The sequence below is a fragment of the Marinobacter sediminicola genome (assembly GCF_031157525.1).
GTDB classification, from domain to species: domain Bacteria; phylum Pseudomonadota; class Gammaproteobacteria; order Pseudomonadales; family Oleiphilaceae; genus Marinobacter; species Marinobacter sediminicola.
The window spans coordinates 113,113-170,300 of the sequence record NZ_JAVIXR010000002.1 but is presented as its reverse complement, the minus strand read 5'-3'; the positions used below and the strand labels follow the sequence as shown (position 1 = coordinate 170,300).

General features: G+C 53.9%; 55 protein-coding genes and 1 pseudogene (2 of these 56 only partly in view). 33 read left to right on the top strand and 23 right to left on the bottom strand.

The genetic code is table 11. The features are described 5' to 3' along the window. On the bottom strand, positions 1-568 hold the 5' portion of the coding sequence (locus tag RG807_RS03500; protein ID WP_309043644.1) for an adenosylmethionine--8-amino-7-oxononanoate transaminase. The gene continues 782 nt to the left of window position 1, outside the view; the window shows 568 of its 1,350 coding nt (coding positions 1-568); the start codon lies at positions 566-568; the stop codon falls past the left edge of the window. 181 nt (positions 569-749) lie between these two features. Between RG807_RS03500 and RG807_RS03495 the strand changes: the two genes are divergently transcribed. Next, the gene (locus RG807_RS03495; RefSeq protein ID WP_309043643.1) at positions 750-1,238 is read left to right on the top strand and encodes a DUF2505 domain-containing protein; all 489 of its coding nucleotides are present in this window, start codon (positions 750-752) and stop codon (positions 1,236-1,238) included. A gap of 38 nt (positions 1,239-1,276) precedes the next feature. After that, the gene (locus RG807_RS03490) at positions 1,277-1,567 is read left to right on the top strand and encodes a type VI secretion system PAAR protein (RefSeq protein WP_309043642.1); all 291 of its coding nucleotides are present in this window, start codon (positions 1,277-1,279) and stop codon (positions 1,565-1,567) included. Here RG807_RS03490 and RG807_RS03485 read toward each other — a convergent pair. Next, positions 1,547-1,738, bottom strand: a pseudogene (locus tag RG807_RS03485) (hypothetical protein); the annotation flags it as partial. The gene RG807_RS03490 and the pseudogene RG807_RS03485 sit on opposite strands and share 21 nt — an antisense overlap. A 332-nt stretch (positions 1,739-2,070) precedes the next feature. Between RG807_RS03485 and RG807_RS03480 the strand changes: the two are divergent. From RG807_RS03480 to RG807_RS03455, 6 genes are all read left to right on the top strand, one after another. Then, the gene (locus RG807_RS03480; RefSeq protein WP_309043641.1) at positions 2,071-4,173 is read left to right on the top strand and encodes an acetate--CoA ligase family protein; all 2,103 of its coding nucleotides are present in this window, start codon (positions 2,071-2,073) and stop codon (positions 4,171-4,173) included. After that, complete coding sequence (locus RG807_RS03475) at positions 4,170-4,952, top strand: enoyl-CoA hydratase-related protein (protein WP_309043640.1); 783 nt, start codon at positions 4,170-4,172, stop codon at positions 4,950-4,952. The genes RG807_RS03480 and RG807_RS03475 overlap by 4 nt, the downstream gene beginning before the upstream one ends. Positions 4,953-4,992: 40 nt before the next feature. After that, positions 4,993-5,775, top strand: coding sequence for an enoyl-CoA hydratase-related protein (locus tag RG807_RS03470; protein ID WP_309043639.1), 783 nt, complete (start codon positions 4,993-4,995; stop codon positions 5,773-5,775). A 23-nt stretch (positions 5,776-5,798) separates the two neighbouring features. Then, positions 5,799-6,956 carry an acyl-CoA dehydrogenase family protein gene (locus RG807_RS03465; RefSeq protein ID WP_309043638.1) on the top strand — a complete coding sequence of 386 codons (1,158 nt, stop codon included), beginning with the start codon at positions 5,799-5,801 and terminating at the stop codon, positions 6,954-6,956. 69 nt (positions 6,957-7,025) lie between these two features. Then, positions 7,026-8,648 carry a BCCT family transporter gene (locus RG807_RS03460; protein WP_309043637.1) on the top strand — a complete coding sequence of 541 codons (1,623 nt, stop codon included), beginning with the start codon at positions 7,026-7,028 and terminating at the stop codon, positions 8,646-8,648. 1 nt (position 8,649) lies between these two features. Further along, the gene (locus RG807_RS03455; protein WP_309043636.1) at positions 8,650-9,627 is read left to right on the top strand and encodes an NAD(P)H-dependent flavin oxidoreductase; all 978 of its coding nucleotides are present in this window, start codon (positions 8,650-8,652) and stop codon (positions 9,625-9,627) included. Between the two features lie 56 nt (positions 9,628-9,683). On the opposite strand, the gene RG807_RS03450 is transcribed toward RG807_RS03455, so the two are convergent. The 8 genes from RG807_RS03450 to RG807_RS03415 all read right to left on the bottom strand — a co-directional run bounded on the left by RG807_RS03450 (position 9,684) and on the right by RG807_RS03415 (position 17,960). Beyond that, positions 9,684-10,664, bottom strand: coding sequence for a GlxA family transcriptional regulator (locus RG807_RS03450; RefSeq protein WP_309043635.1), 981 nt, complete (start codon positions 10,662-10,664; stop codon positions 9,684-9,686). Between the two features lie 106 nt (positions 10,665-10,770). Further along, positions 10,771-11,517: an amino acid ABC transporter ATP-binding protein gene (locus RG807_RS03445; RefSeq protein WP_309043634.1), complete on the bottom strand. Its 747-nt coding sequence runs from the start codon at positions 11,515-11,517 to the stop codon at positions 10,771-10,773. Positions 11,518-11,530: 13 nt separating this feature from the next. Next, a complete protein-coding gene (locus RG807_RS03440) occupies positions 11,531-12,202 on the bottom strand; it encodes an amino acid ABC transporter permease (protein ID WP_309043633.1) in 672 nt (223 codons plus the stop codon). A 91-nt stretch (positions 12,203-12,293) separates the two neighbouring features. Then, entirely contained in the window at positions 12,294-13,052 is a 759-nt protein-coding gene (locus RG807_RS03435; RefSeq protein WP_309043632.1) for a transporter substrate-binding domain-containing protein, read from the bottom strand. Between the two features lie 217 nt (positions 13,053-13,269). Beyond that, entirely contained in the window at positions 13,270-14,139 is an 870-nt protein-coding gene (metF, locus tag RG807_RS03430; RefSeq protein ID WP_298448915.1) for a methylenetetrahydrofolate reductase [NAD(P)H], read from the bottom strand. A gap of 14 nt (positions 14,140-14,153) precedes the next feature. Beyond that, positions 14,154-15,527 (bottom strand): adenosylhomocysteinase, encoded by a 1,374-nt coding sequence (gene ahcY / locus RG807_RS03425; RefSeq protein WP_435404651.1) that lies wholly within the window; start codon positions 15,525-15,527, stop codon positions 14,154-14,156. 60 nt (positions 15,528-15,587) lie between these two features. Next, entirely contained in the window at positions 15,588-16,778 is a 1,191-nt protein-coding gene (gene metK, locus RG807_RS03420) for a methionine adenosyltransferase (protein ID WP_309043630.1), read from the bottom strand. A 177-nt stretch (positions 16,779-16,955) separates the two neighbouring features. Then, the gene (locus tag RG807_RS03415; protein WP_309043629.1) at positions 16,956-17,960 is read right to left on the bottom strand and encodes an ArsR/SmtB family transcription factor; all 1,005 of its coding nucleotides are present in this window, start codon (positions 17,958-17,960) and stop codon (positions 16,956-16,958) included. 256 nt (positions 17,961-18,216) lie between these two features. Here RG807_RS03415 and tkt point away from each other — a divergent pair, with 256 nt between their 5' ends. The 15 genes from tkt to RG807_RS03340 all read left to right on the top strand — a co-directional run bounded on the left by tkt (position 18,217) and on the right by RG807_RS03340 (position 32,868). Next, on the top strand, positions 18,217-20,217 hold the full coding sequence (tkt, locus tag RG807_RS03410) for a transketolase (protein WP_309043628.1): 2,001 nt from the start codon (positions 18,217-18,219) through the stop codon (positions 20,215-20,217). Continuing rightward, positions 20,217-21,245: a type I glyceraldehyde-3-phosphate dehydrogenase gene (locus RG807_RS03405; RefSeq protein WP_309043627.1), complete on the top strand. Its 1,029-nt coding sequence runs from the start codon at positions 20,217-20,219 to the stop codon at positions 21,243-21,245. Before tkt ends, RG807_RS03405 begins: the two co-directional genes overlap by 1 nt. A 38-nt stretch (positions 21,246-21,283) precedes the next feature. After that, a complete protein-coding gene (locus RG807_RS03400) occupies positions 21,284-22,444 on the top strand; it encodes a phosphoglycerate kinase (RefSeq protein ID WP_309043625.1) in 1,161 nt (386 codons plus the stop codon). A gap of 62 nt (positions 22,445-22,506) precedes the next feature. Beyond that, a complete protein-coding gene (gene fba, locus RG807_RS03395) occupies positions 22,507-23,571 on the top strand; it encodes a class II fructose-bisphosphate aldolase (protein ID WP_298448901.1) in 1,065 nt (354 codons plus the stop codon). Positions 23,572-23,944: 373 nt separating this feature from the next. After that, positions 23,945-24,103 (top strand): DUF3465 domain-containing protein, encoded by a 159-nt coding sequence (locus RG807_RS03390; RefSeq protein ID WP_353962118.1) that lies wholly within the window; start codon positions 23,945-23,947, stop codon positions 24,101-24,103. A gap of 113 nt (positions 24,104-24,216) precedes the next feature. Further along, positions 24,217-24,585, top strand: coding sequence for a hypothetical protein (locus tag RG807_RS03385; protein ID WP_309043624.1), 369 nt, complete (start codon positions 24,217-24,219; stop codon positions 24,583-24,585). A 159-nt stretch (positions 24,586-24,744) separates the two neighbouring features. Next, positions 24,745-25,230 (top strand): RDD family protein, encoded by a 486-nt coding sequence (locus RG807_RS03380; RefSeq protein WP_309043623.1) that lies wholly within the window; start codon positions 24,745-24,747, stop codon positions 25,228-25,230. A gap of 306 nt (positions 25,231-25,536) precedes the next feature. After that, a complete protein-coding gene (locus tag RG807_RS03375) occupies positions 25,537-25,908 on the top strand; it encodes a DUF805 domain-containing protein (RefSeq protein ID WP_309043622.1) in 372 nt (123 codons plus the stop codon). A gap of 151 nt (positions 25,909-26,059) precedes the next feature. Next, complete coding sequence (locus RG807_RS03370; protein WP_309043621.1) at positions 26,060-27,100, top strand: diguanylate cyclase domain-containing protein; 1,041 nt, start codon at positions 26,060-26,062, stop codon at positions 27,098-27,100. Positions 27,101-27,109: 9 nt separating this feature from the next. Then, positions 27,110-27,769: a 2'-5' RNA ligase family protein gene (locus RG807_RS03365; RefSeq protein WP_309043620.1), complete on the top strand. Its 660-nt coding sequence runs from the start codon at positions 27,110-27,112 to the stop codon at positions 27,767-27,769. After that, complete coding sequence (locus RG807_RS03360) at positions 27,760-28,842, top strand: endonuclease/exonuclease/phosphatase family protein (RefSeq protein WP_309043619.1); 1,083 nt, start codon at positions 27,760-27,762, stop codon at positions 28,840-28,842. Before RG807_RS03365 ends, RG807_RS03360 begins: the two co-directional genes overlap by 10 nt. A gap of 70 nt (positions 28,843-28,912) precedes the next feature. Beyond that, entirely contained in the window at positions 28,913-29,776 is an 864-nt protein-coding gene (locus RG807_RS03355) for a phytanoyl-CoA dioxygenase family protein (protein WP_309043618.1), read from the top strand. 89 nt (positions 29,777-29,865) lie between these two features. Continuing rightward, positions 29,866-32,247 carry a glycerophosphodiester phosphodiesterase family protein gene (locus RG807_RS03350; RefSeq protein ID WP_309043617.1) on the top strand — a complete coding sequence of 794 codons (2,382 nt, stop codon included), beginning with the start codon at positions 29,866-29,868 and terminating at the stop codon, positions 32,245-32,247. Positions 32,248-32,441: 194 nt separating this feature from the next. Then, a complete protein-coding gene (locus tag RG807_RS03345; RefSeq protein ID WP_309043616.1) occupies positions 32,442-32,660 on the top strand; it encodes a VF530 family protein in 219 nt (72 codons plus the stop codon). Between the two features lie 37 nt (positions 32,661-32,697). Next, complete coding sequence (locus RG807_RS03340; protein WP_309043615.1) at positions 32,698-32,868, top strand: hypothetical protein; 171 nt, start codon at positions 32,698-32,700, stop codon at positions 32,866-32,868. Here RG807_RS03340 and RG807_RS03335 read toward each other — a convergent pair whose 3' ends face one another. Continuing rightward, positions 32,869-34,395, bottom strand: coding sequence for a helicase HerA-like domain-containing protein (locus RG807_RS03335; protein ID WP_309043614.1), 1,527 nt, complete (start codon positions 34,393-34,395; stop codon positions 32,869-32,871). A 213-nt stretch (positions 34,396-34,608) separates the two neighbouring features. On the opposite strand from RG807_RS03335, the gene RG807_RS03330 reads away from it, so the two are divergent. The 3 genes from RG807_RS03330 to RG807_RS03320 all read left to right on the top strand — a co-directional run bounded on the left by RG807_RS03330 (position 34,609) and on the right by RG807_RS03320 (position 36,781). Beyond that, complete coding sequence (locus tag RG807_RS03330) at positions 34,609-35,076, top strand: DUF1643 domain-containing protein (RefSeq protein WP_309043613.1); 468 nt, start codon at positions 34,609-34,611, stop codon at positions 35,074-35,076. 33 nt (positions 35,077-35,109) lie between these two features. Continuing rightward, positions 35,110-35,877: a metallophosphoesterase gene (locus tag RG807_RS03325; RefSeq protein WP_309043612.1), complete on the top strand. Its 768-nt coding sequence runs from the start codon at positions 35,110-35,112 to the stop codon at positions 35,875-35,877. A 76-nt stretch (positions 35,878-35,953) separates the two neighbouring features. Continuing rightward, complete coding sequence (locus tag RG807_RS03320) at positions 35,954-36,781, top strand: hypothetical protein (RefSeq protein ID WP_309043611.1); 828 nt, start codon at positions 35,954-35,956, stop codon at positions 36,779-36,781. Positions 36,782-36,789: 8 nt separating this feature from the next. Here RG807_RS03320 and RG807_RS03315 read toward each other — a convergent pair whose 3' ends face one another. Then, complete coding sequence (locus tag RG807_RS03315; protein ID WP_309043609.1) at positions 36,790-37,473, bottom strand: response regulator; 684 nt, start codon at positions 37,471-37,473, stop codon at positions 36,790-36,792. Beyond that, positions 37,452-39,098 carry an ATP-binding protein gene (locus tag RG807_RS03310; protein WP_309043608.1) on the bottom strand — a complete coding sequence of 549 codons (1,647 nt, stop codon included), beginning with the start codon at positions 39,096-39,098 and terminating at the stop codon, positions 37,452-37,454. The genes RG807_RS03315 and RG807_RS03310 overlap by 22 nt, the downstream gene beginning before the upstream one ends. Positions 39,099-39,280: 182 nt before the next feature. On the opposite strand from RG807_RS03310, the gene RG807_RS03305 reads away from it, so the two are divergent. The 4 genes from RG807_RS03305 to RG807_RS03290 all read left to right on the top strand — a co-directional run bounded on the left by RG807_RS03305 (position 39,281) and on the right by RG807_RS03290 (position 43,145). After that, the gene (locus RG807_RS03305) at positions 39,281-40,258 is read left to right on the top strand and encodes a Bug family tripartite tricarboxylate transporter substrate binding protein (RefSeq protein ID WP_309043607.1); all 978 of its coding nucleotides are present in this window, start codon (positions 39,281-39,283) and stop codon (positions 40,256-40,258) included. Then, a complete protein-coding gene (locus RG807_RS03300) occupies positions 40,255-40,701 on the top strand; it encodes a tripartite tricarboxylate transporter TctB family protein (RefSeq protein WP_309043606.1) in 447 nt (148 codons plus the stop codon). The genes RG807_RS03305 and RG807_RS03300 overlap by 4 nt, the downstream gene beginning before the upstream one ends. Positions 40,702-40,703: 2 nt before the next feature. Continuing rightward, positions 40,704-42,230, top strand: coding sequence for a tripartite tricarboxylate transporter permease (locus tag RG807_RS03295; RefSeq protein ID WP_309043605.1), 1,527 nt, complete (start codon positions 40,704-40,706; stop codon positions 42,228-42,230). A 90-nt stretch (positions 42,231-42,320) separates the two neighbouring features. After that, entirely contained in the window at positions 42,321-43,145 is an 825-nt protein-coding gene (locus RG807_RS03290) for a sulfite exporter TauE/SafE family protein (protein WP_309043604.1), read from the top strand. Positions 43,146-43,162: 17 nt separating this feature from the next. Here RG807_RS03290 and RG807_RS03285 read toward each other — a convergent pair whose 3' ends face one another. From RG807_RS03285 to RG807_RS03240, 10 genes are all read right to left on the bottom strand, one after another. Next, on the bottom strand, positions 43,163-44,344 hold the full coding sequence (locus RG807_RS03285) for an AAA family ATPase (protein WP_309043603.1): 1,182 nt from the start codon (positions 44,342-44,344) through the stop codon (positions 43,163-43,165). Between the two features lie 2 nt (positions 44,345-44,346). Further along, positions 44,347-44,970 carry a DUF2894 domain-containing protein gene (locus tag RG807_RS03280; RefSeq protein WP_309043602.1) on the bottom strand — a complete coding sequence of 208 codons (624 nt, stop codon included), beginning with the start codon at positions 44,968-44,970 and terminating at the stop codon, positions 44,347-44,349. Then, on the bottom strand, positions 44,967-45,623 hold the full coding sequence (locus RG807_RS03275) for an OmpA family protein (RefSeq protein ID WP_309043601.1): 657 nt from the start codon (positions 45,621-45,623) through the stop codon (positions 44,967-44,969). Before RG807_RS03275 ends, RG807_RS03280 begins: the two co-directional genes overlap by 4 nt. Then, a complete protein-coding gene (locus RG807_RS03270) occupies positions 45,623-47,329 on the bottom strand; it encodes a DUF802 domain-containing protein (RefSeq protein WP_309043600.1) in 1,707 nt (568 codons plus the stop codon). The genes RG807_RS03275 and RG807_RS03270 overlap by 1 nt, the downstream gene beginning before the upstream one ends. Next, a complete protein-coding gene (locus RG807_RS03265; RefSeq protein ID WP_309043599.1) occupies positions 47,326-48,030 on the bottom strand; it encodes a DUF3348 family protein in 705 nt (234 codons plus the stop codon). The genes RG807_RS03270 and RG807_RS03265 overlap by 4 nt, the downstream gene beginning before the upstream one ends. 153 nt (positions 48,031-48,183) lie before the next feature. Beyond that, the gene (locus RG807_RS03260) at positions 48,184-48,921 is read right to left on the bottom strand and encodes a glutathione peroxidase (RefSeq protein WP_309043598.1); all 738 of its coding nucleotides are present in this window, start codon (positions 48,919-48,921) and stop codon (positions 48,184-48,186) included. 137 nt (positions 48,922-49,058) lie between these two features. Continuing rightward, entirely contained in the window at positions 49,059-49,304 is a 246-nt protein-coding gene (locus tag RG807_RS03255) for a hypothetical protein (protein ID WP_309043597.1), read from the bottom strand. 170 nt (positions 49,305-49,474) lie between these two features. Beyond that, a complete protein-coding gene (locus tag RG807_RS03250) occupies positions 49,475-50,092 on the bottom strand; it encodes a TPM domain-containing protein (RefSeq protein WP_309043596.1) in 618 nt (205 codons plus the stop codon). Between the two features lie 54 nt (positions 50,093-50,146). Further along, the gene (locus RG807_RS03245; RefSeq protein ID WP_309043595.1) at positions 50,147-50,932 is read right to left on the bottom strand and encodes a TPM domain-containing protein; all 786 of its coding nucleotides are present in this window, start codon (positions 50,930-50,932) and stop codon (positions 50,147-50,149) included. Further along, the gene (locus RG807_RS03240) at positions 50,933-51,490 is read right to left on the bottom strand and encodes a LemA family protein (RefSeq protein ID WP_410803601.1); all 558 of its coding nucleotides are present in this window, start codon (positions 51,488-51,490) and stop codon (positions 50,933-50,935) included. A gap of 251 nt (positions 51,491-51,741) precedes the next feature. On the opposite strand from RG807_RS03240, the gene RG807_RS03235 reads away from it, so the two are divergent. The 3 genes from RG807_RS03235 to urtB form a co-directional block, all read left to right on the top strand. Then, positions 51,742-54,771, top strand: a complete 3,030-nt coding sequence (locus tag RG807_RS03235) for an EAL domain-containing protein (RefSeq protein ID WP_309043593.1) — start codon at positions 51,742-51,744, stop codon at positions 54,769-54,771. Positions 54,772-54,997: 226 nt separating this feature from the next. Beyond that, positions 54,998-56,296, top strand: a complete 1,299-nt coding sequence (gene urtA / locus RG807_RS03230; RefSeq protein WP_309043592.1) for an urea ABC transporter substrate-binding protein — start codon at positions 54,998-55,000, stop codon at positions 56,294-56,296. 98 nt (positions 56,297-56,394) lie between these two features. After that, positions 56,395-57,188: the beginning of an urea ABC transporter permease subunit UrtB gene (gene urtB / locus RG807_RS03225; RefSeq protein WP_309043591.1), read on the top strand. 811 nt of this gene lie beyond the right edge of the window; 794 of the gene's 1,605 nt are visible here — the first part of the coding sequence; its start codon is at positions 56,395-56,397; its stop codon lies beyond the right edge, outside the window.

The window sequence follows — 57,188 nt, the reverse complement described above, 5'->3', positions numbered from 1 at the left end:
CGCCTTCTTCCTTGTTGTAGGCATCGGGCGATGGCGCTGTCAGCACTTCCATCAGTAGTGGCTGGTAGGTGTCCTTGTACAAAGCTACATCCCCCAGCGCCAAAGCACCCAGGGTTTCACCGTGATAACTGTTGCTCAGGTTAACGAAGTTCTTTTTGCTGGGTTTGCCCTGGTTCTTCCAGTAGTGGAAGCTCATCTTGAGCGCGGCTTCGATGGCCGATGACCCGTTGTCAGCGTAGAAGCATTTGTTAAGGCCTTCAGGGGTCACCTCAATCAGCCGTTCGGAAAGGTTAACTACGGGTTCGTGGGTGAATCCGGCAAGAATAACGTGCTCCAATTCGCCAATCTGCTTCTGGATGGCTGCGTTAATTCTGGGGTTGGAGTGTCCGAACAGGTTAACCCACCAAGAGCTGACTGCATCGATAAACCGATTGTTTTCAAAGTCCTCCAGCCAAACACCTTCGCCCCGTTTGATAGGCACCAGCGGGATGGTTTCGTGATCTTTCATCTGGGTGCAGGGGTGCCATACAGATTTGAGGCCGCGGGCGATGAGATCGGCATTGCGCATAGAGAGTCTCCGGTAAGGCGATGGTTCTGAACAAGTAATGTGTTGGCTGTTAACCAGTGTGGATAATACAGTTAACGGCGACTACTGACTACCGTGCCAAAGGGTATCGATCGGTAGGCCAATGCGCGCATCAGGCTCTGGGAAGACAATTCCTGAAAAATAAAACAGAGGCGAGTTCAATATGGAAGTTCAACTGACCCATCCTTATCAGGCAGGCATTAAACAAGTGCTTGGGGCATTCTTCAGCGAGGATCATATCCTTGAACGAAATGCCTTGTTGGGCTCCCGTAACGTGCGTGTTGCAGAGCTGGAAAAGGGCGATTCTACGGCGAAGTTGGTGATTGAGCGGGAAGTGACAACCTCTCAGGCAGTGCCGGGTTTTCTGTCGCACTTTCATCGTGAGTGGAATCAGGTGAGGCAAGAAGAGCACTGGTTTCGCAAAAGCGACAGCGAATGGCATTGCGAATTCCGTGTTCACGTTGAAGGTGTGCCGGCGAAAATCAAAGGCATGATGAGGCTGGAAGGCTCAGATGAAGCCTGCACCAATCACGTTACCCTGAGCGTGCGCTGTGATGTGCCGCTGGTGGGCAAAAAGATTGCAGCATTTCTGAGAGACGACTCACACGCCAAAATAGAGCGTGAGTACGAAACCATACAACAATTGCTATAATGCGCGATCACGGATGAAAACAACGCAAAGGATGCGGTATGAGCAAACCAGTAGTGCTTCTCGGAGACTTGGGCTCTGACCACCAGGGCTTCCCTCCCACACCGGTACTCGCCGGCTCCCCCGATGTATTGATAGATGGCAAGCCAGTAGCCCGTGTGGGCGATCCACTGGCACCACACTCCAAACCGAAACATCCTCCACATCCTCGCGCCATTGCTGCCGGTTCGGGCACTGTGCTGATTAATGGAATGCCTGCCGCTGTAACCGGCGGGGCTATTACGTGTGGTGGTGTGACGATTGGTACTGGGTCAGTAGTTGTTGGCAGCTAATACAGATTCGGGGTGTTTGTTGATTTTTCGGTAACGTACACAATAAAGCCCTCGTTTCTGGGGGTTATCAAACACGTCGTCTGGCTTTCCTTCCTCCACAATCTGGCCTTGGTGAATGTAGATCACACGGTCGGCCACTTCCCGAACGAAGCCCATTTCGTGGGTGACTATCACCCTCATTTTCTTTTCCCTCCTGATGAACGATTAGAAAATCGTCGGTAGCGGGTGCTCCTTCAGGCTCGCCGTCTTTATAAATAGTCTTCAGTCGCAGACGGATATTGTCGGAGGTGATCGCGCATAACACAGAGATCTGGTTCAGGAGCTGGAAAAATGTCGCATTATCGCCCTTATCCGTCGATTTTTGATAATTAGCCATGTCGGTTTGTGAGTGACACTGATGCACATGCCGATAACAGCTCGTATGGAACTTTATTCACATCGACTTTTCGGCAAAAGGCGAATTAAAGCAAAAACAATAGTCGAAAGCCGGAGTGATTCTATCCATGTTATCTACACGTTTCCTGCACCCTAAATCCATTGCTGTTTTTGGCGGTCGTGAAGCAAAAAAAGTGATTGAACAATGCGGAGCGGTTGGCTTCACCGGAGAGATTTGGCCGGTTCACCCTAAGCATGATGAAATTTCCGGCCGTAAAGTTTATCGATCAGTAGCCGAGTTACCCGGTAGCCCTGATGCGGCCTATATTGCGGTTAACCGCGATTTGAGTATCCAAATTGTAGCTGAACTGGCGGCTCGGGACGCAGGTGGAGCAGTGTGTTATGCCACGGGGTTCTCTGAAGCCGGTGAGGCTGGAAAAGCCCTTGAGCAGAGCCTGTTGCGAGCCGCCGGCAGCATGTCGTTGTTGGGCCCGAATTGCTACGGCTTTCTGAACTACATTCAGGGCGCCATGATGTGGCCGGACCAGCAGGGTGGCCGTCGGGTAGACCGCGGCGTTGCCTTTATCACCATGTCCAGCAATATCGCTTTTAACCTCACGATGCAGCGCCGCGGCTTGCCAGTGTCTTACTTGGTGTCACTGGGCAACCGGCTCAAGTTTGATCTTCACGATGCAATTACCACCTTTGCCCAGCAGGATGAAGTGTCGGCGATTGGATTATATGTCGAGGGAATATCCGACCCACGGGCCTTTCAGCAGGCCGCCGAGATTGCTCGCCAGTTTGGCAAGCCTATTGTTGCCCTGAAATCCGGCCATTCAGAAATTGCCAGTCAGGTGGTGATGTCTCATACCGCAGCCTTGAGTGGTTCCGATTCCTTAATCGATGTGTTGTTTGAACGCTCCGGGGTCGCTCGGGTGAGCTCGCTGGAAACTCTGGTTGAAACCTTGAAGTTGTTGCATGTGCACGGCCCCCTCAGCGGTGTTCGAGTCGGCGCGATGAGCACGTCTGGAGGCGATATGTCTATTTTGGCTGATGCCATAAGCAAGACATCGCTGACGCTACCGCCACTGTCAGACAGCGGAGCTATGGCTTTAAAGCGGGTTGTGCACGAGCGAATGGTGGTAGCTAACCCGTTGGATTACCAACTGTTTGATTGGGGTGATCGGGAAGGCTTGCGACGCACCTACGAGGCGTTTATGAACGAAGGCTTCGATCTGGCGATCAGCATGCTGGATCTGCCTCGAGAAGATCGCTGTGACGCTTCTGATTGGGAAAGTGCGGAGGCGGCCATCATCGAGGCAGCCAAAAGCCTGCGATATCCGGCCGCCGTAATGTCAACGCTTTCTGACAACCTGCCAGAAACGCTGTCGTTGCGGTTGCTTGATCACGGCATTGCGCCACTGAATGGCATTCAGGCGGCAATCCCCGCCGTTGAGGCGGCTGCCAGGATAGGCCAGCTCTGGGCCTGCAAGGAGCCCTCGCAGTTAATTCTGCCAGGCGCCTCCATTGAAATGGCGGGTGAGCATGTTATTGACGAAGCACGTGCCAAAGAAGCGTTATCGACGTATGGCTTGAGCGTGCCGAGGTTCCGAGTGGTGGCGTCGGCGACCGAGGGTGTCGTTGCGGCCGAAGAACTGGGTTATCCGGTGGCTGTCAAAGCTTTAGGTATCGCCCACAAAACTGATGTTGGTGGTGTCCGGTTAAACCTGGCTTGCCCTGTCGAAGTTACAGCAGCAGTGACACATATGTTGGCGATGGGTCGCAATGTTTTGATAGAGAGCATGGTTTCCGGCAGCGTCGCCGAACTGATTGTAGGGGTCAGTCGCGATGAACAGTTCGGCCTGCATCTGGTGGTGGGTGCTGGTGGCATTCTGGTGGAATTGCTCAAGGACAGTCAGCCCTTGCTGTTGCCAACCAACCGCACCGAGGTGGAGAAGGCGTTGCGCTCACTGCAGACCTCTAGCCTGCTGTTCGGTTTTCGCGGGCGGCCGGAGGCAGATCTGGAGGCTGTGATCGATGCGGTCATGGCGATTGCGGCCTACGCCGAACGCCACGCGGACTCACTGATTGAACTCGACGTTAACCCACTGATGGTGTTGCCGGAAGGGCAGGGAGTGGTCGCTGCGGACGCCCTGATCCGGTGTGTTCCCGGCCATCATCAAACCACTCAACCCGTGAATTTTTCTGACACTCAGGAGACTGTCCAATGAGTGAATTTCTGGAGCTGGAACGTCGTGGGGCTGTGCTTGAGATTACCCTTAGCCGCCCTAAAGCCAACACCATTGATATCCCCCTTAGCCTTGAGCTGGGACGCGTCTTTGCAGAATTTCGCGATGATCCGGAATTGCGGGTTGCCATCATGACCGGTGCGGGTGATCGCTTTTATTCTGCGGGCTGGGATCTGAATGCGGTCGCCGAGGGCGAGGAGTACATAGGCGATTTTGGTGAAGGTGGCTTTGCCGGTTTCCCCGAAATGAAAGACCTCAACAAGCCGGTGATTTGTGCGGTGAATGGTATGGCGGTCGGCGCCGGATTTGAAATGCTGATGCGGGCTGATTTTGTGGTGGCGGCTGAGCACGCCGAGTTTTTGCTGCCGGAAGTGCATATCGGCATTGCACCGGATATTGGCACCTTTATGTTGCCCAAACTACTGACCCGACAACGGGCGATGGAAGTGCTGATGACCGGGCGCCGGTTTTCGGCCCAGCGAATGGCGGCCTGGGGTTTGGTGAATCAGGTTGTGCCGGGATCGGAGTTGATGAGCGCAGCGCGGGCGCTGGCTGAGAGCTTGTTGAAAGCTGCCCCCTTGTCACTGGCAGCGATCAAAGAGGTGGTCAACAGTACCGAAACCAGCACTTTTGCGGAATGTTATGAGCGCTTGCGCACAGACACCTGGCCGGCGTTCAAAACCATGCTGGAAAGCGATGACTCGATGGAAGGAGCCAAAGCATTTGGCGAGGGCCGTGAGCCCCGCTGGGTTGGCGAATAAATATCGATTTCAAAATTCAGAACAAGAAAGGAATATACCGATGTCCGAATATCTGCACGCTGTGCGTAATGGCGAAATTTTCGAAATCACTCTGGATAAACCCAAAGGCAATGCTGTCAGCGCGGAGCTGAGTAGTGATATGGGCAAGTTATTCGCGGAGTTCCGTGATGACCCTTCGCTGCGGGTGGCCATTCTTACTGGTGCCGGGGAGAAGTTTTTCTGTGGTGGTTGGGACTTGAGTTCGGTCGCCGAAGGGGAAGAGTTCATCGGCGATTTTGGTGAAGGTGGTTTCGGCGGCTTTATTGAACTGCCGAACCTGAACAAGCCGGTTATTTGTGCGGTTAATGGTTACGCCATCGGTGCCGGCTTCGAAATGCTGCTGCGTTCAGACTTTGTTGTGGCCGACGAATCCGCGCAGTTCTGGTTGCCGGAGGCGCAACTGGGGGTTGCTCCAGATGTGGCTACCTTCTTGCTGCCAAAATTGCTGCCGCGACAAAAGGCCTTTTCCATTCTGATGACTGCACAGCGTCTATCCGCGCAAGAGCTTATGGACCTTGGCTTGGTTAACACCGTTGTGCCCAAGGGCGAGGCCATGTCCGCCGCCCGTGAGTTGGCACATGAGCTGATCAAGGCTGCACCACTTTCTTTGGCGGCCATCAAGGAAGCGATCGAACTGACAGAAGGTCTGACCTTCGCTGAGAGTTATGCGGCCCTGCGGGCAAAAGAGTGGCCGGCATTTATGGCTATGCTCGACAGCAAAGATGCTCAAGAGGGCGCCAAAGCGTTTCTTGAAGGGCGAGCCCCTAAGTGGACTGGACAATAACAATATCTGATTGGGAGAAAACTATGGATTTCCAGTTGACCGAAGAGCAAAACATGCTGGTAAGCACAACAGCAGCTTTTGTCGAAAAAGAACTGTTGCCACATGAAGATGCCGTTGAAGCCAGCGGCGAGGTAAGCCCGGAGCTCGCTGCGACCATCACGCAGAAGGCACTGGAGGCCGGCCTGTATGCGTTTAATATGCCCGAATCAGTGGGAGGACTGGGTATTGATCACGTTTCCCAGGCTCTGATTGAGCGGGAGTTGGCAAAAGTCTCGTGGGCGCTGCAGGTGTTTGTCGCGCGCCCAAGCAATATCCTGATGGCATGCAGAGGGGAGCAGATAAACGATTATCTGATGCCGTGCGTTCGCGGCGAGAAAGCGGACTGTTTTGCTCTGACTGAGCCAGGTGCGGGTTCTGATGCATCGGGTATCACCACCCGTGCGCGCAAAGACGGCGACAGCTTCGTGATTAATGGCGGCAAACATTTTATAAGCCATGCGGGCGAAGCCGACTTTGCTATTGTGTTTGCGGTTACCGGTACTGATAACTCGTCGGGACGTCCCCGTAATCAGGTTACCTCGTTTCTGGTGGATAAGGGCACCCCGGGTTTCACCGTCCGCCGTGGCCCCATCTGCGTCAGTAACCGTGGTTACCACCAGTATGAATTGTTTTTTGATGATTGCCGGGTACATGAGTCCAAAGTTCTGGGTGACGTGGGTAAAGGCTGGGATGTGGCGAATGCCTGGCTGACCGCGGGACGGGTCATGGTGGCTGCTCACTGCGTTGGCCAAGCTCAGCGTGCGCAGGCGCTTGCAACGCAATGGGCCGCCGACAGAAAACAATTTGGCAAAGCGATCGGTGCCAATCAGGGTATTTCGTTCAAGCTGGCAGACATGGTCACTGAGATTCGGGCGGCCGAGTTGATGACGTTGCATGCTGCCTGGAAGATGGATCAGGGCACGATGACCGATGGCGACGCCGGCATGGCAAAGCTCTATGCCAGTGAAATGCTGGGGCGTGTGACCGATGAGGCGGTACAAATCTACGGTGGTATGGGGCTAATGAATGAAACGACCGTAGAGCGGTTGTGGCGAAATGCCCGAATCGAGCGAATCTGGGAAGGTACGTCGGAAATACAGCGTCACATCATTTCCAAGGAACTGTTGAGAGCTCAAACGTAAAAACGATTATTGCCCAAAGAAAGCTTTAGATCTTCTAATAATAAATAGGTCGCATAGAGGCATTTAGTAATGAAATCAACAACAAACGTGGTTAAAAAACAGGAGGCCCAGATAGATCGACATATCTTCTGGCCTGCGTGCATCATTGTTACCGCCGTTATCATCGTGATGATCGTGTTCGAAAGTCAGACGCAAGCAGCGATCAAGGTTGCGTTTGAGTTTGTCACCAATCAACTGGGGTTCGCCTATATCTGGGCCGGAGCGTTTTTCTTTGGTGCGGTGTTATGGCTCTCACTGGGGCGCTACAACCAGGTTCGGCTCGGTGGACCGGATGCCAAGCCGGAATTCTCGAGGCTTAGCTGGATCGTGATGTTCTTTTGCTCCGGTATAGGCACGTCGCTGATTTTCTGGTCGTCCATTGAGTGGACCTACTACTTTACTGCGCCACCGTTTGGTCTGGAGCCAAAAAGTGATACGGCGGCTGACTACGCTGCGATGTACGGCATGTTTCACTGGGGGCCGTTAGCTTGGGCGTTTTATTGTCTGACGGCTTTCCCTATAGGCTATGCGTTCTATAACCGTAAACAATCGCAGTTGCGCTTGAGTGCGGGTTGCGCGGGCCTCATTGGTGATAAAAATGCCAACGGTCTTGCGGGCAAGGTAATTGATATTGTGATGGTGTTTGGCTTGGTCGGAGGCATTGGTACCGTGTTGGCTTCAGGCACGCCAATGTTGGCTGAAGCCGTTAGTCGTTTGTTTGGTATCGAACACACCTTCAATGTTGACATTGGAGTTGTACTGATTTGGGTTGTCATTTTTGTCACCTCAGTTGTGCTGGGATTAAAGCGCGGTATTCAGCGCCTAAGCCAGATCAATCTGTATGCTCTGAGTATCCTCTGCGTCATGATTTTCATTGGTGGTCCGACTTTCTTCATGCTGAACAGCTTTACCAACAGCGTGGGTTTGCTGGTCACTGAGTTCGCTCATATGGCGTTCTACACCGATCCCGTGGCCGAAAGCATGTTCCCGCAATGGTGGACCATTTTTTACTGGGCCTGGTGGGTCGCAATGGGGCCTTATATGGGCATTTTTATCGCTCGGATATCCCGTGGCCGTACCTTCCGTGATATCGGGCTGACGGTGCTGGGAGCCGGCAGTGCTGGGTGCATTTTATTCTTTGTCCTGTTTGGCAGCGTTTCCATGCATGCCGAACTGAGCGGTACCTTTCCGGTGATCGAGACCATCGCCAGCGACGGTCCTTCGGCTGCCATTTTAGGCACGTTGGAGCAGTTGCCATTCTACGACATTATTTTGGTGCTATTTATCATGGTGGGCTTTGTGTACTCCGGTACAACGGTTGATTCGTCCGCGTATGTATTGGCTTCGGTAACCTCGCGCAACCTTGGTGAGGGTATTGAGCCAAATGTTGCTAACCGGTTTTTCTGGGCAGTAGCGCTGGGGGCCGCAGGACTGGTGTTGATGAATGCTGGTGGACTGGAGCCGCTAAAAACCGCAAGCCTCGTTGTTGGCGTGCCCTTAATGGTGGTGATGTTTATGTCCTTCGTCTCGCTGTTGCGCTGGTTGCGCGTGGATTACCCGGAGTTGCAGTCATCACTGACTCAGGTGAGCAGGGGCGTAGTGGTTAAAGCATCACCAATCAGGGTCAGAGAACCTTTAGCAGGAGCGAAATAGCATGTTTAAAACGCGGATTACGGAACTGTTTGGAGTTGAGCATCCCGTCCTTCAGGGCGGGATGCAGCGAGTGTCAACGGCAGAGCTGGTTTCAGCAGTTGCCAATGCGGGCGCAATGGGGTTTCTTACCGCACTGACACAACCAACGCCCGAGGCCTTGGCGCAAGAGATTGTTCGTACAAAGGCAATGACCAACAAGCCGTTTGGCGTAAATCTCACAATTTTGCCCACGCTTACACCACCCCCCTATGCGGAGTACGCACAGGTCATCATTGATTCTGGCGTCAAATTTGTCGAAACCGCGGGGCGCAGCCCTGAGCCTTTCATGGCGGCGTTCAAGGCTGCCGGCATCAAAGTGGTCCACAAATGCACCTCGGTACGCCATGCACTGAAGGCGCAAGAGGTTGGTTGCGATGCGGTGATCATTGACGGTTTTGAGGCCGCTGGGCATCCGGGCGAAGATGATATTCCATCACTGGTGTTAGTGCCGAGCACGGTGGATGCGCTGAGCATTCCTGTCGTTGCCTGCGGGGGCTTTAGTGATGCCCGTGGCTTGGTCGCAGCCCTGGCCATGGGTGCCGAGGGCATGAGCATGGGCACCCGCTTCTTATGCACGGTGGAGGCTCCGGTGCATCAGAACTTGAAAGACAAACTAGTGGCGAGTAGCGAGCGGGATACGCAGCTTATTTTCCGTAAATTCCGCAACACCGCGCGGGTGCATCGTAATGCTGTTGCAGAAGAAGTGGCACGCATTGAACAGCGGGAAGGCAGCGAGTTTTCGGATGTGGCTGAACTGGTGGCAGGCAAGCGCGGTGCGATAGTGCTGGAAACAGGCGATATGGAGCAGGGGATTTGGTGGGCAGGAATGTCTCAGGGCTTGGTCCATGATATTCCAACAGTCGACGAATTGGTCAAGCGTATTGTGTCGGAAGCGACCGAGATTGTTCGCGGACGCCTAGCCGGGCTAACAATTGCCTGATACGAAATGAGTTGAGTTGAGATGTTTTATGACTTTGGCCCCCTCGGGGGCTTTTTTTATGATTCGTCTGGGGACGTTGTACGTAGTTTATGCAGCTTACGATCGGCTGACGGTGTGCAGTTATAGGTGGAGCGGTAATTTCGTATGAGTGCAGCAGACGAGTTAAAGCCAGTGCGCACAGCAATTTGAGTAATGCTGAAATTCGTTTCCCGCAATAATCGCCGGGCTGCAGCCGCGCGCAGAAAAATATAGTAGCGGGCTGGTGTCGTTTCTAAAATGTTGCGGAATTCCCGTTCCAGTTGTCGCTGTGACGTACCCACATGCAGTGCTAGGTCCGAGATGGCCAGCGGCGTTTCAATATTGGCCTCCATAACTTTAACCGCTTTGGCCAGGCGTGGTGCTCGCATACTGAGCCGTGCGGAAGTAAATTCCCGTTGCTGGCTGCTTCCAGGGCGCTCGATATCAAAAATCAGGAACTCAGCAACCTCGATCGCCAGTTGCTCGCCGTGGTGCCGGCGAATCACTTCCAGTATCAGATCCATCGACGTGCTGGCGCCCCCGGTAGTGATTCTGTCTCGGTCAATAACGTAACGGTCGGCACACACTTTGATCTCAGGGAATGCTTCCTGGAACACTTCAAGCTCTGCCCAGTGAATGGTCGCCCGGTAGCCGCTTAACAGGCCTGCTCTGGCGAGCGCAAACGCCCCCGCATCCAAACCGGCGATTTGTTTGGCATAGGGCTTCAGTTTCTTGAGTTGGTGAACCAGCTCAGGCGTGATGTAAGATTTGTAGTTGTAGCTGGCGAGAACAAACAGAATGTCCAGCGGAGCCGTGTCCGGAATGTCGGAGATGCTTTTGTTAACTGGAAATGTCAGGCCGCTGGTGCTTGAAACACTGTGACCATTAAGAGAAAACAAGTGCCACTTGGCGACCGGTTGGTCAGATAAGTCATTGGCGGCCCGGAGCGGCTCTATGAGGTTAGAAAAGCATAGATTGCTGAATTCTGGTAATAAAAGGATGCCGTAGTTTTTGATCACGACGCTGTTATCCTGAGTTATGCTCTTGGTTTTAATATTAAATTAAGAAATAAAGCCCCTGTGAAGGGGCGATATCAAAACCTGACAGTGGTAACCCAGCAGTCTATCAGCGCACCAGAACCCGCGATAAAAACGCCTGAGTCCGCTCGTTCTGAGGGTTATCAAACACGTCGTCTGGCTTACCTTCCTCTACAATCTGGCCTTCGTGAATGTAGATCACGCGGTCGGCCACTTCCCGGGCGAAGCCCATTTCGTGGGTGACCACCATCATGGTCATGCCTTCTTTTGCCAGTTCCCGCATTACGTCGAGCACTTCACCGATCATTTCCGGGTCCAGCGCGGAAGTAGGCTCGTCGAACAGCATCAACCGCGGTTCCATGGCCAGGGCGCGAGCGATAGCAACTCGCTGCTGCTGGCCACCAGAGAGGTGGCTGGGGAATTTATCTGCCTGGCTGCCAATGCCCACCCGTTCCAGTAAACGCTCGGCTGTTGCGTTGGCAACCACCTGCGGTGTGTCTTTCACTTTCTGGGGTGCCAGCATGATGTTCTTCTTCACCGTTAGGTGAGGAAACAGGTTGAACTGCTGGAATACCATGCCCACTTCTTTACGGATTTCTGCAAGAACCTGCTGATTGCCGCCTTTCGGGGCCAGGGCCTGGCCATCTACTTCCAGATGGCCGGATTCAAACTCTTCCAGACCATTAACACAGCGGATCAATGTGGATTTACCAGAGCCACTGGCGCCTATGATTACCACCACTTCGCCCTGTTCTACGGTTAAATCGATTTCTTTAAGGACATGCAGTTTGCCGAAGTACTTGTTCATGCCCTTCATTTGTACAATGTGATTCATGGGTCAAGTTCCTTCAGACAGAGGCCAGTCCGCGCCGTTCAACCAGGCGGAGAATCAGGGACAGCGAGAGGGTGATGGCCAGATACATAATCGCGACCACGAAATACACCTCAAAGGCGGTGAAGGTACTGGCAATGTAAACCTGGCCCTGACGAACGAGTTCGCCCACGCCAATAACCGAGAACAAAGAGGTGTCCTTGATGCTTACAATGGCCTGATTACCAAGCGGCGGAATCATGCGCCGGAAGGCTTGTGGCCAGATGATCGACCAGAATGTCTGAGTGCGGGACAAGCCCAGAGAGAGCCCGGCTTCTGCCTGGCCTTTATCGATGGACTGAACGCCACCGCGTACCACTTCAGAAATGTAAGCGCCCGAGTTCAGCGCAATCGCGGCGATACCCGCGGTAAGAGGGTCGATAGGGCCTCCGATCAGATCTGGCAGGCCGTAAAAAATAAACAGAACCTGAACAAGAATCGGGGTGCCTCGGAAGATTTCGATATAGGCCGTTGCAGGCCATTTCAGAAACCATTTTTTATTGATGCTCAGCAAGCCAAAAAGAATACCCAGGGCAAAGCCGATCATCAGGCCGCCAAAGGAAATCATCAGGGTGTAGGGAATCCCCTTGATAAGGAAGGGAATCGAGTTGATGGCTGCTTGCCAGTCGAATTGGAACTGGGAATCCACAGTGTGCGTCTCCGCAGGGGTTGGGGGCAGAAGTCGCCGGAGCAATTAGCCCCGGCGCTACAAATCAAAGGGCCTGGCGGCCCTTTAGCCTTTACTTGCCTTCCGGCATGGGGCCAAACCACTTTTCGTAAATGGTTTTGTAGGTTCCATCTTCTTTCATTGAAGCGAGGGCCTCGTTGACCTCGTCAACCCACTCACTGCCGTCTTTCAGCGCGATGCCATACTGCTGGCCTTCGTAAAGCTCGCCGACGGTTTTCACCTTGCCTTTGCCCTTGGTGCTGGCGAAGTAGCCAACGTTCGGGGCGTCGTAGAATACAGCGTCTACCGCACCAGACATCAATGCCATGTACATGTCTGAGCTACCTGGATAGGGCGTAACACCGCTGTTTTTATCCAGGTTCTTTTTCAGGAAATCGTAACTGGTGCTGCCAATTTTGGAGCCGATTTTCAGGCCTTCAAGATCGGAGATCTCTGTGACTTTATCGTTGTTCTGACGAACCAGAATTCTCAGGCCGGAGTCGTAGTACGGGTCGGAGAAATCAACAATTTTTTCACGCTCGTCGGTGATGGTAATGCCGGCAATGGCGATATCCACGTTGCCTGTTTGCAGGGCCGGAATAATGCCGTTGAAGTCCATGGTGTTGAGCTTGTAGTCAAAGCCGGCACGCTTGGATACCTCGGCGATGATTTCCATGTCGAAGCCGATCATTTCACCGGTTTCTTGATCCAGCATCTCAAACGGAACAAAACTGGGGTCGGTAGCCACTCGCAGGGTTTCAGCGCTTACGGTGCTAGCTGCGATGGTAAGGGCCAGACCTGTACCCAGAGTTTTCAGCCATTTCGTGCTCATGCTTTCTCCTTTCGTTCTTATTGAGGCTCCATTTGCCCGATAAGGCAGGCCGGGTGGTTCACTGTTGATGACCGTGACCCCAGGGGAGCATTAGTGGAACTGCATCACGTACACTTTAGACTATGACTCAGGTGAGCGCCGGAAATCAAATGCTTGGAGGGGGAAATCCCTCTCCGCTTGCGGGAGAGGGATGGGGGGAGGAGCAGAGGAGAAAGCCTCAGAAAGAGATTCTTTCCCGCTCACTGATACCCAGGTTTTTCCAGATGCTGATGCTCGGCTCAGCCTGGTTCAGGGTATAAAAGTGCAACCCCGGAGCGCCGGCTTTCAACAGCTTCTCGCACATATCTGTGATCACTTCCTCACCGAACTTGCGGATGCTGGCAGTGTCGTCGCCGTAGGCTTCAAGCTGCTTGCGAATCCAGCGCGGTATCTCTGCTCCGCACATGTCAGAGAAGCGCACCAGGCTTGAGAAGTTCACGATGGGCATAATGCCGGGTACCACTGGAATGGTAACCCCGAGCTTTTCCAGCCGATCAATGAAATAGAAGTAGCTCTCCGGATTGAAGAAGTACTGAGTAATGGCGCTGTTGGCACCAGCCTCCACCTTGCGGGCGAAGTTTTTCAGATCCTCTTCAGCGTTCCGTGCCTGCGGATGAAACTCCGGGTAGGCCGCTACTTCCAGGTTGAAGTGATCGCCGCTGTGCTCGCGGATAAACTCAACCAGTTCGTTGGCATAGCGCATCTCGCCGGATGCACCCATACCGGAAGGCATGTCACCGCGAAGGGCAACAATCCGGTTGATACCGTTTTCTTTATACACATCCAGCAGTTCCGCGATCTCTGCCCGCGTACCACCGACGCAAGAGAGATGTGGCGCTGTGGAAATGCCCTGCTTGTGCAGGTCAACCACGGTTTCAATAGTGCGGTCCCGAGTGGAACCGCCCGCACCGAAGGTAACCGAGAAAAAATCCGGATTCACCTCGGCCAACTGATCGCGAACAACCTGAAGCTTTTCCTTGCCCAAGTCGGTCTTGGGTGGGAAGAACTCAAAGCTGAAGCGGCGTTTAAATTGCTTCTGGGATTGCATCTTGTTACCCGATATTAGTACTTGTAGCTTTCTGGCTTGTACGGGCCTTCGACCGGTACACCAATGTATTGCGCCTGTTCCGGGGTCATCTTGGTGATTACGCCACCAAAACCTTCAACCATGGCGAGGGCCACTTCTTCGTCGAGCTTCTTCGGCAGAACCTGAACATAGATGCCTTTCTCGCGGGCTTCTTCCGGCAGATCTGCGAACTTACGCTCGAACAGGTACATCTGCGCCAGAACCTGGTTGGCAAAAGAGCCATCCATGATGCGTGAAGGGTGACCCGTCGCGTTGCCCAGGTTTACCAGGCGGCCTTCGGAAAGCAGGATCAGGTGGTCGTTAACAGCTTTGTCACGGTAGATCACGTGAACCTGAGGCTTAACTTCGTCCCATTCCCAGTTCTTACGCATGAATGCAGTATCGATTTCGTTATCGAAGTGACCGATGTTGCACACAACCGCACCGGATTTAAGGGCCTTGAGCATGTGCGCGTCGCACACGTTCATGTTGCCGGTGGTGGTGACCAGAATGTCGGTGTTTTGCAGCAGGGCTCTGTCGATGCCTGCTTCGGTACCGGTGTTCACGCCATTGATGTACGGGGAAACAACCTCGTAGCCGTCCATACAGGCCTGCATGGCACAGATGGGATCAGCTTCGGTTACCTTCACAATCATGCCTTCCTGGCGCAGTGAAGCGGCGGAGCCTTTGCCCACGTCGCCGTAACCGATTACCAGGGCTTTTTTGCCGGCCATCAAGTGGTCAGTGCCGCGCTTGATGGCGTCGTTAAGGCTGTGACGGCAACCGTACTTGTTGTCGTTCTTGGATTTGGTAACGGCATCGTTCACGTTGATAGCCGGAACTTTCAAAGTGCCGTCGCGCAGCATTTCCTGCAGGCGGTGTACACCAGTGGTGGTCTCTTCGGTCACACCGTGGCAGTTGGCCAGGATTTCCGGGTACTTGTCATGGAGCAGGGCAGTCAGGTCGCCGCCATCGTCCAGGATCATGTTGGGTTCCCAGCCTTCTACGTCTGCACCGATAGTGCGCTCAAGGCACCATTCGTATTCTTCGTCGGTTTCGCCTTTCCAGGCAAAAACAGGGATGTTCTGGGCAGCAATGGCAGCAGCCGCCTGATCCTGGGTGGAGAAGATGTTGCACGATGACCAGCGAACGTCTGCGCCCAGCTCGATCAGGGTTTCGATCAGTACGGCTGTCTGAATGGTCATGTGAATGCAGCCCATGATGTTGGCGCCTTTCAGCGGCTGCTCGGCTTTGTACTTCTCGCGCAGAGCCATCAGGGCGGGCATTTCGCCTTCTGCGATTTTGATTTCTTTACGGCCCCAATCGGCCAGATTGATATCGCGGACTTTGTAGTCTTCGAAGTTACTCATGGGTGTGCTCCAGTCAGTTCGGTTTAGGCGTATGAGGTCTTTCATACGCCTGAAATTTGTTTAGATGCCAGCAGCGTCTTTAAGCGCGGCTGCACGGTCAGTCTTTTCCCAAGGGAAGGTGGTGAAGGTCTTGCCGGCAACGGTTACTTCTTCTGGCTCGCGACCGAAGTGGCCGTAGGCTGCGGTGGCCCGGTACATGGGGTGCAGCAGGTCGAGCATGTTGGTGATGGCATAAGGACGCAGATCGAAGTGCTGGCGTACCAGTTCGATGATCTTGTCGTCGCCAATAGTGCCGGTGCCGAAGGTGTTCACAGAGATTGACGTTGGCTGTGCCACGCCGATGGCGTAGGACACCTGAATCTCACACTTGTCGGCAAGGCCAGCAGCCACGATGTTTTTGGCAACATAACGGCCGGCGTAAGCGGCAGAGCGGTCAACCTTCGAGGGGTCTTTGCCGGAGAAAGCGCCGCCACCGTGGCGAGCCATGCCGCCGTAGGTATCTACGATGATCTTACGGCCGGTCAGGCCGCAGTCGCCAACGGGGCCACCGATAACGAACTTGCCAGTCGGGTTGATGTGGAACTGGGTGCCTTTGTGCAGCAATTCTGCAGGCAGAACGTTCTTCACAATCAGCTCCATTACGGCTTCTTTCAGATCCGCCTGGCTAACGTCCGGATCGTGCTGGGTTGAGAGAACAACCGCATCAATACCCACAACTTTGCCGTTTTCGTAGCGGCAGGTTACCTGGCTCTTTGCATCCGGGCGCAGCCAGGGCAGCACGCCGTTTTTGCGAGCTTCGGCCTGGCGTTCTACCAAACGGTGGGCAAAGGTGATCGGTGCAGGCATCAGCACTTCGGTTTCATTGCTGGCGTAGCCAAACATCAGGCCCTGGTCGCCCGCGCCCTGATCTTCAGGCTTCTGGCGGTCAACGCCTTGGGCGATATCAACAGACTGTTTGCCGATGATATTGATAATGCCGCAGGTGTCGGCGTCGAAGCCTACATCTGAGGAGGTGTAGCCGATGTCTTTGATTACGCCACGAACCAGGTCTTCCAGATCAACCCAGGCGCTGGTGGTGATTTCACCGCCTACGATAGCAACACCGGTTTTTACCATCGTCTCGCAAGCAACGCGGGCGTGAGGGTCTTCTATGAGAATAGAATCCAGAACCGCATCGGAGATTTGGTCGGCCAGTTTGTCCGGGTGGCCTTCGGAGACCGATTCGGAGGTGAAGATGTTGTAATCAGACATAGCGTTGCTCCTTTGTGAGCGTTTCGAAATCTTGCCGGAGGCTGGGTGCTGCTGCAGGCGCCGGCTGAGTTATTTGTTTTGGTTCGAGGCGTGTAAGTACTACTACGTACGCCAATATCAAAGTTTTTTGATATTCCACGCCAGAGGGCGGAATGTCAGGGTTTGATGCGTATTCGGTTATCGCAGCGGTAACTGGGTTTTCCAGAACTCCCTTACCTGAATCTGGAAGCCGTTTCGCAAGCCGATAAACAGCTGCTCGCCGGCCTTCAAGCCCGCCGCAGTTGCCCATGCGGTAAGCTCTTCCGGTTCGAATCCAAGCCACAGATCACCGCAGTTTTCTTTCGCCCAAATCTGGTCGTGCCGGCACAGATCGCTGATCATCAGGCAGCCGCCGTTATTCATCAGGGCTGCCGCATCCAGAAAAATGTCTGCCGGGCTGGGCACGTGGTGCAGCACCATATTGGCCACTACAAGATCAAACGCATCCCCTCGGGCTAACAATGTGTCGGTAACACCCTCAATCAAATCAACATTATTCAAATGCTCGTCAATGCAGGTGCGCGTTGCCTTCGCGAGCATATCCCGGCTGTTATCCAGGCCCACAACGTGGTCGCACAGCTCCGATAGCACCGGCAGAAAACCACCTTCGCCGGGGCCGATTTCCAACGCTGTTTGCCAGTGCTTCTTCTTCGTTCGTTTGCGGATCATATCCGCGACAGGCCCGGCGTACAGGTCGAATGCGGCAATCAGCTCCTGCTGCTCCCGGAACTGCTCCGAATGCCGCGAAAAGAACGCCTGGGACTGGTCCGCACGCTGATCACGAATGGATTCAATCTTCTCCTGCAGGTGCGCGGGTAAAGGCGCGCGGTCCACTGCTTCAAAAATCTGACGAATGGTCAGGTCTGTTGGCTTGTCGTTGTCCAGGTGCAGCGGGCGACGGTAAAAAATCGCGTTGCCTTCACGCTGAGGCTCAACCAGGCCGGCCTTATGCATCACTTTCAGGTGATGGCTCATGCCGGATTGGCGCATATCGAACAACTGGCTCAACTCCAACACACCAAACGTATCCCGGCGCAGCACTCGCAGTACCTCTAAGCGCAACGGGTCGCCGCTTGCCTTGAAGATCGGGGCAAGGACGTCCACGGAGGATATTTGGTGAGAGTGCGTGCTTAAGCTTGTCATGGTTGCGGAGTGTAAGGGGGTTGGGGCGCTCAATCAATAGGCATATCAAAGTTTTTTGATATAGATTTATCATTCTTTGAAATCAGTCTCTTTCGGTAATTCCCAACAGAATAACCCGAGATAAGAGGTACACCGATTTGCCCCGGCACACCCTAATCGGCGAAAATACGCGCCTTATTTTTAAGCAGCTTTTTATTGCCCTTTGAAAAGCACTGGTTTGTTACTTACTTCCTTGAAAAACATTGGAGAAACGTAAATGCCCTCTCGTAAAGATCTCGCCAACGCCGTTCGCGCGCTGAGCATGGATGCGGTTCAGAAAGCTAAATCTGGCCATCCGGGTGCGCCCATGGGTATGGCGGATATCGCCGAGGTGCTGTGGAACGATTATCTGAGCCACAACCCGGCCAATCCTGAGTGGGCCAACCGCGACCGCTTCGTACTCTCCAATGGTCACGGCTCCATGCTGCAGTATTCACTCCTGCACCTGAGTGGTTACGACGTTTCCATTGAAGACATCAAAAACTTCCGGCAGCTGCACTCCAAAACGCCGGGCCACCCGGAATACGGTTACACCCCGGGCGTAGAAACCACCACTGGCCCGCTGGGGCAGGGCATTGCCAATGCCGTAGGTTTTGCACTGGCAGAAAAAGCGCTGGCGGCGCAGTTCAACCGCCCTGGCCATAACGTAGTAGATCACTACACCTACGCTTTCCTGGGCGACGGTTGCCTCATGGAAGGCATCTCCCACGAGGTGTCCTCACTGGCCGGCACTTTGGGCCTTGGCAAACTGATCATGTTCTACGACGACAACGGCATCTCCATCGATGGCAAGATCGAAGGCTGGTTTACCGATAATACGCCGCAGCGTTTTGAGTCCTACGGCTGGCAGGTTATCCCGAATGTCGATGGCCACGATGGTGAAGCAGTGCGTGCTGCGGTTGAAAAGGCGCGTGCGAATACCGATCAGCCAACATTGATCTGCTGCAAAACCGTGATCGGTTTTGGCTCCCCCAACAAGCAGGGCAGCGAATCCTCCCACGGCGCGCCTCTGGGCGACGATGAAATCGCACTGACCCGCGAAGCGCTGGGCTGGGCCCACGGCCCGTTTGAAGTGCCCGCCGACATCTACGCAGCATGGAACGCCAAAGAGAAAGGCGCCAAAGCTGAAAGCGACTGGAACGAAACCTTCGCAGCTTATGAAAAAGCTGAGCCAGAACTGGCGGCCGAGCTGAAGCGCCGCATGGCGGGTGACCTGCCTGCCGACTTCTCTGAAAAAGCCCAGGCGTACATTCAGGAATGTCAGGACAAGAGCGAAACCATCGCCAGCCGTAAGGCTTCCCTGAACACCCTGAACGCCTATGGCCCAATGCTGCCGGAACTGCTGGGTGGCTCTGCAGACCTGGCCGGTTCCAACCTCACTATCTGGGGTGGCACCAAAGGACTCACGAAAGAAGACGCCAGCGGCAACTACGTTTATTACGGCGTTCGTGAATTCGGCATGGCAGCCATCATGAACGGTGTTGCCCTGCACGGCGGCTTTGTGCCCTACGGCGCAACTTTCCTGATCTTCATGGAATACTGCCGCAACGCCGTGCGCATGGCGGCACTGATGAAGCAGCGCTCCATCTATGTGTTCACCCACGACTCCATTGGTCTTGGCGAAGATGGCCCCACACACCAGCCGATCGAACAGCTGGCCAGCCTGCGTACCACGCCGAACATGAGCACCTGGCGCCCGGCCGACGCAGTAGAATCTGCCGTCGCCTGGAAAGCCGCTCTTGAGCGTAACGACGGCCCGAGCGCTTTGATCTTCTCTCGCCAGAACCTGCCAGCCCAAACCCGTGATGCACAGCAGTTGGCAGACGTAGCCAAGGGCGCTTATGTGCTGTCTGACAGCGAAGGCACTCCGGATCTCATCTTCATCGCTACTGGCTCTGAAGTGAGCCTGGCACAGGATGCCGCCGCCAAACTGCGCGAGCAGGGCAAAAAGGTGCGCGTTGTTTCCATGCCCTCTACCGATGTGTTCGACGCCCAGAGCGCCGAGTACAAGCAGCAGGTACTGCCACTGGAAGTCACCAACCGCATTGCTATCGAAGCGGCGATTGCGGATTACTGGTACAAGTACGTTGGCCTGGACGGCCGCATTGTGGGCATGACCACCTTCGGTGAATCCGCACCTGCCGGCGAACTGTTCAAGGAGTTCGGCTTTACCGTAGAGAACATTCTGGAAGTGTCTGCAGAGCTGCTGGACGCCTGATGACAGACTCCGTGCCCTTTCGTATTGCCATCAACGGGTATGGCCGTATTGGCCAGTGCGTGTTGCGTGCTCTGTACGAAAACGGTTTTCGCGATCACCTTCAGGTGGTCGCGATTAACGAGCTTTCTGATATCGACACCATTGCACACCTGACCCGCTACGATTCCACCCATGGCCGGTTCACCGGAAGCATTGCCGTGCAGGGGCAGGATTTGATCATCAACGGTGATCCTATCCGCATACTGCGCCATGCAGATCCGGCGGAACTGCCGTGGAAAGAACTGGATATCGATCTGGTACTGGAGTGCTCTGGTTCATACACCGACCGGGCCACGGCTGAATTACACCTTCAGGCGGGTGCGAAGCGACTGCTGTTCTCCCAACCGGCAGAATCAGACGTCGATCGCACCGTGGTGTTTGGCATTAACGAAACGGAAATCACCGCAGACGATCGCATAGTGGCAGCAGGCTCCTGCACCACCAACTGCCTTGTTCCGGTGATAACCGTATTGGATAAAGCCTTTGGCGTGGAGCAGGGCAGTACCACCACCATTCACGCTGCCATGAACGACCAGCCGGTGATTGATGCCTATCACCAGCAGGATTTGCGGCTTACCCGTAGCGCACTGCACAACATAGTGCCGGTAGATACCGGGCTGGCGCGGGGCGTAGAACGCTTGCTTCCGCAAATGGAAGGCCGCTTCAGCTCAGTGGCCTTGCGCGTGCCCACCATGAACGTGTCTGCCATCGACATGGTGTTCAACGTGCGAGAAGCCACCGACGTACCCTCGGTAAACCGTGTATTGAAGGATGCCGCCGATGGCCCGCTAAAAGGCATACTCGGATACACCGACGAACTGCTGGCCAGCTCCGACTTCAACCATGATTCCCACTCCGGCGTAGTAGATGGCGGCCAAACCCGCGTAACCCGGGGCACCATGGTGAAAGTGTTATGCTGGTTTGATAACGAATGGGGATTTGCCAGCCGCATGCTGGATGTAAGCCAAAGCTGGCTATCCCGGCTTTAAACTCTTTGCCAATTAATTGAACTAACGGAACCCAGATCATGGCCATTAAAAAAATGACCGACCTGAACCTCGCTGGCAAGCGGGTTCTGATCCGCGAAGACCTCAACGTGCCGGTAAAGAACGGCGTGATATCCAGCGATGCCCGCATCCGCGCCTCCCTGCCAACCATCAAGGCCGCCAGAGACGCTGGCGCCAAAGTGATGTTGATGTCTCACCTGGGCCGCCCGGAAGAAGGCGTGTACGACGAAGCCTCCTCCCTCAAGCCCGTTGCAGAAAACCTCACCAACGCTCTGGGCCAGGAAGTGCGCCTGATTAAAGATTACCTCGGCGGTGTTGAAGTGGCCGACGGTGAAGTGGTTCTGTTTGAAAACGTTCGCTTCAACAAAGGCGAGAAGAAAGACGACGAAACCCTGGCCAAGCAATACGCAGCCCTGTGCGACATCTACGTGATGGACGCCTTCGGCACAGCCCACCGCGCCCAGGCTTCCACCCACGGCGTTGCAAAGTTTGCACCAGAAGCTTGCGCTGGACCATTGCTGGCGGCAGAGCTGGAAGCCCTGGGCAAAGCCCTGGATAACCCGGCCAAACCTGTCGTCGCCATTGTTGGTGGCGCGAAAGTATCCACCAAGCTCGACGTACTCAACGCGCTGGAAAACGTGTGTGACCAGATTATTGTCGGTGGCGGCATCGCCAACACCTTCCTGGCCGCAGCCGGCCACCCAGTTGGCAAGTCCCTGTGCGAACATGAACTCTTGGACACTGCCAAAGACATCGCTTCCCGCGTTAACATCCCCCTGCCGGTCGACGTAGTGGTGGCCAGTGAGTTTTCAGAAAACGCCACCGCCACTGTTCGGAACATTGAAGACGTTACTGAAGACGACATGATTCTCGACGCAGGCCCTCAAACCGCCGGCCAATTCGCCGAATTGCTCAAGAGCGCCAAAACCATTCTGTGGAATGGCCCGGTAGGCGTGTTCGAGTTTGAGCAGTTTGGCAACGGCACCAAAACCCTGGCCGAAGCCATCGCCGAAAGCGACGCCTTCTCACTGGCCGGTGGTGGAGACACAGTGGCGGCCGTTGACAAATACGGCATAGCTGACAAGATCTCATACATTTCCACCGGCGGTGGCGCCTTCCTGGAGTTTGTGGAAGGCAAAGTGCTGCCAGCCGTAGCCGTACTGGAAGAGCGCGGCGCGTAAGCATTCGTTCCAAACAATTTTGAAACTGAAACTTTAAAAGCTAAAACCAAGGAGACAACCAAATGGCCCTGATTTCGCTGCGGCAAATGCTGGATCACGCCGCCGAGCACGGTTACGGTGTGCCAGCCTTTAACGTAAACAACCTGGAACAGATGCGCGCCATCATGGAAGCTGCCGACAAAACCGATTCCCCGGTTATTGTTCAGGCCTCTGCAGGCGCCCGCAAATACGCCGGAGCCCCCTTTCTGCGCCACCTGATTCTTGCGGCCATTGAAGAATGGCCACACATCCCGGTGGTAATGCACCAGGATCACGGCACCAGCCCGGCCATTTGCCAGCGCTCCATCCAATTGGGCTTCAGCTCCGTAATGATGGACGGCTCCCTGGGCGAAGACGGCAAAACGCCTATGGACTACGACTACAACGTAGACGTAACCCGCCGCACCGTTGAAATGGCCCACGCCTGTGGCGTATCTGTAGAAGGCGAGCTGGGTTGCCTGGGCTCTCTGGAAACCGGCCAGGCCGGTGAAGAAGACGGCATTGGCGCGGAAGGCACTCTGGATATGAGCCAGATGCTGACCGATCCGGAAGAAGCCGCGGACTTCGTGAAGAAAACCCACGTAGACGCACTGGCCATCGCCATCGGCACCAGCCACGGCGCTTACAAGTTCACCCGCCCACCCACGGGCGACATTCTGGCCATCAACCAGATCAAAGCCATCCACGCCCGCATTCCAGACACTCACCTGGTAATGCACGGCTCCAGCTCCGTACCTCAGGAGTGGCTGAAAGTAATCAACGAATTCGGTGGCGAGATTCCCGAAACCTACGGTGTACCGGTTGAGGAAATTGTAGAAGGCATCAAGCACGGTGTGCGTAAAGTAAACATCGACACCGACCTGCGCCTTGCAAGCACCGGCGCAGTACGCCGCTTCATGGCCCAGAACCCGGCCGAATTCGACCCACGCAAATTCCTGCAGGCCACCATGGTAGCCATGACAGACATCTGCGTAGCTCGTTACGAAGCTTTCGGCTGTGCTGGCCAGGCCAGCAAGATCAAGCCCATCAACCTGGAGCTGATGTATCAGCGCTATGAGTCTGGTGAGCTGGACCCGAAAGTTAAGTAAGTTGCTTTGAAACAGCCCTGGACGTCTTGCCTGGGGCTGTGTTTTACCTTCCTGATTTCCTTCTCGTTAACTCCCCCATCATAGAATTAACTAAATTTTGCAAAAGCCGAAGGTAAATTGTCGCGATATAGTCTAATGTAGCTAGCTATTCGCAATGGACGCGCTTGCTAGTTAAGGATAACGGCCGATGACCTCTTCAGTACGACTCCAGATTCTCGATTTCAATTCCGGGTACTTCGCCTCATTTATGCCTATTGGGCACAGCTATGCCTGTGGCTGGTTTACGGCTGTTTGAAAGAAAACTTAGACCGGCTATGCGAAATGGTAAGGCGGCCAACGAACATCGGTATTGCAATAATGGCGAGGTCACGCGATGACAGAGTGTAAAAAGCTTTGGTTATCTATATCTATCGAGTTTTATGGAGAGCATGAGTGGAACTCTAAAGGTGGTGTGGTTCATTGGACGCATCATGACCCTGCAGGTCGGCACGAAGCTGGTTGGCTTAAGCATAATGGGGTTGTATACAAATAGACCTATAGTAAATAGCTGCTTAGGATCGCCAGTTAATTCGGAAAAGGACTGGCCGTATTTATTAAATGGCCAAGAGTAAATAATTATAACCCTGGCAATTTAGGATGTTGATTTTGAAAAAAATAGTAACAGTATTAATTGCTGTCTTTATCTCTGGCTTGGTTCAGGCTCAGGAGGTAACGAAAGAGCAGTGGGTTTCAGCTATGAAAGTAGTGTTGCCAGCGGCAATGTGTCAGTCGGCCGAGTTTTTCAGGCAGTGTTATAAAATTTCAGCAGTCGAGTGTGAAGAGGTGGCTTCATCTACAACACGCGCTTGTCTTAATAATCTTGATGCTAAAATGCCTTCTAAACTTGTCCTGCCTGAAGATGGAGCGTTTTGGGGTGATAAGGTCGGCCAGTGTGCCGGTGTTGCATATAGCACTGTGATTCAAGAAAAATTCACAAATAATGAAAACTGCCTAAATCCCGGAAACTGGCAATAGATTAGGTGTGTGGCAGCGAAGTTACGTGAAATATGAGATTGTGTTTTATGAGATTGTCTGCTGTTTATCGAACATGAAATGTAATTGCTTTGTTTCATATTTTCTACACGTCATGTACAACGAAAAAATCATCAACCATAAACTCGTAAAGGAGTTGAAATGAGCAGTAAAGCAATAGAGAAGTTTGGAGCGGCATACGAATATGCGGGCTTTTGGATCAGGGCTGGAGCATCGTTGATTGACGGGATTATTATTTTATGTATTACAGTTCCCATTTTGTACATGATTTACGGGGACTCATATTTCTATTCTGATGATTTTATATTGGGTGGCGCTGATTTTCTGATTTCCTATGTGCTGCCCTTTATCGCGACAGTGTTGTTTTGGATGCATAAGTCAGCCACGCCAGGAAAAATGGCGGTAAAAGCTATTGTTGTTGACGCACGTACTGGAAATAGGCCTACGGTTCAACAGTCGGTTATTCGCTATATTGGATATTTTGTTTCTACCATTCCTTTATTTTTGGGTTTGTTCTGGGTGGCGTGGGATAGCAAGAAGCAGGGTTGGCACGACAAAATGGCAGGTACCGTCGTGATCCGCCCAAAGAATAGAGGCGTTCAAAGTGTTGAGTTTACAGAAAGCTAAGAGCTAGCTCATAACAATCAGGCGCTGTATTGCGCATGCGACACCTCTGTTTTGTGCGCTATCTTTAGGAAGTTAATGGAATATAGCTCGCTTCATGTATCAAGGTATGCCTTAGCTCTAAATGTGCTTTTCCGGTGCTTTCCAAAATTATTAGCTGCGATTCCTTTTGGTAGAAAGCATACGGCAACGATCAGGACTTTGCCCTGATATTGAGAACGTAATATCAAATGTGCACCTACCACCAGCCGACAGCACGCCCCACTGTCGCCTGGCCAATGAAAACTGGGGCAAGAAAAGGGAATTTGAATGAACTGGTATCTACAAGTCTTGAAAAAATACGCCATATTCAACGGCAGAGCGAGAAGAGCGGAATATTGGTGGTTCGTCTTGTTCAATATCATCATCAGTCTTGCTCTTGGAGCAATTGATGGTGTTACTGGGACGTTTAGCCCAGAAGCCGGGTTGGGCTTGCTTGGCGGGCTATACACACTGGCTGTTTTGCTCCCCAGCCTAGCGGTAACCGTGCGCCGGCTTCATGACACTGGCCGGAGTGGCTGGTGGTTTCTGATGGTGTTTGTTCCGCTTATCGGTGCAATCGTGCTGCTGGTGTTTATGGTTCTGGATAGCAAGCCTGGGCAAAACCAGTACGGTCCGAATCCTAAGGAAGCGGCTGCCTAACTGGATCACTCAGCGGGTGGGCTTGGCCCCCCCCGCTGAGCCCCGTCTTTCAGACTAAAGTGCTTCATTTTACTTTCGTCACTTGTGATAAGCGCGAAGAGCAGTATTCTAGTTAGAAACCACTGAATTTCGGCCATGACAGAGCTTGCGTATGGAAGTTAGCGCCAAAGCGCCAACCGCTTTAATCGAAGCAGGGTACTCGGTTAGCCCCATTTTTTGCTGGAGTGTATCCCTGCTTCTGTTGATATTGCTGTTGGCTGGCGCTTGGTGCCTTCTGCGTTTCCGCCGTGCTATGGCTGCTCAAAGTTTGTTAGTGCAGGAGCTGCGCGAGGGCGCGGATTCGTTTCGCTATCTTGTTGAAAATGCGCACGAAGGGATTGCCGTGGTGCAAAACACACGGTTGGTCTACCTGAACCCGCGCATGTGTGAAATGAGCGGGTATGGTGAAGCTGAGCTCAAGGCGTTGCCGTCCTTCATGCCCCTCATTCATCCCTCAGCACGGGATGAAATGATGGCTAATTATCAGCGCCGTATTGCAGGGGAGGGGGCACCGCATCGTTACGAAAGCCTCTTTCTACGCAAGGATGGCACCAGCTACCCTATTGAAATAAGTGGCGCAGCGATTGTTTGGGGTGGGCAGCCAGCAACGCTGAATATGCTCTCTGATATTTCCGACCGTAAGGCGGCTGAAGAAAAGATTCTGTACCTGGCTCACCACGACAGTCTCACTGGCCTTGTTAATCGCTCAGTGTTAAATGAGCGAATCAAGCAAACCATTGGTTTGGCGCAGCGCAGTAAAGACCCGTTTGCCGTGTTATTCATCGACCTTAATGCTTTCAAGCAAGTAAATGATACCTACGGGCACGAGGCGGGAGACGCTTTGCTGCAGCAGGTGGCTCAACGCATCAAACAGCAACTGAGAGATACGGACACTTTTGCCCGTATTGGCGGCGATGAATTTGTAGTTTTGCTGCCTCAAATAAAGGATAACCAAGGGGTGAATCAAATCATGGCCCGCATTGAAGAGGCTATGGCTGAGCTCTTTCAGATTCAGCACCATACGCTGCAATGCCATGTGAGCCAGGGTGCGGCGCTATACCCTGAAGACGGAACATCGGTACAAGCGTTGTTGAGCCAGGCTGATAAAAATATGTATGCGGATAAATGTAATTACTACGTAAGCAATAACTAGCGCTCCGGCATGGTGTTGTTCCTGCGCATTGGTGGTGTTTTGTTTATGTTTTCCGATTTCCTAAACCATAAAACGACCCACGAAACCGAGCTGCGAGACTTTCCCGAGTGGCATGGGGGCATTGAACATTTTGGTTTCTGGGCGATTGAGGTATCAGACGTCGATTGCCTGAAGAAAATAAGCGCTCACCAAGAATATCTTTCCGATAAATTGCATTCTGGCTACTTACGACAGCCTCATATAACTCTGGCTCTGGAGGGGTTGCTGGAGGATGGCGATCGCCTTGGGCCCTCGATAATGCAAAATGTTAAGCGGTTGGAGGCGTGCAATCTGCAGGCTTTCCCCTTGTGGTTAGCCCGCTGCAACAGCTTTTCCACCTGTCCTTATCTGCAGGTTATTGATCCAGATGATAATTTAAACGATATACGTAGATGCTTGAGCAGTGTTCAGCATGCCGGTGACCCAAAAATCTACACGCCACATGTCACCCTTGGCTTTTATAACAAAGCCTACGATACCTTTCGTATCTCAAAGGACTTATCAGAAATACAATCTCCAGATATAGAGTTCATGGTTAATGAGATCGTATTCGCTCAATATAGAACGAATGAAGTGCAAGGGCCTTATCGGGTTGTGCATCGCATAAAATTGGGGGGGTTATGGATTTAGTCATTTTAATCGCTACCGGCTTGCTGGCAGTGGCTACGCTTTTGCCAATATGGCGTCATCCCCATTGGCTCGTAAGGGGAATGGATTTTCCCCGCCTGCAACTGGCGGCCGTTGCCGCACTACTAATCCTGATGCAAGTCTTGCTCCTTGATCATGCCAAGGCTCAGACGTGGCTTCTTGTTAGTGTCACACTGGCTTGTTTTGCTTGGCAGCTGTGGTGGATTCTGCCCTATACGGTTTTCTGGCGAGCAGAAGTTAAAAGAGCAAAGTCCCCCAGCCCCGACCGCAAACTAAGCATCCTTACGGCCAATGTGCTGACCCCAAACAAGCAGGCTGATGCCTTGTTGCGGCTGGTGAATCAACACCAACCGGATGTACTGGTAACGCTGGAGTCTGATGCCTGGTGGCAGGGTCACCTCGATACGCTGCAACAGGACATGCCCTACAGCATAAAATGTCCTCTGGATAACCTTTACGGCATGCATGTGTATTCCCGCTTGCCGCTTGATGAAACTGAAATATCCTACCTCGTGGAAGAGGGTGTCCCGTCAATGCACGCCTTGCTCAAGCTGCGAACGGGAGACCAGGTACGCGTGCATTTTCTTCATCCTACGCCACCAAGCCCCACAGAGAATCCTGAGTCCGCCGAACGGGATGCTGAACTAGTGATTGTTGCCCGAAAAATCGTAGGCAGCGACCAGCCTTTGTTAGTGACCGGGGATCTGAATGATGTGGCCTGGTCAGAAACGACGCGGTTGTTCCGTAAGCTCAGTGGGTTGCTGGACCCGCGGGTGGGGCGAGGCATGTTTAACACGTTCCACGCTAAATACCCTTTCCTGCGCTGGCCATTGGATCACCTGTTCCACAGCCACCACTTCACCCTGATTTCGATTAAACGCTTGCCGTATTTTGGCTCAGATCATTTTGCGCTGTTCACGGAGTTGTCGTTCAGTCCTGTGCGGGGTGAGGATCAAGAGGGGGTGAAGGCCGACGCCGATGACAAGTCCTGGGCTAACTCTATTGCTGACGAACAGGATGTGGATTCGAAGGATGTACCCGCGCCGGGTGAATAGACAATAATACGATCTCTGTTGTTGGTGTGCCCTGAAGGCTTCCGACGCTCGTCATCAGGAGCATTCGAAAGTGGATAAAACCCGAAACATTGATTCCGTTGCTGAGCTGCAAGGCGACCTTGCTCGGAAACACAAGGCCTATGTGCCCACTGAGGCGGAAGCAACCAAAGCGTTGGTTGCTCAGGATTTCGAAACCCTGCATAAAAACGGTTATGTGATTATCGAAGGGTTGCTCAGCGATTCAGAGCTGGAATCAATCCGTGCAGAAGCCTCGCCACTGCTGAATAAACCCGGCCGCAATAATTTTGAGGGCGTGAAAACGCAGCGGGTTTACAATGTTCTGGAACAAACCCGGGTTATTGACTCCCTTGCCGTTCACCCGAGAATTACGGGCCTTCTGAACCGGCTGTTTCAGCCAAATTACCTGCTTAGCCAAGCTCAAATAATCAACATCTTGCCGGGAGAAGCCGCCCAGCCGCTGCATTATGATGATGGCTTCTATCCCATACCCCGCCCACGCAAGCCCCTTGGCGCCGCTACGGTATGGGCGATTGATGAGTTCACAGAAGATAATGGTGCAACGGTACTCATCCCGGAAAGCCATCTGCTTGGACAGGAAGTAGTCACCGATCGCAGTAAGGTGATCCCAGCCGTTATGCCTGCGGGATCGGTTGTGTTCTTTCTGGGTACAACCTGGCACGGCGGCGGCAGCAACCAGTCGGCATCATCCCGCCTTGCGGTTACCTGCCAGTATTGTGAGCCTTGGCTTCGCCCACAGGAAAATTTCTTTCTGGAGTTAAGCCAGGAAACCTTGGCCGCCATTCCCGAACAATTGCTGAGCATGGTTGGTTATTCAATTCATCCGCCTTTTATGGGCATGGTGAATGGTATGCATCCCAAGCGCACATTGAGTGGTAAGGCAAAAGGCAGCTAACGCTGCGCTTTGTCTTATTCCTGCAACAGCCCCGTCATTTTCCTTCCGTATGCTGCCCTCTCGATTTGAGCAGCAACGGAGAGTGAAGCATGAGCAAACAGTTCCTTTACGTGATGATGCTGGCGGCCATCGCCGGCCTCGCCGGGTGTAACAGCGATTCAAACAGCGGCGGTGTTGATTCACCAATAATCAAACCAGACCCGACGCCTGATCCGGAACCAGATCCAGAGCCGGAGCCGGAGCCCAATCCTAAAGTGTTGTTGGAGGAAAACTTTGAAGCCGTGGCCGACGGCAAGCTGCCCGAAGGTTGGGTAGCCATGAGCGGCACGGAGGATATGTTTTACACCAACAATGGCAGCCTGTTTGTAGACGGCCGGGGAAATAACTACACCCCCGTCAGCCTGAAATTGCCCGAGTCGCTTCAGGATAAAAGCAACTACCGCATTGACGTTGTGTTTACGATTCAGGAAGCAAACACCGACACTCGCTGGGTTGGTTTTCAGTATCGCGTAGGCATGGGTGTCGAGCCCTACTATCAAATGGCGATTCGCCAGAAAGCCACTGCTGAAAACGGTACAGAGCATGCGCTACGCAACCAGGGCGAGTGGGCGATTGTAGACAAACAACGGTATTCAGAAAACATTGCATCGGATCAGCTATACACCGCCACAATCGTGGCCCATGGCGATCGGGTTCAGCACTTCCTGAATGGGCAGTTGATGCAGGATTCTGAATTGGACAGCCAGTTTGCCCAAGGGGGCGTGGCTTTCCAGGCGGCCGGTAGTCTTCTTCGGGTTGATGAAGTGACCGTGACCGAGCAATTAACAGCACTGCCGCCATTGTCGCCGATGGCTGAAGTAGCAGAGCTGGATACTGGCGCTTCCATGGCTCCGAGCATTGCTACCGCAGTGCCGACCCTGGCTGAACTGGCGCTAGAGCCGTCCCTCCCGATTTTCTTGAAGCTCGACGACCAGTTGATGCTGACGACCGAAGACGGCGGCAGTTTGGGATATTTGGACAACCTTCTTGAAGGTGAGCAGTTCAACGCGCTGCCGATGTTTTATGTGACCTCTCAGACCGCCGTGGATGCGCTGGTTCCCGTGGTTGAGAAGCATCAGCTGTTCGACATCACCTTGGTATCAAACAGTGCAGAGCTTTTGCGGGATGCACGGGTAAAAATGCCGATGATTCGCGCGGCGATGGATTTCACGGGTGCGGGCCTGACAACGGCTCCGGCAGATCTTTTGCGCATCACGCAGGAAACCAATCGGGCTAAAGCCAAGATTGCGATACTGCCGGCGCCTCTGCTGGATAAAGCCTCTGTGATATACCTTCAGAACCGTCTGGTATCTGTTTGGGGCAGTCTGGTAGCGCCAACCAACGAGCAAACCACTGACGTGCTATTGGCCGGTGTGAATGGCTTGGTGACGGATACACCCGAGCAGGCCCAAGAGTTCCTGGCCAAACTGCCGGAAAACACCCTGTTGAGAAAGCCGCTGATAGTGGGTCACCGAGGTGTGCCATCACTGGTGGCAGAAAACACCGTGGCTGGCGCTGTGAAAGCCGCCGAGTTGGGAGCGGATGCGGTTGAATCCGATATCTACCTTACCAAGGACAACCACATTGTGGTGATACACGACGGCACCGTGGATCGGACCACTGACGGCACAGGGCCAGTTGAGGAAAAAACGCTGGACGAACTGAAAGCACTGACGGTTGAAGGTGCGCACACTATACCGACAATGGATGAATTCTTTGCCGCCTTGAAGCATAAAGAGGTGGTTCACTTCATCGAGATAAAGAGCGGCAAGCTTGAGATAGTGGAGCACTTGAAGCAGGCGATCGATCGCAACGACGTTTGGGACCAGGTTATCGTAATCTCATTCAACTCTGATCAGTTGCTGAAGTTACAAGAAGTAATGCCCGGCATTTCCGGTGGTTTCCTGACGGGCTTTGCGACCGACAGCAATATGACAAAAAACCTACGTCAAATCCTGAAGGCGACGCAGCTGTATTCGTCTACGTTCAACCCTTCCTACAAAAACCTGTCGCCGTCGGTTATGGAGGCGTCCAAGCACCGTGGCACAACCTTCTGGCCCTGGACGTTCCGGGATCAAACCGAAGCAGAAAGCTACTACCTTGCAGGCACCCATGGCATGACGACGGATTACGCCCAGTGGTTTAGCGATTACCCCGTAAGCGTTGAGCCGGTGGTGGGTAACATTAATGTAGCAGCCAATGTTGGCGTGACAGTGGATGTGACCCTGACCACGCAGCTGGGTGAAACTCAGGTGGCTGAAGCAAATCGCTTCATTGTGCTGGCCAGCACAGCGGACTACACCAACGATGGTGCTTCGCTTATGTTTACTGCCCCTGGCACGGCGACCGTTCTTCCCGTGTATGAGTACACGCTGGGCAGCGGAGCGGCTTATCGCGTGATTGGCGCACGGTTGGCAGTAACTATTAACTAAAATGAGTCTTGGGTAGCACCAAGCGTTTTTACTATCTTTAAGGCATGGGGCTTGCGCCCCGTGCCTTTTTTGTTTGGTTTATGGAAGGATTACCAGGCAACCGGCCGCTTTTCCTTTAGTTCTGTGGTCAATTGGCGTTACGCTATTCCTGTGAGGCAAGAGAAAGGGCAGCTAACCAATGGTGAAATTACAGTATGAGCAATGAACAACCGAATAACCCTTTGCATGGCATTACGCTGGAGCAAGTCGTAACACGGCTACAGGAACATTATGGCTGGAATGGGCTGGCCCAACAGGTCAATATCAATTGCTTCAAAAGCGATCCGTCGATCAAGTCATCACTGAAGTTTTTGCGCAAAACCCAGTGGGCCAGAGATAAGGTTGAAGGCCTTTATATATCGACGTTTGTTTGAGTTAGCTGCCCATGCCATTCGCTATCAGGAATATTTCATGTCGAAAAAATTAGTCACGTTTGAGTACGAGAAAGAAACAAAAAACAGTGTGCGCTTCAAGGAAGTACCTGAAGAGGGTACCGCTCCTGTTGTGGGTACTTTGTATGTTCAGAAGTGGTTTGCGGGAAGCAGTAAATCGATTGAGATAACGATCGATAAAAAAGACTAGCTAACGCCCTTTAAACAGCGAACCTAGCAGGCCCCGCAGAAGTCCCCGCGACATCTCCCGCCCCATCGTACGCGCTATGCTTTTCATCAGGGTTTCAAATACGCCCTGGCGATTGGATCGTCGTGGTTGAGCGGGTTTTTTGCCTTTATTGCCAGGTGCCTCGTAAACCCGGTTATTATCAAGGTCAGCCTGCTCCGCTTCTTTCGCGGCCTTGTTCGCACGCTTTTGCAGTATTTCGTGGGCAGACTCCCGGTCTATTACCTCGTCGTAGCGAGGGCCAAACTCACTGGCGCTGAGAATGAGTTTACGTTCTGCAGCCGTTGCTGGCCCCAGACGTGAAGAGGGAGGGCGGATAAGCGTTTGGTCCACGATGGAGGGCGACCCTTTGGCATCGAGGGTGGAGACCAGGGCTTCGCCGACACCGAGTTCTGTTATGACTTTTTCCGTGTCCAGGGCAGGGTTTTGCCTGAACGTTGAGGCGGCAGCGCGAACCGCCTTTTGATCGCGAGTAGTGAAGGCTCTTAGTGCGTGCTGCACCCGGTTCCCGAGCTGCCCAAGTATTTTGTCGGGGATATCGGTAGGGTTTTGTGATACAAAATAGACGCCCACGCCTTTGGAGCGAATTAAACGCACCACCTGTTCGACTTTTTGCAGCAATGCTTTTGGAGCATCCTCAAACAGCAGGTGAGCTTCATCAAAAAAGAATACGAGCTTGGGTTTTTCAGGGTCGCCAACTTCGGGCAACTCTTCAAACAACTCGGCCAATAGCCAGAGCAGAATGGTGGCGTATAGCTGAGGTCTTTCGATCAATTGATCAGCGGCCAGCAAGTTAATGTGCCCGCGCCCTTTCGAATCGCAGCGCATCAAATCGGCCAGCTCCAGTGCCGGCTCGCCAAAGAATTGATCTCCGCCTTGCTGCTCCAGTTGTAACAAGCGGCGTTGTATCGCGCCTACCGACGCTTTGCTGACGTTGCCGTATAACGCCGTGAGCTCCTTCGATTGCTCCGCCACAAAGGTCATCAAAGCGCGCAGATCTTTAAGATCCAGCAAGGCCATGCCGTGGTCATCTGCAAGTTTGAAGGCTATGTTGATCACGCCTTCCTGGGTGTCGTTCAGTTCCAGAAGGCGGGAGAGCAACAGCGGGCCCATATCGGAAATGGTGGCGCGCATGGGGTGCCCTTGTTTGCCAAATACGTCCCAGAATACGGTGGGGAAGCCTTCGAAGTTGTAGGGTTCAAGGCCAATCTGCGCCGCGCGCTTGGAGAGAAATGGCTTGGTAGTGCCGGGTTGTGAAATGCCAGATAAATCGCCTTTCACATCAGCCATAAACACTGGCACACCCTGGGCAGAAAAGCCTTCCGCCAGTATTTGCAGGGTAACCGTTTTGCCAGTGCCCGTTGCCCCGGCAATCAAGCCGTGGCGGTTTGCGCGACGCAACAACAAACTTTGAACATTAGTGCCTTTGCCAATGAATACTGAATCTTCCTGCACCGGTTTTGCCTCTTTTTTGTTATTAGTTGAATTCATCGCCGGCCATGGACAAGGGCAGCCCATAATCTGTTTGCCCGGGAGTGTGCGAGATTTATCAGTATGGTTGAAAAACTGATCAATGGTTAATATGGGTTTGATGAGTCTATCCTCAACTCTAGGTATCAAGCCCATCTAACGTTCTTTACTTGATATCACCGGGTGGTGCGAAGTGAATAGGCCGTATAGCCAGAAGGGAGCGAAGAGTAAGCATTGAAAAACACAGCTAAGTTATCCGATTGCAGGAAATACCGTTTCGCCCTTTGGCGCACCTGGGATGCGTCAAAACCCTATGTAATGTTTGTTGGGCTAAACCCATCCACTGCGGATGAGACAACCGACGATCCAACGCTAACCCGCTGTATGAACTATGCGAAAGCATGGGGGTTTGGTGGTGTGTGCATGGCCAATATTTTTGCGTTTCGTGCCACTGCGCCAAATGATATGAAGGCAGCAGCAGATCCGATAGGCTCTGAGAACAACGAGTGGCTATTAAGGCTGTCTGGCGATGCGGGTTTGGTTGTGGCTGCATGGGGAAATGATGGTTCATTTCTGGGTCGTTCTGAGCAGGTAAAAGAGCTGCTACCGAACCTGCACTGTTTGAAGCTGAACAAGTCAGGTGAGCCGGCGCACCCGCTGTATCAAAAAGCGGATAGAAAACCTGTGCCGATGAGTGTTTAAAAACCGTGATTTCGAGCGGTTCGTCGAGGAGATGTGACTTTGCGCTTGCGAATACTGTCGGATTTGCACGTTGAGTGTTTTCAGGAAGGCCGTGAACTGCCTGAGGTAGCTGCTGATGTGGTTATCCTCGCCGGTGATATTCACCGCACAACGAAAGGCCTTGCTTGGGCGGCAGAGCGGTTTACCGGGCAGGAGATTATCTACGTTGCGGGTAATCACGAGTTCTACGGAACCAGTATGCCAGAGGCCCGTGAAGCATTGCGTGCCGAAGCCCAGCGGCTGGGGATTCACCTGCTTGATAACGATACGGTAGATATTGACGGTGTGCGGTTTCACGGCACCACGCTATGGACAGATTTTGGGCTGTACCAAGGCCAGCCGAACGATGACCCTGTGGGAACCCGGCAGCGCGCACTGGCGTTCATGCCGGATTTTCGAATTATCCAGCAGCCAGCAGGTGAGGTGTTCACGGTTGATGAGAGCCAGAGGTTGCATGCCGAAGCCATCGCCTGGCTTGAGGCAGAATTAAGCCAGCCTGCGCCCGGGCCGCGAGTGGTCGTTAGCCACCATGCACCCTTGCCAGAGTGTATTCCGCCCAAGTACCAGGGCGACTCCTTGTCGCCAGCCTTTGCTTCGAACTTGCGGGCGCTGATGGGGAGGATGGATCTGTGGGTTCACGGCCACGTTCATGAGCCCGTTGATTTGCAGGTAGAAGGTACTCGCGTATTCGCCAATCCGGGCGCTTATCCCAGAGAATACGACCCACCGCTCTTTGCTGCAGATAGAGTTGTTGAGATCTAAGCCGTTTCTCTTGCAGTTCTGTTCCCAATGGTCGCGTTGTATGGTGAGCAGTAAAAGTGCACCCAATGGAGTTGCAGTGATCGCGTTTCGCAAACAATTGCTCATACTATTTGCCGCTGGCTGGGTTTCGACTGCCGGCGCGAATGAAACTTGTCTGGTGTCTGCTCAGTCGGACCTCGAACGCATGTACTGCGAAATTGTCGAGCGCGGTGGCGGTGCAGGGCTGCCTTCAATGGTGGATTTCAAACGCAATGATCCAAAGGTGCAGGCGCTGTTGTTACGGCAACCTGCCAAGCGTTTGAGTCTTACATTGCCCGAGGTTGCGGCCAGGCCTGAGCCTAAACCCAAGCCCGAGCGCAAACCAGAGGCGCCCACACCGCAGCGGGAATTCGCGAAGGAGTCCGTCTCTGAACCGCCGATTGCCCAAGGCTTGGCGGATTGCCGATTGAGCGGTGAGCTGATTCAGTGCCCGAATGCGGCCTATAAGCTGGCGGGCAATCGCTCTCTGGCATCACTGGAAAATGGTGTTCTGGAGCCGGGTAACCGCCTCGGAATCGAGCCGTTCGATGGTGTGCGTAACGATGATGAAGCCGTGCGAGGCTATCTTTCGGCCGCTTATGATCGTTACATCCCCAAAATGCTGGCCATTGGTCTTGGCGCAAACACCATGAGTTTCACGGCATTTCATAACGCCTTTCACACCCTTGAAAGCGGTGGCGTGGATTTCTCCGAGCGTATGGACCAAACCTACGAGTTGCTCAAGCAGGATCGAAAAACTCTGGGCGTGAAAGCCCGTTACCACGATGAACTGCCAGAAAACCTGGCTCAGTGTGTGACCATCGATCGCAGTATCATTGTGTGCGACAACGTCGGGACCAACTGGGTGTTTGTTGGCACAAAGTAGAGGTTGGTTTACAGCTTTTTGTAGCGCCGTTCTGGCCGGCCGATGCTGCCATAGCTGACTTCGGCCACAACGGTGCCTGTGCCGGTCATGTATTCCAGATAGCGCCTGGCAGTTGTGCGGGATGCGCCCATGGCGCTGCCGACTTCTTCCGCGCTCCAGGGCTTGCCGCCTGCAATCAGTTCACGAATCTTATCGAGGGTAATAACATCAATGCCTTTTGGCAGGCGGTGATGGTGATCCTGGTTTGTGTCGCCGGTGTTGCGTGGGAGTAGGGCGTCTACTTCATCCTGCCCCAGGTGTTTTAGTGCCGACAGGCGCGCAAGGTGGTCGCGAAACCGGTTGATGGCTTCTTCCAGCCGTTCAAATACCAGTGGTTTCAGAATGTAATCAAACACGCCGCCGCGCAGGGCTGTGCGTAGTGTTTCCACTTCTTTAGCAGCGGTGATCAGAATGATATCGGTGCTGTTGTCACTGGCGCGAAGCTCCCGCAATAAATCCAATCCGCTGCCGTCGGGAAAATACACGTCCAGCAATATCAGGTCGGGCTGCAGTACCTCAGCCTGTTCCCGGGCATCGGCCAGGGTATGGGCTATGCCGCACAGCTCCACCTGGTCCAGGCGCTGAACAAAGCGGCGTTGGATTTCCGCAATCTGGCGGTCGTCTTCGGCGATCAGCAGTCGGATGGGGGGCACGATGGGCTCCTGCCTGTTGGTTTTTTGGGTAAGTATAGAGTGAAGCGGCTGCCACCAGCCACGCTCAGGTTTTCCACCGTAATCGAGCCGCCCCAGCTATCCAGAAACTTGCGTACCAAATGTAGCCCATATCCGTGTTCATGGCCGGCTTTGCTGGTTACGCCCTTCTCAAAAATCTGGTTTTGCAGTTCGGGCGCCACACCCGGGCCCTGATCTTCCACTTCAAAAATCAGTTCCTGGCCAAGATCTGTCATAGATAACTGCACCCGACCGTTTGCGCCTGTGTGGCGGCGGGTGGCTTCCAGAGCGTTGTCAATCAGGTTGCCCAGCACGCTCACTAACTGATCTCGTGGCAGGTTGTCTGGCAGGTCCGTCATCTGGCTGCCAGGGTCTATGTCCAGGTGCAGGCCCATTTCCCGCGCGCGGTTGTGTTTGCCCAGCAAGCAGCCGGCAATGATCGGGTCTGGCACGGCTTCCAGTAGCAGGTGAATCAGAGCCTGGTGGCTGCTCACTTCGCTGCCGATAAGCCCCAGTGCATCGTCGTAGGCGCCCAATTGGATCAACCCGGCAATGGTGTGCAGTTTGTTGGAGTATTCGTGTGTCTGGCTGCGCAGCGTATCGGCGTACTGTTGAATGTGGGTGAGTTGCTGGCTAACGTGATCCAGCTCGTTGCGCAGGCGGAAGCTGGCCACTACTCCGATAATGTCGTCGCCTTGGCGCATGGGCAGTCTGTTGACCACCATCTGCTTGTTGCGAAGCCATATCTCACGATCGAAATCCGGTATGCCACTGGTTAAAACCGACATCAGGTCGCTTTCCGGGATTATGTCGAGAATGGGCCGGCCGGCTATGGGCGTGTTTTCATCCAGGCCCAGGGTGGTCAAAGCCGCGAGATTGACAGTGGTTATAACGCCATCGCGATTGATGGCGATGATGCCTTCACGCACGGATTGCAGAGTGGCGTCCCGCTCCTGGAACAGGCCGGCAATTTCTTCCGGCTCCAAACCAAAAATTGCACTTTTGAAACGGCTGGCAATCACCACAGCGGCCAGAATACTCACCAACAACACGACGCCCAGAACGCCGTAAAGTATGAAGTTGTAGTGCTGCACAGTGGCCTCAACCTGGGCCACGCTGTACCCCACCGACACTATCCCGATGATGGCGCCGCTGGCGGGGTCAAATACCGGTGCTTTGCCGCGCATGGACTCGCCCAGATTACCCAAGGCCCGGGCGATATAACCCTCACCCTCTACCAGTGCTTGATAGCCGTGATCGCCATCGTCGTCGGCCATTGAGTGACCAATGCGGCTTGGCGAGGGATGAGCCAGGCGGATGGCATCGTGATCGCCAATTACAATAAACAGGGCTTCGTTGGTGGTGGCTAGAGTGTGGGTGAGGGTGTTCAGGTCTTCAATGTTACGTTGCTGAATGCCATCTATAATTGAGGGGCTTGCGGCGATGGTTTTAGCCACCATCAGAGCGCGCTGGCCAATCTCGTTATACAAGGATTCGCTCAGGTAGTAACCGGCAAACAGGCCAATAAACAGGGTTTGTAATGCGCTCAGCAAACCCAGGGTGAGAATCATGCGGGTTTTGAGCTTTGTGCGACGCTTTGCAGGCATAGGCTTCAATCAGATTCGTCTATTGGCGGCAACGTTCAGAGTAAAACACCCTAACCGGGTTTGCCCGTGAACTTTATGAACAAAAAGCGCGTTAGTTTTTTTAAGTGAATTACGCTCGCAAACTTCAGAAAATACGGATTGCCTTCTAGTCTGTTTATTGAAACAACAATGAGGTGATGAATATGTTTTTCAAAACAACAATAGCATTTGCAGCAGCGGCTGCGTTCAGTATGTCAGCCATGGCATGGGAGCCCAGCGGAAAAGTTGAGTGCCTTGCACCGGCTGATCCCGGCGGCGGTTGGGATTTTACCTGCCGCAGTGTGGGTAAGGTTATGCAGGATCTGGACTTGGTAAGCGGCTCTGTTCAGACAGTAAACATGGCGGGTGCAGGTGGTGGCGTAGCCTTTGCCCACACTGTAAGTAAGCGTAAAAACGACGAAAAACTGATTGTCGCGGCCTCTACCGCTACAACTACCCGTTTGGCTCAGAAGCAGTTCCCCGGTATGGATGCTTCAATGGTGAAGTGGGTCGGTGCACTAGGCGCAGACTACGGCATCATCGCAGTGAGTAAAGATTCCAAGTACGAAAACCTGAACCAGTTAATGGACGCGCTGAAAGAGAACCCGCGTTCGGTCAAGTTTGCTGGTGGCAGTGCCCGTGGCGGCTGGGATCACCTGAAGGTGCTTATCGCAGCAAAAGCAGCTGGTGCTGAAAACCTCCCTTCTATTCCTTACCTGTCGTACAACAACGGTGGCGAAGCCATGACCCAGGTAGTGGGTGGCCAGGTGGATGCGTTCACAGGTGACGTATCGGAAGCAACCGGCTTTATGGATTCCGGTGATCTGCGCGTGATTGCAGTGCTTTCTGAAGAGCGCCTGCCGGGCAAATTCAGCCACATCCCTACCGCTCGCGAACAAGGCATTGATGCGCTTGGCCCCAACTGGCGTGGATTCTATATGCCGAAAGAGACCTCTGCAGAAGCTCAGAAGTACTGGGTAGATGCGGTAGACACCTTGTACGCCAGTGATGAGTGGAAGGCGGTAATGAAGAGCAACGGCCTGATTCCGTTCCACCCGAAAGCCGGTGAGTTTGAAAGCTTTGTAACCAACCAGGTGCAGGACATTGAAACCCTGTCCCGGGAAATCGGTCTACTGAAATGACTGGCCTGGGCGACCGTATTCTGGGCTTGTGCCTGTTGGTGGTAGCGGTTGCCTATGGCTGGGTAGCGCAACAGTGGCCTGAACCCTTCGGTGGATCCGAAGGGGTAGGGCCGGAAACCTTTCCCACCATGCTGGCCGTTGTGCTGGCGGTGGGCAGCCTGTACTTGATGGTCAAACCGGATGCTGATACCCAGTGGCCTGTAGGAAAAACAGCCCTGGAGTTGGTGGTTTCGATCATTGTACTGGTGATTTACGCGCTGCTGCTTGAGCCATTGGGCTTTGTTATCTCCACTACCCTCGCGGTTGGCGCTTTAAGCTGGCGCATGGGTGCACCTGCTAAATCCGCGTTTGCAGTTGGTCTGGTCAGTGCCATTGTGGTGTTTGGGCTATTTAACTATGGCTTGTCTCTGAGCCTGCCCACTGGCTTGTTGGGAGACTTTTGACCATGGAAACACTTGGCTTTCTGATGGACGGGTTTGCGGTAGCGTTAACGCCGTACAACCTGATGTTTGCGCTCTTTGGTGCCTTTGTGGGCACGTTGATTGGTTGCCTGCCAGGCTTGGGCCCGGCAAACGGTGTGGCCATTCTGATACCTCTTGCCTTTACCTTGGGCTTGCCGCCTGAAACAGCAATGATTCTGCTCACATCGGTTTATGCGGGTGCCATGTACGGCGGCCGGATATCGTCGATTCTGCTGAATATTCCGGGCGATGAACCCGCCATGATGACCTGCCTCGACGGCTATCCCATGGCGCAAAAAGGTCGGGCGGCAGATGCCTTGGCCATATCGGCGATAGCCTCCTTCGCGGGCAGTTTGATCGGTACCATAGGGCTGATCATGCTGGCACCGGTGCTGGCGCGCTTTGCGCTGACCTTCGGGCCGGCTGAGTACTTTGCGCTGTTCTTGCTTGCCTTCGCTACGCTGGGGGGTATAACCGGCAAGAACCCGATGAAGACGGTGATTGCAGCTGCACTGGGCATCATGATTTCCACCGTGGGAATCGATATCTCTACCGGCACCCAGAGGTACACTGGGGGTGTGCTGGAGCTGTATGAGGGCATCGACTTCATCTTGGCGATTGTGGGCTTGTTTGCCATATCCGAGCTTCTGTTTTTTGTAGAAGCACGCATGGGCAAAGGCCGCAGCAAAGTGAAAATGGGCAAGATGACGCTGACCTTCAAAGAGGTCGTGTCGACAGTACCCACTCAGTTGCGTGGTGGTTTGCTCGGCTTTATCGCCGGAGTGCTGCCAGGTGCGGGAGCCTCTCTGGGAAGCTTTATCAGCTATACCCTTGAGAAGTCGGTACTGGGCAAAAAAGGCCGCTTTGGTGAGGGCGATATTCGTGGTGTTGTGGCGCCAGAAGCTGGTAACAATGGTGCGGCGTCGGGTGCCTTGGTGCCCATGCTAACCTTGGGTGTCCCAGGAAGTGGGACTACAGCAGTATTGCTGGCGATGTTGATTTCCCTCAATATTACGCCTGGGCCGCTGATGTTCACCCAGAACGCTGATATTGTGTGGGGTGTTATTGCCGCGCTGCTGATCGGTAACGTGCTGCTGCTGATACTGAACATTCCGATGATTGGCGTGTTTGTAAGGCTGCTGTCCGTGCCGCCGATGTACCTGCTGCCGATAGTCACCATGGTGGCGTTCGTGGGCATCTACTCCATCAGCCACAGCACCTTCGATCTGTACTTCATGATTCTGTTTGGTGTTGGCGGGTATCTTCTGAGAAAGCTGGAAATTCCCTTGGTGCCCATTATTCTGGGCCTCCTTTTGGGGCCAGAAATGGAGAAGAACCTGGGCCATGCGCTGATACTGTCTGATGGTGATTGGACCACACTCTGGTCGAGCCCATTGTCGATAGGATTGTGGCTGGTAGCCGGCCTTGGTTTGGTGTTGCCAACGCTGGTTGGGCCGATTCTGCGCCGCCGTATGCGTAACGCTATCAAGGAAGGGCCTGTTAGCGACTAAGCGCCAAGGTCAGCCGCTTCGGCGGAAAATAGGAAGGATGTGCACCGGGCTTTGCCCGGTGTTTTTTTGTTTTCCACAGCACAGGAAATTATGTCCGATTTTTCTCTAATCCAGTATGCCTTGGTAGCCCTTATCTTCATCTGGAGTGGCTTCGTGCGCTCTGGGCTGGGCTTTGGCGGTGCGGTGTTGTCGCTGCCTTTCCTGTTGCTGGTGAAAGATGACCCGCTAATATTTCTGCCTATCATTGCAGTGCACCTGCTGCTTTTCTCTTCTCTGACCATCTGGATGAACAATCGTAAAAGCCGCACCAGAAAAGCCGGCGATGGCAGCCAGAAGCTGACCGGGTTCGGGCCAGATGCAGCCGCTAAAGCCCTCGAGGGCACGGTTGACTGGCCCTACCTCTGGCGGATGCTGGGCATCATGCTGGTACCCAAACTGATTGGCGTCTTTGGCCTGTTTACGCTGCCCCCACATGTATTAAGCGCGATTATTTTCGTGATTGTTGCGATCTACTCTGTGTCGTACATCATCAACCGACCTTTCCGCAGCAGAAGTAAAACCGTGGATGTGATCTTGCTGATGGCCGGTGGTTATATCAGCGGCACCTCGCTGATCGGCGCGCCGCTGATTATTGCGGTTGCCTCCCAGCATGTGGCACGGGAGAAGCTGCGCGATACCTTGTTTGGCCTTTGGTTTATTCTGGTGTTGATCAAACTGGCAGCGTTCATCTGGGTTGGGCTTGATCTGCAGTTGATCCATCACCTTTGGTTACTGCCGTGTGCTGCGGTAGGGCATGTGATCGGGCTACGTTTTCACGAGCGCATTCTGAAGGCGGAAACACCGGTGTTTTTCCGCATGCTGGGTGTGGTGCTGTTGGTGGTCAGTAGTGTGGGTATGGTTAGCGCGTTTCTGTGATGTGCAAAGCATCAACATTAATCAGGCCATTGCCAGGGTGGTGCGTCCAATAACCCCTGGCCCACAACAACGGTTTCACCCAGTTCTTTGTTCAGGGCAATCGAGTTGCAGTCACCATCCCTTTCCAGTGTGGCTACCAGCCGTGGTGCGTGGGAAACCACCCAAACCTGAGTCTCCCGCGAGGCACGGATAATCAGCCGCCCAAGTGCAGGAAGCAGATCCGGGTGCAGGCTGGTTTCTGGCTCGTTCAACACCAGCAGGGAAGGGGGCCGGGGTGTAAGTAATGCTGCTACCAACAGAAGGTAGCGTAGCGTTCCGTCAGAAAGTTCTGCCTGGTTCAGAGGCCGCAACAGACCATCCTGCAGGAACTCCAGAACAAAGCGATTACCTGAGTCTGCAGAAAAGTTTATCGTAGCTCCGGGAAACGCATCCTCAATCGCGTGATACAACGCTTGGCGGTCGCCTATCTCATGGATGGTTCGCAGAGCAGCAACCAGGCTATGGCCATCATGGTCGAGCACGGGGGTTCGCGTGCCTATCTGTGGCGTACGAATGATGGAGTCGGGATCGGTTCTGAACTGATCGTAGAAGCGCCAGTTGCGGATAGTTTGTCTCACAGCGTGCACCTCAGGCACAGCCACCGGGTCGCTGATTTCGTTGAGGATGCTTTCGTAGGAGTTGAGGTGAGCGTTATACACTGCCCATTTTCGGCCGGAGCGTACTTTTACGATAGGCCCGACCCGGTCGATCAGGCAGCTGCTGGGCCGGCAAACATCGCCCACCCAAATGCATTCGCGTTTTATTTCGGGGTCGAACTGAAACATGGAGGGGTCTTTGTAGCCGGCAAATCCCTGTGGTGCTGGCATTCCCAATGATATGGCGTAACTGAACTCTTCACCCGCAAAGCCCAGCCTCAGGCGTGAGTTGTGTTTTCGTGCAGAGCCTTGAACAGGTGCGGAGCCTTCTCTCATGCCGCTGGTAATGTTGTCAGGCCCGGCCCAGAAGGTGTACTCCAGCCCGCCTTCCTGTGCGATCGACGAAATCATGTTTCCTTTCGCCGCTTCTGCGAGCAGGCGCAGAGATTTGTACAGGTTGGATTTGCCACAACCGTTTGGGCCTGTAACCACATTAAGACCTGCCAAAGGCGCAACAATGCCTTTCAGGCTGCGGTAGTTTGATACTGCGAATGCATTGATCATATTCACAAGCCTTTTCGCCCTGATCGTTCCAGCGCCATTAGCGTATCTGTGTATTTCACCAGCCGATTTAGATACTCCGGTGACAGCTTCTGCATTTCGGCCAATGCCAAGCTTACCAAGCGGTGGGCGTTCATTGGGCCGGCGTCTTCGGGGGCCTGTTCGATGGCGCTGCGGACACGGTCCTGAAGGACTTGCTCGCCACGGTCCGCCGATGCTCTGGTCATGGCTTTTAGTGGCTGACGGGGATTGGCGGCTGCAGCGCGTTGGGGAGCTTCTGAGCTTTCTTCGGGCGCTCCAAACACCAGCTGTTCCAGCGTCGACCGGGGTTGTGTTTGAGGTGCACTCTGGGTTTGATTCAGCCTGTCCAGCAGAGCTGAGAGCGGCGAAGGAGCACTGGTTTCAATGGCTTGTGATGACGGCTGCGGTGCTTCGAATCGTGTCTTGTAGTCTGCAACCGCCTGCTCCAGCTTGTCCCAGTGCCGGGTGTGCTGTAGGCCTTTCGTTTCCAAACGCATCGCCAGTTCTTCCAGATAGCGAAAGCGAGCCGGGTCCATCTGGACTGCTCCAGAGTTTCGGAGGTCTTCCAGTTGCGGATGCATGGCAGTGGCTTCAGCTATCGGATTCATCCGTTGCCAGCCTCCGCTTCAGCGTTTGCAGGTGCTTGAGGCGCCAGAGGTACGGTGCTGATTTCTACTCGCCGATTCTGAGCCCGGGATTCCGCATCAATATTGGGCACCGCCGGGTGGTGCGGGCCAAAGGCGGCGGCGAATACACGGTCGTTGGGTAGGCCAAGTTCTATTAATGTTCGGGTGACTGTCAGCGCTCTCTGGGCAGACAGCCCCCAGTTGTCTTGATACCGGTTGCCGCTGTGCATGGGCAGGTCATCGGTGAAGCCGCTGATCATCAGCAGTTCCTGGTGCTGGGTCAGATAGGTTTGCAGCGGGGTGACGAGGGCTTCCAATACTTCTACGCCGTCGGCCTGCAGCTGATCCGAGTTCAGTTCAAACAGCACGTTGCCGCTGATGCCAATGCGGCCGTTGTGAAAGGTTACCAGGCCTTTGGTGAGCGGGTCTTCCAGTGCTTGCTCCAGGGCAATGCGCCTCTGTTCTTCGGCTTCCCGCTTGGCTTTCTCTTCCTCCAGGGATTGGCTCAGTTCCAACTGAACGCCAATCACCCACACCAGTATCAGCACCAGAATACCTACCAGCGCTGCCATCAGGTCTGAGAATATCGCCCAGATAGGGGTGGACTGCTGTTCACCGTCTTCCAGATATTCCATCAACTGGCTCCGCTGGTCTCGACGTGATTGGCGATCAGAGCCGAAGCCGCATCAATCACATCTTTCTGGGAGCTTACGGAGAGGTCGATGACTTCGCGGGCCTGAGCAACGTAATAGGCTAACTGTTCATCGTGGCGCTTGCCGGCTCCATCCAGTGCTTTCTGTATGTTGGTCAGGCTTTCCTGCAGCTGAGAGTTAGACGCGCTGAACAGCTCCACTGCGGCAAGGAAGGATTCACTGAGGGCGCCGACTTCCTGGCTGCTGCCGGTAATGTCTTCGCCCAGTTTGCCGAGTTGCTGGCTTTGCTCCTGAATCAGAACATTGAAGCGTTCGCTGATGCCTGTGAGGGTCTCACCTGCGCCGCTGATAAGAGAATCCACCGCCTCGCGCTGGCTGTCTGCGTTGTTGCGCTGGGATTCGAGAAGGCTGTCCAGCTCATGAACCAGCCGCTGGCGCTCTTCCAACAGTTGGTTTTCCCGTTCGCTGTTGCGGGTTATCTCGCTTTGCAGCTGTGAGATTACCTGGGCGGCGGCTTTCGGGGTTTCCGACGCGGTTTCTATCAAGCGGGTCATGGGGGCTTCCAGGCCTAAGCCCAATTCCGTCAGGTGTTTGGTGACGGTCACTTCCAGCTCGGCCAGGCGTTCATTGGCCGCGTCTCCTCGGGCAGCTTCTTGCTCATGCAGTTGAGAAAGCTGCTCGCTGATACGGGTGATGAGAGTATCCAGGCCTTTTTGATAGCTTTCGGTGAGCTCTGCTAGTTGCTGCTTGGTGGTGGCAGACCAGTTTTCGTGCAGCTTACCAGCGCTGGACTGCAGGCTTGCCATGGCTTCGGAAACGATCGGCTCTATGCGTTCAGCGGTCAGGCGGCTGCTCGATTCCAGAGCTTTCTCAAGAGACTCAGCCACAGACGTTGCAAGGGTCTGATAGTGGCCGCCAACGGTGGTGTGGAACTCTTGCTGATTTCGGGTAAGGGATTGCTCAAGCTGCTGGCCTAGCTGCTCCATGCGGGCAGTCATGGACTCCATCGCGGTTGCCATTTGGGGCAGGGCATCCGCTTGGGATTCCAGTGCTTTGAACGCCTGTTGGCGCTGATAGTCCGTCGACAGGTGGTGTAATCGTTGGCGCAGAATCTTATCCAGCTGGCGGGATACCTGCAGTAATTCGCGGCGGCTGAGGGTGGAGGCCAGCCCCAGCATGGCAGACGCTGCCACGCCGGCGATGGACGTGCCGAAGGCCAGGCTCAGGCCGGCAATCGGGGCCGCCAAAGCACTGCGAATCACACTGAGTTCGGTGCTGCCATCCAATGCAGATGCCGCGCCGCTCAAGGTCACAATCATGCCGGCAAAGGTGCCCAGCAGGCCGAGCATAACCAGTAAGCCGACCAGGTAGGGCGTAAACTGCGGGCTTGGCAGTGCAGCAAAGTGCCCGTCGATGCGTCTTTGTACTGAAAACTGCACTTGCTCAGGTAGGCCAGAGAGCCAGCTTGTAATTTGCTCGCGGCTTTCCGGTGTGGTGCTCAGCTTCTGCTGCAGTTCTCGGGTTGTGTTCCGGAACCCCATCAACTCAACAAAGCCCAGCGTGTATACAGCTGCAATGATGACCGTGACGGAAAGCGCCAGCAGGTCAGAGCCTAAAAAGCGCTGGCCAATCCAGGCCGTTACCGCCAAACCTATGGCAAAAGCGAAAAAGAAGAAAAGTCTGCTCATGGAGAATCCATTACCTCGTTGTGGCAGGCCTCAAGTAATCCCAGTACTGGCTCCAGCCGAACATCCAGTTCAGCGAGTAAAAGATTCTGCGCTTCTTCGCAGTAACGGTGAAGCCAATCATCCGGCGCAATACCGGTTTCGAGGGAGTGGTCAGAGGTTGTTTGTTCTGCTGGGGAAAGCGCCTGGAATCGCTGCTCCAGCACTTTGGAAATATGAGAGAAACACTGGCTGGTGTACCCGGTCATCGCGTGGTCGAAGGTTGAATCCAGCTCTGCCAGCCTGGCCAGATTCTGGTTGTGGTCCTTCATCGCCTTTCGGGTTTTGTCGCGAAGTTGGCGGCTTGCGGCGACCACTCTGCGTTGCAGGGTGAGCCAGCTATTCAAATACAGTTCAAAATCCACATAATTTGTTGGCTCGATGTCATCGCCGTACGTGGAGATTTTTCGAACGAGTGCTGTGCGAGTGGTGGCCAGTTCCTGAATGATTCGTTCAAACGTTGGCCCTTGGTTCATGCCCGGATGGCGGGTTCGAAAGGCAATCGCAGAATCCAGAACCAGGGTGTCTGAAAGCCCAAACAGTCGCCCCAGGCGTTCGCCGCAACAGGGCAACGGGCCGTCGGCAAGCGGCGCCCCGGATTGGGCCAGCAGTTGCAGCAGCCTTGGCGGTGAAACCCCGGCAGAATGTGAGGGTGATTGAGTCATCAAATAATCGCGCACAGGTTTGGGTAACCGAAAAATACCGGGCTTTCCGGGGCGACTATTCTAAAGGGTATGGGAGGTGATTGATAATGACTGAATTGCCAGAAATATATGCCCGAACAGGCTATGCCCGGGCATATATACATTGCTGAGCAATCAGCGCTTGGCCATCAACGCTTCGAGTTCATCGGCGCCGCCAACCAGCTTGCCGTCGATAAATACTTGCGGGGTTGTGCCCTTGCCGGTTACTGCTTGCAGGGTGCTGTATGACAAGCCGCCACTGCCCAGCGTAATCTCTTCATACTTGAAACCCTTGTTCTGTAGCAGCGATTTAGCGCGGGTACAGTGGGGGCACCCGGGTTTCGTGAATACTGTTACCCGTGCAGGCAAGGTTGCATCCGGCTTGATGTAGTTGAGCATTGTGTCGGCGTCAGACACTTCAAACGGGTCACCAGGGCTGTCTGGCTCAATGAACATTTTCTCGATGGTGCCATCTTTTACGAGCATGGAATAGCGCCAGCTGCGGTCGCCAAACCCGATGGCACTCTTGCTGACCAGCATGCCCATTTCACGGGAGAAGTCGCCGTTGCCATCTGGAATGAATTCGATGTTGTCGGCGTGCTGATCTTCAGCCCACGCCTGCATAACGAACGGATCGTTCACCGACAAGCAGATTACCCGGTCTACGCCCAGTTCTTTGAATACCGGTGCCAGCTCGTTGTATCGCGGCAAGTGAGTGCTTGAACAGGTGGGTGTAAACGCGCCCGGCAAGGCGAACACAATCACCGTTTGCCCGTTGAATAACTCGTCACTGGTTACCGACTGCCATTCGTTGTCACGACGAATGGGAAACGTAACCTGGGGGACTTTTTTACCTTCCGATGAACTTAACATTTAAAACTCCTTGGAGTTTGTGGGGTGAGCTGTGTCGATCGATCGCTTTGGGTTTCATTCCATATGGAATGCCAACGCGCCGACATTAAAGTCAGCAGCGAGGGTAGTGGTGAGGTCAGTACTAGAGAATGGCTGGACTACAGGTTGGCAAAAGCTGCATCAAAATCTTTTGCCGCAGCATCGGTGAACTCAAAGTGGCTCCTGATATAAGTCAGCGTGGCTTTTTCTGTTTCCGTCACACCTGCGCCGTCACTGGCGGACTTGAAAAGATCTGCGACCTCGTCTTTGGATAGCTTACCTTCGCCCTTTCCAGTGGTGTGCTTGCGGGCAAGTTCCAGTAGTTCTTTTTCGTATTTTTGACCGTCTATTGTTTCGTATGCCATAACAAAGCCAACTCCTTTTAACAGTGATTCTGGGCCCCCCGACGCCGGGCGGTCCCTCTGCAGGCAGGCCAGTTAAAAACGATTCCATCCGGCGGACCTGTGAGATTAATACAAGCACAGGGTTCGGGGTTGCGCAAATAATGAACTGGGCGGCTATCAGTTCACGCCACTTACGACAATATAACCAGATGGTTTGGCAGTTCATCTTTCTGGCGAGTGGCTGGCACCTTGGATTTGAGATGCTTTCCACAGTCTTCAATGCAGGAAATAAAGCCCTGCAGTGTTTCGCCCTGTTTCACCTGTTTGGTGAATGCTGCAATGATGTCTTCCCAGGCGTCGTTATCAATTTGGCTCGATATGCCCCGGTCTACCAGAATCTCAACGTAACGCTCGGCTTCAGAAACGAAGATCAACATGCCCGTAGCGCCTGCGGTGTGGTGCAGGTTCTGTTCCAGAAACTGACGCCGGGCCAGGTTCGAAGCACGCCAATAGCCCACAGAGCGAGGAATCAGCCGCCTGTTGATGCCGGGTATCCGGAACACCAGACTGAGCAGGGCAAACACGCCCCATTGGCTGAGCAGCAGTACATCTGCCGACAGCCAGTTGGTAAGGTAGTTAATAATACCGGGCACCAAAAGCGCAAAGATCCCCGCCCAGAGCAGAGGGATGTATGCGTAATTGTCGGCTTGGGCGGTTAGAACCGTTACCACTTCTGCGTCGGTTTCCCGCTCAACTGCGGTGATAGCGGCCGCAACTTGTTCCTGTTCCTGTTTGTTTAGTAATGTCATGGGGTATCACTGTTTGTTGGGTTGAAGGTTGCCTTTCGGATGCCTGCTTGTTCGCTACCAGCCACCAGATGCACCTCCGCCGCCGAAGCCTCCGCCCCCGCCGCTAAAACCACCTCCACCGAAGCCGCCACCGCGGCCACCCATGCTGGCGCCGAGCAGTGCACCACCTACCAGTGCCGCGCCGGTGCGTCCGCCACGGCCGCGGCCACCACCAATGAAGAAAATGACTGCCATAATGAATAGGAAAAACATCAGCACCGCTTTTGGGTTGGGTTTTTCCTGGGGACCGGTACCGGTTCTGCCTGGTACCGCCAGGGGCTCACCGCCAAGAACCTGCACCATGGCGGCAGCGCCATTGGCAATGCCCTGTTCAAATTGGCCTTGCTTGAAGTCGGGCGCAATAATCCGATTGATGATGGTGGCTGAAGCCGCATCAGTGAGGCGTCCCTCCAGGCCGTAGCCCACTTCGATCCGGATCCGTCGTTCCTGCTTGGCAACAATCAGCAGTGCGCCATTATCCTCACCCTCCTGACCGACTCCCCAATGCCGGCCTAGCTGATAGCCAAAGTCTTCTATTCCATAACCCTGAAGATCCGGCACTGTGACAACCACAACCTGTTCTGTCGTGCTCTGTTCGTGGGCCTCAAGCATTTGGGCTATCTGGTTTTCGGTGGCAGTGCTGAGCATGCCTGCATTATCCACCACCCGGCCAGTCAACTCCGGAAACTCCGGCGCTGATTGCGCCAGCGCCGCTGATACCGGCAGTACGATCAGCGCAAGTATGACCGCGACAGGGTGGCGAAAGGCGCAGCGCGAAGCGTCACGAGAGAAAAGTTGCATTTAAAACGTCACCTTAGGAGCTTCGTCAGCATTTTGTGCAGTGGCCTCGAAGTTTTCACGCACCTCCATTTCGCTATAGAGAATGCTGTGCCAAATTTTGCCTGGGAAGGTACGGATCTCGGTGTTGTAACGTTCTACTGATTGAATGAAATCGCGCCGAGCCACCGCTATGCGGTTCTCGGTGCCTTCAAGTTGCGATTGCAAGGCGAGGAAATTTTGATTGGACTTCAAATCCGGGTAGCGCTCAGAAACGGCCATTAACCGGCTAAGTGCGCTGCTAAGCTCACCTTGGGCCTGTTGAAACTGTTGGAGCTTCTGTGGGTTGCTCAAAATGCTTTCATCAACTTGAATAGAGGTTGCCTTGGAGCGTGCCTCAATAACTGCCGTCAGGGTTTCTTTTTCTTGGGCCGCAAAGCCTTTAACGGTTTCTACAAGGTTAGGTACCAGATCTGCCCGGCGCTGGTATTGGTTTTCAACCTGCGACCAAGCGGACTTAACCTTTTCGTCAAAGGTGGGAATGTTGTTGATGCCACAACCGGTTAGCAACAACGCCAGCATGAGCAAGGTTGCCAGTTGCCGTATTGAGCGCAGGGGTGTGTAGGTTGGCTGTGTTTGCATGGTGTTAGAGTTCCCTGAAGATGACCAATGCCCCCGAACTAAGGGCCGTGAATGAAAGAAAGGGTCTCACACTCAGCCATTTCAAAACAGCCTGCTAGACTATCAATTGATACGGATATCCGTGTGGATGTTCCAGAATATACTGGTCGGCGCACCGGGTTTATCCCAGGCATTGAAAAAGGAAGGGTGTCATGCAGGGGGTAAGTTGCCCGCATAAAGCTATAGCTCCGGGCTTACAGGGAATTTACAGGCGCGTCGTTCATCGGATTGGCTGGTTGGTCATCGCCATCGCTGTTCTGGTATTGGTGTCCTGGGTGTTTGATATTGAGGCAGGAAAACGAATACTGCCTACTTTTCAGTCCATGAAGTTCAATACTGCACTTTGCTTTCTTGCCTGTGGGCTTCTTTTGCAGTGTAAATCGCCCTCTGACAGCGCCTCGAACAGAGATGTTTTCGTTGTTTTGCTGGCTGCTTTCGTACTCTGTGTGTCGGGTATGACACTTCTAGAGTATGCAGTGGGCTGGCAACTGGGCATTGATGAACTTGTAGTTAAGGATCTTGCTACCGCGGCAAGCAATTGGCCGGGGCGCATGTCCGCCGCCACAGCGTTTTGTTTCAGCATGATAAGCGTCGCCTGGCTGGCCACAGGGCTTCGGCTGCGCTACGCCACTCTTATTCTGCAGGCTCTTGCCCTGGCGATAATCATGATCAGCAGTGCGGTTCTGATTGGTTATGCATTCGGAGTGCAAAAGTTCAGGCTGTTTTTTTTCTCTACCATGGCGCTGCACACATCTCTGTTATTTGCGCTCTCCGGTGTCGGCATGCTCTTCGTGCGACCAGATCACGGTCTGATGGGCTCCGCTGCCAGTTCGTACATTGGCGGGCGTTCCCTGCGTCGGCTAATGCCTTTCATTATTGTAACGCCCGTATTAACCGGTTGGCTGAGCATGCAAGGAGTAGCGGCGGATTACTATTCCGCGGCCTTTGGCTTCGCACTGAGCAGCCTCTGCAGCATTCTGATACTTGGTTTTGTCGGTTGGCGTGGCGCGGATGCCCTGAACCGCGAGGAAGAACGTTTCCGTTCGACGGTAGATTCGTCTCCTGTGGCCATGATCATGACCGACGACAGCGGCACCATCCAAATGGCTAATAAACTCGCCCACTCATTGTTTCGCTACCCCGCAGGCCAGTTATTGGGCCAGTCGGTAGAGCAGTTGGTTCCAGAAGGGGCTCGCCACGATCACGTAGGCTATCGCCATGACTACCTGCGCAGCCCTGAGCAACGAATGATGGGGGCTGGTCGAGACCTTTTTGCCCTGCGCCAGGATGGAACGGACTTCCCGGCTGAAATCGCGTTGAACCCGGTTCAAACGGCCGATGGGCGCTATGTGTTGGCTGCGATTGTCGATATTACCGAACGTGTGGAGGCCAAGCGTAAAATCTTGCGCCTGAACCGTATTCACAAAGTTCTTAGCGGTATTAACACGTTGATCGTACGTGTGAAAACCTGCGATGCGTTATACGAAGAAGCCACACGAATTACCGTGGAAGAAGGTGACTTGCCGGCGGCACTTGTCGTGCAGCATGACAGGGCAACGGGCCGGTGCGACATCCTGTACGCCCACGCTTCCGATGAACGACTTCAGGCCCGCCAGTTGTCTAACTATGAGATCAATACCGTTCGCGAATGCCTGGGCCATCATCGGGTCGCTATTCGTAGTGATGTGGCAGAGCATTGTGACAGCGCTGATTGTTACGGGCTGGCTGGCCTTGGTGTGCGAGCACTGGGAGCCTTTCCATTGACAGCAAGGGATAGCGCCCTGGGTGTAGCGCTGGTGCTCTATCGGGATGAACCGTTTTCATTTGATGAAGTAGAAATGAAGCTTCTTCACGAGGTTGCGGGTGATATCGCATTCGCGATCGACAATCTCGAGAAGCATCGGCAGCTGGAGTACCTGACGCACTTTGATAGTCTGACGGCACTTCCGAATCGTCTTTTGCTGGCCGATCGCGTGCAGCAGGCATTGCTCCAGGCCGATAGCCATCAGGGCGTTCTCAGCATTCTATATGTCAACATCGATCGCTTTAAGCAGATCAATGACAGCTTGGGGCACTCTGGCGGTGATGATGTGCTTCGAGAAGTGGCGCGAAGGATAGGCAATTGCGTAGGCAAGGCCGATACCGTATCCCGCTGGGGGGCCGATGAGTTTATTGTTTTGCTTCCTGGGCAGGGTGCTGCAGAGGTATCGGATGTCGCTAAATGCATAGTGGGCGAGTTGCACTCAGTCATCGTGATGGAAGATAGCCGGGAGCTCTTTGTCTCATGCAGCATGGGCATTGCAGAATACCCACGTAGCGGGAAGGACATGGATGCGGTGATCAACAGTGCCCGAAGCGCTATGATCGCTATCAAGGCGCAAGGCGGTAATGACTATCAGCACTTCGATCCGGGGAGCGACAATACCTCCGGTGATGGGCTGGCGCTGGAGACATCGTTAAGGCACGCTCTGGGTCGCAACCAGTTCCAGTTGCATTATCAGCAGCAGATTGAAATTGCCACGGGGCAGGTTGTGGGTATGGAAGCCCTTTTGCGCTGGAATCATCCGGCGGAAGGCATGGTAGCGCCAGACCGCTTTATCCCTCTGGCAGAAAAATCAGGGCTCATCGTACCTATTGGTGAATGGGTGCTGCGCGAAGCCTGCCGCCAGGGCGCCGCCGGGGACGGGCTGAAAATGGCTGTGAACCTCTCCGCCCGACAGTTTCATCAGAAAAATCTCGTGGGGGTTATTCAGCAGATCCTCGAAGAAACCGGCATGCAGCCGGCTAACCTGGAATTGGAGATCACCGAAAGCGCTCTCCTATACGACGTTGAGTCGGCAATAGAAATGATGACAGAGCTGGCTGGTTTGGGCCTGAGCATTTCCCTGGATGATTTTGGTACGGGTTACTCAAGCCTGAGTTACCTCAAGCGCTTCCCTATAGATACCCTGAAGATCGACAAATCCTTTATCGCCGAAGTCACTACAGATCCGGACAGCAAGGTGATTGTAAACACCATCATCGCCATGGCTCATGCACTGGAGCTCAAAGTCATTGCAGAAGGTGTGGAAACCGAGGAGCAGTTGGCACTGCTGTATGAGCGCGGCTGCGACCAGGCCCAAGGTTATCTGTTTGCCCGGCCGTTGCCATACGATGAGGCAATAAACGCAGGGCGGTCTTGATCACTTCACTTTTTCATCGCCACCAGGTTGCACCATAACAGAGCGCCTTGCTTCCAGGTGCACGTTATTGGGCTCCTGGCTATTGGTTATAGAGCCTCGTTTTTCCTCGTTTTTCATTCTAATTTATTGAAAAAACATAAGTTTTTATGCCATGGAACGGCTGATGCAGAAGAGGGTTGCGTTACTGACGAACGGCGCAACCCACTCGAATGCAAAGGACGATGAAATGAGCATCAAAAAACACGTGAAGCTGGGCCTCTCTGCACTGGCACTTTCCATCTCGTTCAACTCCGTTGCCGCGGAAGATCCTATCAGGGTCGGCATTCTGCATTCCCTCTCCGGCACCATGGCGATCAGTGAATCCACCCTGAAAGACACCATGCTGATGCTGATCGAAAAGCAGAACGAAGCCGGCGGTGTGCTGGGCCGTCAGCTTGAACCGGTGGTTGTGGACCCTGCTTCCAACTGGCCGCTGTTTGCGGAAAAGGCGCGCGAGCTGCTGGCAAAAGAAAAGGTAGACGTAATCTTCGGGAACTGGACCTCGGTGTCCCGCAAATCCGTACTGCCGGTGATCGAAGAACTGAATGGTTTGTTGTTCTATCCGGTTCAGTACGAGGGTGAGGAGTCCTCCCAGAACGTTTTCTACACGGGTGCGGCACCCAACCAGCAGGCCATTCCAGCGGTTGATTACCTGATGAACGACATCGGCGTTGAGCGCTGGGTTCTTGCCGGCACTGACTATGTGTACCCACGCACCACCAACAAGATTCTTGAGACCTACCTTAAAGATAAGGGCGTCGCGGCTGAAGACATCATGGTCAACTACACGCCGTTTGGTCACTCCAACTGGCAGGCCATTGTTTCCGACATCAAGGCATTTGGTGGGGCCGGCAAGAAGACTGCAGTAGTTTCAACCATCAACGGTGATGCAAACGTGCCCTTCTATCGTGAACTGGGTAACCAGGGTATCGATGCCGCAGACATTCCGGTGGTTGCTTTCTCCGTGGGCGAGCAGGAGTTGTCTGGCATAGACACTGGCCCACTGGTGGGTCATTTAGCGGCCTGGAACTACTTCATGAGCGTGGAGAGTGACGCCAACTACGACTTCATTGATGCCTGGGTTGCTCATACCGGGAACGAAGAGGCTGTTACCAACGACCCCATGGAAGCGCACTACATCGGCTTCAATATGTACATTGAAGCCGTTAAAAAGGCCGGTACTGCGGACGTGGACGCAGTGAAAGACGCCATCATTGGTGTCTCCGTTCCTAACCTCACCGGTGGCTTTGCCACCATGATGCCGAACCATCACATCACCAAGCCCGTGCTGATTGGCGAAATTCAGGACAACGGCCAGTTTTCTGTGGTGTGGGAAACGCCGTCTACCGTTGCCGGCGACGCCTGGTCTGATTTCCTGCCGGGCTCCAAAGACCTGATCAGTGACTGGCGCAAGCCGCTGTTCTGCGGAAACTTCAATGTGGTTTCCGGCACCTGTGGCGCCCAGGCGAACGTGGCTAACAAGTAGCGTTTGAGTCGAACTGAAGCAGGTGAGGGCTTTCCTCGCCTGCACATTAACATGGCGTTTTTCCCATACGCTCTTATTCAACCGGACAGGACTCAATGATGAGCACCTCCAAACTGCTCGGCCGTGCGCTGTTTGCTTGTTTTCTTTTGTGGGCCGGCGATTTGCTGGCGCAAACAGAAGACGCCGAAGCACACCAGTTGCTCACGGTATTGGCCGAATCTTCATCCACGCAAAAGAAAGCGGCGGTTCTCCAGATTGCTGGAAGTGGCGATGTGCGTTCTCGAGGCTGGCTAGAATCGTTTGCCAACAACAAACTGGGCCGTATCGAATCCAGCGGTCAATTCATAATTGTGCTGGAAAACCGGGGCCGGAATTGGACCGTGGAAAGCGCACTCACCGGCGAGAACCTCGGTGAAATTTCCCGCCGCGACATAGACACCGTTCGTGTAAACAATGCCTTGCGTAATGAGCTTGAAGGCATTCTCTCGGTGATTGATCTGAAGAGCCCGGAAGAGCACAGCCGCTTAACCGCCGCCCGCGCTCTTAAAGGCAGCGTGGATGGCACTCTCGCCGAGCGACTGCCCGAACTGATGAACGACGAAAAGAGCGACGCCGTTCGGGCGGCGCTGACTGAAGCCCTGGCGATTTATAAAGTGGAAGAGCAGGGTGATGTTGCGGCTGTAGCGACCCTCTCCGGCAGCCTTAACTCAGAAGCCCGCGCTGCTCTGCAGCAGGCTATGCGCAGCGACGATGCTGCATTGGTTGCTGCCGCCACCGAAGCCATGGCGAGCATCGAACAAAAGCTGACGCTGAACCGTGCCGCCGAGACCCTGTACTTCGGCCTGTCTCTCGGTTCCGTTCTGGTGCTGGCGGCCATTGGCCTTGCGATCAC

What these genes read in the sequence shown, in the direction of transcription:
- RG807_RS03495 (WP_309043643.1), top strand. Translation starts at nt 750, where the DNA reads ATGGAAGTTCAACTGACCCATCCTTATCAGGCAGGCATTAAACAAGTG.
- RG807_RS03490 (WP_309043642.1), top strand. Translation starts at nt 1,277, where the DNA reads ATGAGCAAACCAGTAGTGCTTCTCGGAGACTTGGGCTCTGACCACCAG.
- RG807_RS03480 (WP_309043641.1), top strand. Translation starts at nt 2,071, where the DNA reads ATGTTATCTACACGTTTCCTGCACCCTAAATCCATTGCTGTTTTTGGC.
- RG807_RS03475 (WP_309043640.1), top strand. Translation starts at nt 4,170, where the DNA reads ATGAGTGAATTTCTGGAGCTGGAACGTCGTGGGGCTGTGCTTGAGATT.
- RG807_RS03470 (WP_309043639.1), top strand. Translation starts at nt 4,993, where the DNA reads ATGTCCGAATATCTGCACGCTGTGCGTAATGGCGAAATTTTCGAAATC.
- RG807_RS03465 (WP_309043638.1), top strand. Translation starts at nt 5,799, where the DNA reads ATGGATTTCCAGTTGACCGAAGAGCAAAACATGCTGGTAAGCACAACA.
- RG807_RS03460 (WP_309043637.1), top strand. Translation starts at nt 7,026, where the DNA reads ATGAAATCAACAACAAACGTGGTTAAAAAACAGGAGGCCCAGATAGAT.
- RG807_RS03455 (WP_309043636.1), top strand. Translation starts at nt 8,650, where the DNA reads ATGTTTAAAACGCGGATTACGGAACTGTTTGGAGTTGAGCATCCCGTC.
- RG807_RS03445 (WP_309043634.1), bottom strand. Translation starts at nt 11,517, where the DNA reads ATGAATCACATTGTACAAATGAAGGGCATGAACAAGTACTTCGGCAAA.
- RG807_RS03435 (WP_309043632.1), bottom strand. Translation starts at nt 13,052, where the DNA reads ATGAGCACGAAATGGCTGAAAACTCTGGGTACAGGTCTGGCCCTTACC.
- metF (WP_298448915.1), bottom strand. Translation starts at nt 14,139, where the DNA reads ATGCAATCCCAGAAGCAATTTAAACGCCGCTTCAGCTTTGAGTTCTTC.
- ahcY (WP_435404651.1), bottom strand. Translation starts at nt 15,527, where the DNA reads ATGAGTAACTTCGAAGACTACAAAGTCCGCGATATCAATCTGGCCGAT.
- metK (WP_309043630.1), bottom strand. Translation starts at nt 16,778, where the DNA reads ATGTCTGATTACAACATCTTCACCTCCGAATCGGTCTCCGAAGGCCAC.
- RG807_RS03415 (WP_309043629.1), bottom strand. Translation starts at nt 17,960, where the DNA reads ATGACAAGCTTAAGCACGCACTCTCACCAAATATCCTCCGTGGACGTC.
- tkt (WP_309043628.1), top strand. Translation starts at nt 18,217, where the DNA reads ATGCCCTCTCGTAAAGATCTCGCCAACGCCGTTCGCGCGCTGAGCATG.
- RG807_RS03405 (WP_309043627.1), top strand. Translation starts at nt 20,217, where the DNA reads ATGACAGACTCCGTGCCCTTTCGTATTGCCATCAACGGGTATGGCCGT.
- RG807_RS03400 (WP_309043625.1), top strand. Translation starts at nt 21,284, where the DNA reads ATGGCCATTAAAAAAATGACCGACCTGAACCTCGCTGGCAAGCGGGTT.
- fba (WP_298448901.1), top strand. Translation starts at nt 22,507, where the DNA reads ATGGCCCTGATTTCGCTGCGGCAAATGCTGGATCACGCCGCCGAGCAC.
- RG807_RS03390 (WP_353962118.1), top strand. Translation starts at nt 23,945, where the DNA reads ATGACAGAGTGTAAAAAGCTTTGGTTATCTATATCTATCGAGTTTTAT.
- RG807_RS03380 (WP_309043623.1), top strand. Translation starts at nt 24,745, where the DNA reads ATGAGCAGTAAAGCAATAGAGAAGTTTGGAGCGGCATACGAATATGCG.
- RG807_RS03375 (WP_309043622.1), top strand. Translation starts at nt 25,537, where the DNA reads ATGAACTGGTATCTACAAGTCTTGAAAAAATACGCCATATTCAACGGC.
- RG807_RS03370 (WP_309043621.1), top strand. Translation starts at nt 26,060, where the DNA reads ATGGAAGTTAGCGCCAAAGCGCCAACCGCTTTAATCGAAGCAGGGTAC.
- RG807_RS03365 (WP_309043620.1), top strand. Translation starts at nt 27,110, where the DNA reads ATGGTGTTGTTCCTGCGCATTGGTGGTGTTTTGTTTATGTTTTCCGAT.
- RG807_RS03360 (WP_309043619.1), top strand. Translation starts at nt 27,760, where the DNA reads ATGGATTTAGTCATTTTAATCGCTACCGGCTTGCTGGCAGTGGCTACG.
- RG807_RS03350 (WP_309043617.1), top strand. Translation starts at nt 29,866, where the DNA reads ATGAGCAAACAGTTCCTTTACGTGATGATGCTGGCGGCCATCGCCGGC.
- RG807_RS03345 (WP_309043616.1), top strand. Translation starts at nt 32,442, where the DNA reads ATGAGCAATGAACAACCGAATAACCCTTTGCATGGCATTACGCTGGAG.
- RG807_RS03340 (WP_309043615.1), top strand. Translation starts at nt 32,698, where the DNA reads ATGTCGAAAAAATTAGTCACGTTTGAGTACGAGAAAGAAACAAAAAAC.
- RG807_RS03335 (WP_309043614.1), bottom strand. Translation starts at nt 34,395, where the DNA reads ATGAATTCAACTAATAACAAAAAAGAGGCAAAACCGGTGCAGGAAGAT.
- RG807_RS03310 (WP_309043608.1), bottom strand. Translation starts at nt 39,098, where the DNA reads ATGCCTGCAAAGCGTCGCACAAAGCTCAAAACCCGCATGATTCTCACC.
- RG807_RS03305 (WP_309043607.1), top strand. Translation starts at nt 39,281, where the DNA reads ATGTTTTTCAAAACAACAATAGCATTTGCAGCAGCGGCTGCGTTCAGT.
- RG807_RS03300 (WP_309043606.1), top strand. Translation starts at nt 40,255, where the DNA reads ATGACTGGCCTGGGCGACCGTATTCTGGGCTTGTGCCTGTTGGTGGTA.
- RG807_RS03295 (WP_309043605.1), top strand. Translation starts at nt 40,704, where the DNA reads ATGGAAACACTTGGCTTTCTGATGGACGGGTTTGCGGTAGCGTTAACG.
- RG807_RS03290 (WP_309043604.1), top strand. Translation starts at nt 42,321, where the DNA reads ATGTCCGATTTTTCTCTAATCCAGTATGCCTTGGTAGCCCTTATCTTC.
- RG807_RS03285 (WP_309043603.1), bottom strand. Translation starts at nt 44,344, where the DNA reads ATGATCAATGCATTCGCAGTATCAAACTACCGCAGCCTGAAAGGCATT.
- RG807_RS03280 (WP_309043602.1), bottom strand. Translation starts at nt 44,970, where the DNA reads ATGAATCCGATAGCTGAAGCCACTGCCATGCATCCGCAACTGGAAGAC.
- RG807_RS03275 (WP_309043601.1), bottom strand. Translation starts at nt 45,623, where the DNA reads ATGGAATATCTGGAAGACGGTGAACAGCAGTCCACCCCTATCTGGGCG.
- RG807_RS03270 (WP_309043600.1), bottom strand. Translation starts at nt 47,329, where the DNA reads ATGAGCAGACTTTTCTTCTTTTTCGCTTTTGCCATAGGTTTGGCGGTA.
- RG807_RS03265 (WP_309043599.1), bottom strand. Translation starts at nt 48,030, where the DNA reads ATGACTCAATCACCCTCACATTCTGCCGGGGTTTCACCGCCAAGGCTG.
- RG807_RS03260 (WP_309043598.1), bottom strand. Translation starts at nt 48,921, where the DNA reads ATGTTAAGTTCATCGGAAGGTAAAAAAGTCCCCCAGGTTACGTTTCCC.
- RG807_RS03255 (WP_309043597.1), bottom strand. Translation starts at nt 49,304, where the DNA reads ATGGCATACGAAACAATAGACGGTCAAAAATACGAAAAAGAACTACTG.
- RG807_RS03250 (WP_309043596.1), bottom strand. Translation starts at nt 50,092, where the DNA reads ATGACATTACTAAACAAACAGGAACAGGAACAAGTTGCGGCCGCTATC.
- RG807_RS03245 (WP_309043595.1), bottom strand. Translation starts at nt 50,932, where the DNA reads ATGCAACTTTTCTCTCGTGACGCTTCGCGCTGCGCCTTTCGCCACCCT.
- RG807_RS03240 (WP_410803601.1), bottom strand. Translation starts at nt 51,490, where the DNA reads ATGCTGGCGTTGTTGCTAACCGGTTGTGGCATCAACAACATTCCCACC.
- RG807_RS03235 (WP_309043593.1), top strand. Translation starts at nt 51,742, where the DNA reads ATGCAGGGGGTAAGTTGCCCGCATAAAGCTATAGCTCCGGGCTTACAG.
- urtA (WP_309043592.1), top strand. Translation starts at nt 54,998, where the DNA reads ATGAGCATCAAAAAACACGTGAAGCTGGGCCTCTCTGCACTGGCACTT.